Source organism: Pseudomonas sp. 300, from assembly GCF_055803035.1.
Map to the genome: position 1 here is coordinate 303,196 of NZ_JAVLRV010000001.1, position 50,806 is coordinate 354,001.

Here is a 50,806-nt window from a genome sequence, read left to right on the forward strand (position 1 = left end):
CCACATTTGTTTTGTATTCCGTCCGATTGGCTTGTATGGACATGTCTATCTCCGACACCCCTGAATTCCCTCCGTCAGCGATATCACCTCCCGTGTTTCTGTTTCCCGCCCGCGCCCCTATAATGGCTGCCTTTTTCGCCCAATGATTTTGCGGAGCTGGTGATGGCCGAACGTAAGGCGTCAGTCGAGCGCGATACTCTGGAAACCCAGATCAAAGCCTCGATCAACCTGGATGGCACCGGAAAGGCCCGATTTGATATCGGTGTTCCTTTTCTTGAGCACATGCTGGACCAGATCGCCCGTCACGGGCTGATCGACCTGGATATTGTCAGTAAGGGCGACCTGCATATCGACGACCACCACACCGTGGAAGACGTCGGTATCACCCTGGGTCAGGCCTTCGCCAAAGCCATCGGCGACAAGAAAGGCATCCGTCGCTACGGCCACGCCTACGTGCCGCTCGATGAAGCGCTGTCGCGCGTGGTGATCGACTTCTCCGGCCGTCCAGGCCTGCAGATGCATGTTCCCTACACTCGCGCCACCGTTGGCGGTTTCGATGTTGACCTGTTCCAGGAATTCTTCCAGGGCTTCGTCAACCACGCGCTCGTCAGTCTGCACATCGACAACTTGCGTGGCACCAACACCCACCACCAGATCGAAACCGTGTTCAAGGCATTCGGCCGCGCATTGCGCATGGCCGTAGAGCTCGATGACCGCATGGCCGGTCAGATGCCGTCGACCAAAGGCGTTCTGTAATGCAGACGGTCGCGGTTATCGATTACGGCATGGGCAACCTGCACTCGGTGGCCAAGGCCCTCGAGCACGTCGGTGCCGGCAAGGTCCTGATCACCAGCGATGCCGATGTGATCCGCGAAGCTGACCGGGTGGTATTCCCCGGTGTCGGCGCGATTCGCGATTGCATGGCGGAGATTCGTCGCCTGGGCTTCGATTCGCTGGTGCGTGAAGTCAGCCAGGACCGTCCGTTCCTCGGCATTTGCGTCGGTATGCAAGCTTTGCTCGACAGCAGTGAAGAAAACGACGGCGTCGACTGCATCGGCCTGTTCCCGGGCGCGGTGAAGTTTTTCGGCAAAGGCCTTGTTGAAGACGGCGAACACCTGAAAGTCCCGCACATGGGCTGGAACGAAGTGAAGCAGACGATCTCGCATCCGCTGTGGCACAACATTCCGGACCTGGCGCGTTTCTACTTTGTGCACAGCTACTACATCGCTGCCGGCAATGCGCGGCAGGTGGTGGGTGGCGGTCACTACGGTGTCGATTTCGCCGCAGCGCTGGCCGATGGCTCGCGTTTCGCGGTGCAGTTCCACCCGGAGAAGAGCCATACCCATGGCCTGCAATTGCTGCAGAACTTCGCTGCGTGGGATGGTCGCTGGTAAATGGCCGTCAAGAAGAAGCCGCCGATCCTGACCCTCACTCCCGAACAGGAGACCGAGGCCAATCACAAGATCAAGCGCTTCATGGAGGATCGCTTCGAACTGGACCTGGGTTCGTTCGAAGCGGCCGAAATCCTTGAGCTGTTTACCCGCGAAATTGCTCCGCACTATTACAACAGGGCGATTTTCGATGTGCAGACGCACCTCAAAGAGAGGTTCGAAAGCATCGAAAGCGACCTGTGGGCGCTCGAGAAAAACTGATTTTCGAGCGAAGCTGAACAATCGAATTTGAAGGTTTGCCAGATGCTGATTATTCCCGCTATCGATCTCAAGGACGGTGCCTGTGTTCGTCTGCGCCAGGGCCGCATGGAAGATTCCACGGTGTTCTCCGATGACCCGGTGAGCATGGCCGCCAAGTGGGTGGAGGGCGGTTGCCGTCGTCTGCATCTGGTCGACCTGAACGGCGCCTTCGAAGGCCAGCCGGTCAACGGTGAAGTGGTCACTGCCATCGCCAAGCGCTACCCGAACCTGCCGATTCAGATCGGCGGCGGTATCCGCTCCCTGGAAACCATCGAGCACTACGTGAAAGCGGGCGTGAGCTACGTGATCATCGGCACCAAGGCCGTGAAAGATCCGGCTTTCGTTGCTGAAGCCTGCCGCGCGTTCCCGGGCAAGGTGATCGTCGGCCTGGATGCCAAAGATGGCTTCGTGGCTACCGATGGCTGGGCTGAAATCAGCACCGTGAACGTTATCGACCTGGCCAAGCAGTTTGAATCTGACGGTGTGTCCGCGATCGTTTATACCGACATCGCCAAAGACGGCATGATGCAGGGCTGCAACGTGTCGTACACCGCTGCGCTGGCGGCTGCCACGCGCATTCCGGTGATCGCTTCCGGCGGTATCCACAACCTCGGTGACATCAAGTCGCTGCTCGACGCCAAGGCGCCAGGCATCATCGGCGCGATCACTGGCCGGGCGATCTACGAAGGCACCCTCGACGTCGCTGAAGCGCAAGCTTTCTGCGATTCGTACAAAGGCTGAGGACTGACCATGGCGCTGGCCAAACGCATCATCCCTTGCCTGGACGTGGACAACGGCCGGGTCGTCAAAGGTGTGAAGTTCGAGAACATTCGTGATGCCGGCGACCCGGTGGAAATCGCCCGTCGTTACGACGAGCAGGGTGCGGACGAGATTACTTTTCTCGACATCACTGCCAGCGTCGACGGTCGCGACACCACGCTGCATACCGTTGAACGCATGGCCAGCCAGGTGTTTATTCCGCTGACCGTTGGCGGCGGCGTGCGCACCGTGCAGGACATTCGCAACTTGCTGAATGCCGGCGCGGACAAGGTGTCGATCAATACCGCCGCCGTCTTCAACCCGGAATTCGTTGGCGAGGCTGCGCAACATTTCGGTTCTCAATGCATCGTCGTCGCCATCGACGCGAAGAAGGTCTCCGGCCCGGGCGAAACCCCGCGCTGGGAAATCTTCACCCACGGCGGGCGCAAGCCAACCGGTCTCGACGCCGTCGAGTGGGCGAAGAAGATGGAAGGCCTGGGTGCCGGTGAAATCCTGCTGACCAGCATGGATCAGGACGGCATGAAAAACGGCTTCGACCTGGGCGTGACTCGCGCCATCAGCGATGCGCTGGGTATTCCGGTGATCGCCTCCGGCGGCGTCGGCAACCTGCAGCATTTGGCCGACGGCATTATCGAAGGTCACGCCAGCGCAGTTCTGGCGGCGAGTATTTTCCACTTCGGCGAATACACCGTGCAGGAAGCCAAGGCCTACATGGCCCATCGCGGGATCGTGATGCGATAACGCGTCCGGAAAAACTTCCGGACCGATGTCAGTTGGCAACTTCAGCCTTGAGGGGCGCCGCCTCTTGAGTGCCTGCCGCAGGCAGCAAGTCGACCCTCGGCTCTGACGCCTGCCCCGATTTATCGTAGGCGATGGAGCAGAGCTTCCCCGGAAGGTCGTGGCCTGGAATGAAGAAATCCATGTCCACGTCGTTCCTGTAGTTTTCAGGTTGAACGCAGTCTGTCGTTGCGACGGGACCATATTTTATCGAATAGGTCCTGTGCGGCTCCTCCGCTTTCGCCAGGGCCACATAGACTTCGGTCACGATCGACAGATCTGGCGGGGTGGTTGGCTTGTTATCCAGTATCTCGACTGGCAGGGACAGTACATTTTTCAGAAGTCCCGATTCGGGTTTTTGCGTCGCAGAATCAACGCCGACAATGCACAGAACATAGAGACCGGGTTCACGCCCTATTTCGGAATTGATGAAAGCATTTGTTGAGCCCTCGGCATCGCTGTAGTGATGAGGGCTCTCGCACTCCATTGCCTTGCGCACGGTTTTATGACGATAGAAGCCGGTGCTGATGGAGAATCGGTAGTTCCAGGTCGGAATGGCAATTGAGCCGTCATCCTGATGTTTGACCCGTTGGTAACTTTCCAGCGTGGTAGCGTCGGTGTCGATGGTGAACGCCGGGAAGAGTTGGCAGGACGACGGCGGTTTTTTTGCGATCCGACCTTCCACGAAGCACCCATTGAGAAATGCCGTCGGATTACCGTATACATTTCCCGGTATTGCCTGATAAGCCTCTCCAACGGGGGTGCACGGGGCATCCACGCGGCATGGAACAAGGCTTTCATCAAAATTTCCTGTCCCGATCACTCCAACGATCTCATTGGAGGCGCGATCCAGTAGCGGGCTTCCTGAACCGCCTCCCCGGACATCCTGACAACGAGTCATGAACGTGTTGCGCCATACCCAGGCGCCTTCAACGATTTCCTGCGCCGGTTGCAGAGCACAGGCCGACATCCGCAGCGTGTTTTGATCAAAGCCATATGGTGCCCCGACGATCAATACGTCGGTCCCGTCTACGGGTTTTTCGCGCGCCAGTTTCAATGGCTGTATGCCATTCTCGATGAGCTTCTGCAGGCTGACATCCAGCTCGACGATGGCCATATCAACGCCTTGTATGCTCCGCCATGTCGTCGTCTTAAGCGGATAGGTCTTGAATGCGGTGCTGTCAGTGAAATAGTTGAATGTGAGGGTGCCGTTAACCGGTCTGTCTGTGACGATGTTGCCATTGGTCAATTCGATGCAGTGGCCTGCAGTAAGCACGTAAGCGGGAGTTCCTGGCCGCTCGGGTTCATCGCGTGTATCCAGAAGGGTCGCGGTACAGTTGCCTAAGCCGGTCGCCAGGCGCCCGATCGCTTGCCAGTGGTCGCGGGAGCCGTTGGTGTTTTCAAGCACTACCGAAGGCGCCAGGTTCTGCAGGCCTTCGCCATAATCACTGCCGTTTGCAAAGCACGGAGCGCTCAGTGAGCACATAGCGCTGGTAAGCAGTAAGGGGATCGGATTCATTGAAAGTGGTCTCTGATTAATATGAAAAAAACCGGCCCGTCGCCGGGTATTGGCAATTAATCAGATGCGGCGCGGTGGAGTGCGGTAACTATCTATCGCAGTGACGTGACACCCATTATTTTAACGATCTACATAAGGCTGTTATCAAAAGGCCAGTAGACAGTATGGCGGGCTCAAGGCACTCTTGGGCACGCCATGGATTTCGGTAGCCCGACATGATCAAACGCCTTCTTCTTGTCCTTGCCAGCGCTTATCTGTTGCTCATCAATGGAGTGCACGCTGAAGAAAGTCCCGACACCGATCTGGTGTTGCTCACGGAAAATTTCCCGCCGTACAACATGGCGAAGAACGGCAAGAACTTCGCTCAGGACGAGAACATCAACGGCATTGCCGTGGACATCGTCCGCGAGATGTTCAAACGCGCCAACATTACCTACAGCCTGACCCTGCGTTTCCCTTGGGAGCGAATCTATAAGCTCGCCCTGGAGAAACCCGGTTACGGCGTATTTGTGATGGCGCGGTTGCCGGACCGCGAGAAGCTGTTCAAGTGGGTTGGCCCGATTGGTCCGGACGACTGGATCATGCTGGCCAAGGCTGACAGCAAGATCACGCTCGAGACGCTGGATCAGGCGCGCAATTACAAGATCGGCGCCTACAAGGGCGATGCGATTGCCGAGACGCTAGCCAAGCAGGGACTGAAGCCGGTCGTTGTGCTGCGCGATCAGGACAACGCAAAAAAACTCGTCAACGGTCAGATCGACCTGTGGGCCACTGGTGACCCGGCAGGCCGCTATCTGGCGCGTCAGGATGGGGTGACAGGACTCAAAACCGTGCTGCGCTTCAATAGTGCCGAGTTGTACCTGGCGTTGAATAAAGACGTTCCGGATGAAACCGTCGCCAAGCTGCAAGCCGCGCTGGATCAGCTACGCAAGGAAGGTGTGGTGGACGACATCATGGCGAAGTATCTGTAGCCATCACTTCGATACAACCTGAGACGGAGCGGCCGGCGTCGCGCTCAAGTACACGGCACTTGTAAACACGTTATTCAGCGTCGCGCTTGTCAGCTGCTGTTCCCCTGAGGCGACGCCGATAATACAGAGCGCATGTGCGCCGCTTTGTGGCCCGATTTCACTATTGATGTAAGCCTCTTCAGCGCTGATGGCGGCGCTGTAATTGTCGGAAGCTTTGCAGTCCCTGGCGTTATGGACCGTTTTGTGGCGATAGAAGGGCGCCTCGAGGGAGAACCTGAAATCCCACGTAGGCAATACGATCTGCCCATCTGCATTTTGCGTTCTATGAACGTATGGCTTGAACTTCCAGGGCTCCGTGACAGTCAGCTCGACCGGCTCCAATGAACAGTTCGCCCCATCTCTGGTGAAGACACCGTCAGTAAAGCAGTTGTGAAGAAAGTTGGCGGAGTAGCTGTAGTTGAAACGGGCGGCCTTGCAAGACGTCGAGTGCTCACAACCGGGCGGCGCTGGGGTATTGCGCGACATCGCGATTTTACTGACGATGCCGGTGACTTCATTGGTGCGGCGGTTCAGCATCGGGCTACCGGAGCTGCCAGCGTAAAGGTCGCAGCTGTTTTTCATGGCTAAAGGGAACACCCCGGGATGATCGATGAATGTTCCGGCGGTTTGTTCAGCGCAGGCGCTCAATCGAAGCCCCTGTTCGGTAAAGCCACCCGGCGCGCCAACGTTAAGCACATCCTGACGCTCGTAGGTTTGATGGGGCGCCAGCTTGAGCGGGTTGACCCCGGCCTGTATCAGCGACGCCAATGTCGCGTCGACCTCCAGTACTGCAAGATCGGTCCCGACCAGACTGCTCCATCGGGCAGTTCGGATGGCGTATCGGCGCTTACGCTGTGGCATGTCATGAAAGTAGTGGAAGGTGACGCTGGCTTCCAAAGGCTGATTGGTCCGCGCCGAACCGTATTGAAAGAGCACGCAATGACCGCTGGTGAGCAGATAAGCAGGGCCAGTGGCTTGGCGGTGTCTGTTTCGCGTGTCCAGCAGAACGGCGCTGCAGCTCTCGCCGGATTGGAGGCTGAGTCGTCCCACGCCGCTCCAGGTTTCATAAAAATGTTCGCTGTTTTGCAGTGCCCTTGACGGTGAGTCGTTGATAGCGCCTTCGCCAAGATCGCGGGCCTGCACTGCGGAATTAGCCAACAGGCCAATCAGGCCGGCGAAGCAAAAGAAGCTGAGATATTTCATGTCCATTCCTTGGTGATGAAATTCAGGGTGAGCGCTATCGTGGCACGCGGCGGTGTACCGGCAGGTATAAATAGTTATCGCGAAATGGAGTGGGCTGCGAGGAACTACCGTGCGGTCGGGAGACGGTACTGGCCATCCTTGCCGTGCGCTGCCGTTGCACGATTGCCGCGCACACTGATCATCTGTTTGATATCGATCCAGTCAATGCCCTGAGCCTTGAGCTTGGGCAGCTCACGTTCCAGTACCGCCAGAGTCTGCGGATACGGATGCCCGATCATCACTGCAGAACCCTGCTTGCGCGCCAGGCTGATAGCCGTCTGTAGCTGAGTAAAAATTGCGGTTTCAGTGCGTTCATCATCCAGAAACACATCCCGCGATACACTCGCCAAACCGATCTTCTGTGCCTCGGCTGCTGCCACGGTTTGCGCGCTGGTTCGGCTGTCGACGAATAACTTGTGTCGGCGCTGCAAATCCGCCATCAACCAGGCCATGGCGGGTTGCTGTGCGGTCATGCGACTGCCCATGTGGTTGTTGATGCCAGCGGTATATGGCACCACCTTGAACGCCGTGTTCAGGCGCTTTTCGAGTTCTTCGATGGGTAACTCGGGGTGCCAGGCGAACGGCCCCGTGGCCGGGTCCATCGGCATGTGCAGGATAACGATCTTGCCGGCGCGATGGGCTTCGCGAGCGAATTCGGTGGCGTGGGGTGTGTCAGGCATGATCGCCGTGGTCACCGGGCCGGGCAGGGCCAGCACGCGGCGATCCCGGGGCAGGTTCTGCCCCAGGTCATCGATGATCAGGCTGATGTAGGCTTTTTGCGGGGCGGGCGCCGCGTGAGCAACACCCGCCAGACAGCACAGCAGACCGAGAACTAACCGCAGGCGCATCTCAGCGGCCGGAGGTGATGCTCAACCCTTTGAGCAGGCTCAAGGCCTGGGCCAACTGGTAATCATCATCCTGTGGCATTGCCTTGGCCTTGCCGGCGGAACCGGTCGGTTTGTCGGCGCCGCCGTTGCCATTGCCCAGGTGGCCTTGCAGATCGGCTTCCTTGAAGTACTCGCCGTCCTGCTCGCTGGTGATCTTGGCCTTGCGTACTTCGATGTCCGGGACGATGCCCTGAGCCTGGATCGAGCGGCCGTTCGGCGTGTAATACAGCGCCGTGGTGATCTTCAGCGCGCGGTCGTTGTTCAGCGGCAGCACGGTTTGTACCGAACCTTTACCGAAACTGGTGGTGCCCATGACCACCGCGCGTTTCTGATCCTGCAAGGCGCCGGCAACAATTTCCGAGGCCGAGGCACTGCCGCCATTGATCAGCGCAACCATTGGCACGGCTTCGCTTTCGTCTTTGCCGGTGGCGGAGAAGCGCAACTCGGAATTGGCGATGCGGCCCTTGGTGTAGACAATCAGGCCTTTGGTGATGAAGTGGTCGACCACTTCCACTGCCGCCTGCAGCACGCCGCCCGGGTTGTTACGCAGGTCGAGGATGATGCCTTTGAGCTTCTTGCCGTTGTCCTTGCGCAACTTGGCCAGGGCCTTGGAGACTTCGTCGCCGGTCTTGACCTGGAACTGGGTGATACGGATGTAGCCGTAGCCGGACTCCAGCAGTTGGCTCTTCACGCTCTTCACCTGAATGATGGCGCGGGCCAGGGTCACGTCGAACGGCGTGCCACCATCGCGAACCAGGGTCAGGGTGATTTTCTGGCCGATCTTGCCGCGCATCTTGTCCACGGCTTCGGTCATGGTCTGGCCGCGGGTCGGCGCACCGTTGATCTTGACGATGAAGTCGCCGGCCTGAATGCCAGCCTTGGACGCCGGGGTGTCATCGATAGGCGAAACCACCTTGATGAACCCGTCTTCGGCGCCGACTTCGATGCCCAGGCCGCCGAATTCGCCGCTGGTGCTTTCCTGCAATTCAGCGAAGTCTTCCGGGCCCAGGTAGGCGGAGTGCGGGTCGAGGTTGCTGAGCATGCCTTTGATGGCGTTTTCCAGCAGGGTCTTGTCGTCCACCGGTTCGACATAGGCTGCCTTGATCCGGTCCATGACCTCGGCAAAGGTGCGCAACTCTTCCAGCGGCAACGGCGCCTTGGTGGTTGCCGCAGTGCCCGCAGGCGCGACCGCCGGAGCCGGTTGAGCAGCGAACGCCAGAGGCGCGCCGATCACCAGGGCGATCGTCAGGGCCAGCGAGGTAAGACGGGACAAATGCAGCATGTCGAACGAACTCCTAATGTAGGTGACTCAACGCCTATCCTTGCGCGCGGCACCATTGCGCCGGATCACTCGGGTGACCCTGCTGACGAATTGCGAAATACAGTGCTGGTGTGTCCTGCCCGCCACTGTTGCCGACAGTGGAGATGGACTCACCGGCTTTCACCACGTCACCCGCAGACTTGAGCAACGTCTGGTTGTGACCATAAAGACTCAAAAAACCGTTGCCATGGTCGAGGATCACCAGCAGACCGGCACCGCGCAACCAATCGGCAAACACCACGCGCCCGCCGTGCACGGCATGCACCTGGCTGCCGGCGGAGGCGCTGATCATCACGCCGTCCCACTTGGTGCGGGCGTCGTCGCCACGGGTTTCACCAAAGCGTGCCAGCAGTCGACCATCAACCGGCCATGGAAGTTTGCCGCGAGTTGAAGCAAAAGGGCCGCCGAAGGTCTCGCCTGAACTGGATACCAGTGCGCCGGGTGTCGATTTGACGGGTTTGCGTGGGGCGTCGGTGGCATCTGCTTGAGCCTCGGCCTCACGTAAACGCTTTTTTTCGGCTTCCTGCTGGGCAATCAGCGCTTTTTGCCGCGCTTCTTCTGCCTCTCGAGCCTGGCGAGCCAGGGTTTCTTCGATGGTTTTAAGGACTTTAGACAGGTCGGCCTGATCCTGCTCGCGGGCGGCCAGCTTCTGGTCGCGCGCCTTTACGTCGTCGCTGAGTTTGGCGAGGACTTGCTGGCGCTCCTGACGGACTTTGTCGAGTTCGTCGCGCTGGCTGTCGAGACTGCTCTTTTGCACCAGCAATTGCGCTTGCTGCAGGGCGATGTCTTTTTCGACATTGGCCAGTTGGCGCAGGGTTTCGTTGAAACTCTTCAACTGCTCAAGGCGGGCCTGGCTCAGGTAATCGTAATAGGTGAGGGTGCGGGCGAATTTTTCCGGGTTTTGCTGGTTGAGCAGCAGCTTCAAATACTCCTGGCGGCCGTTCTGATAGGCCGCGCGGGCCTGAATGGCGATCAGTCGTTGCTGTTCAGTGCGCGCGCTCTGGAGTTTTTTTTTCTCACCATCGAGACGCTGCAGCTCGGATTCGCTTTTCTTCAGCTCTTTTTGCAGGGCTTCGACCTGCTTCTCGAGCTTGCCCATCTCGGTCTCGGTGCCCTTGAGGTCTTTCTGCACGCCGGATTTTTCTTCCTGGAGCTTGCCCAGCAGTTTTTTCAGCTCGGCGATGTCCTGACGCGTGGCGTCCAACTGTTGTTGGGTTTGCGCGCGCTCGTCAGCAAAGGCCGGTTGGAGCAGGCAAGTCAGGGCAAGGGCTATCAGGACGCGAAGCATAGAGGCGGGTGATACCAGGGAAAGGGACGGCCTAGTATGCCCGCCCCACGCTGCAAAAAAAACGCCCAATTGGGGCTGTGTGATAACCGGCCTGCAAAACACTGAAAACTAGTGTGGGAGCTAGCCTGCTAGCGAATGCGGTGGGTCAGGCAACGTTGATCTTGGCTGACACTCCGCATTCGCTAGCAGGCTAGCTCCCACAGGGTTTGGTGGTGTTTTAAAGACCGATTACACCAGTATCGAAGTCCCGGTCATTTCCGCCGGTTTTTCCAGGCCCAGCAGCTTCAACATGGTCGGCGCCACATCCGCCAGCACCCCACCATCGCGAACCTTGAAATCACGCTTGCCGACATAAATGAACGGCACCGGTTCGGTGGTGTGAGCGGTATGCGCCTGGCCGGTGGAGGCGTCGGCCATTTGCTCGACGTTGCCGTGGTCGGCGGTGATCAGCGCTTCGCCACCGACTTTTTCCAGCGCATCGACGATGCGGCCGACGCACAGGTCCAGGCATTCCACGGCTTTCACCGCTGCATCAAACACGCCGCTATGGCCGACCATGTCGCCGTTGGCGTAGTTGACCACGATCACGTCGTAACGCTGGTTTTCGATGGCATCGACGATGCGGTCGGTGACTTCCGGCGCGCTCATTTCCGGCTGCAAGTCATAAGTGGCGACTTTCGGCGACGGGATCAGGATGCGCTCTTCGCCCGGGAACGGTTCTTCGCGACCGCCGGAGAAGAAGAAGGTCACGTGCGCATATTTCTCGGTTTCGGCGATGCGCAGTTGGGTCTTGCCGTTTTTCGCCAGGTAGTCGCCGAGCACGTTGTCCAGGCTGCCGGCGGCGAAGGCCGAGGGGGCTGGGATGCTGGCGGCGTATTGGGTCAGCATGACGAAGCCGGCCAGTTTTGGCTGACGAGCACGCTCGAAATCCTTGAAATCGTCTTCGACGAAGACCCGGGTCAGTTCGCGGGCGCGGTCGGCGCGGAAGTTCATGAACACCACGGCGTCGCCGTCTTCGACTTTCACCGGCTCACCGATGGAGGTGGCTTTGACGAATTCGTCGCTCTCGCCACGTTCGTACGCGGCCTGCAGGCCTTCCTGAGCGGTGGCGGCATTGAATTCGCCGTTGCCATCGACAATCAGGTTGTAAGCCTGGGCTACGCGGTCCCAGCGGTTGTCGCGGTCCATGGCGAAGTAACGGCCAATAATGCTGGCGATCCGGCCTTTGCCGAGGGCCTGGAAGGTCGCGTCGAGCAGTTCGATGGACGACTGGGCGCTTTTCGGCGGCGTATCACGGCCGTCGAGGAAGGCGTGCAGGTAGATTTTTTCGGCGCCGCGCTTGTAGGCCAGTTCAGCCATGGCGACCAGGTGATCCTGGTGGCTGTGAACCCCGCCATCGGACAGCAGGCCCATGAAATGCACGGCTTTACCGGCGGCAACGGCTTTATCCACCGCAGCGCAAATGGTCGGGTTCTCGAAAAACTCGCCGTCGCGGATCGATTTGGTCACGCGCGTAAAGTCCTGATACACAACACGGCCGGCGCCCAGGTTCATGTGGCCGACTTCGGAGTTGCCCATCTGGCCATCCGGCAGACCGACGTCCATGCCGCTGCCCGAGATCAGACCGTTCGGCACCGTGGCCCACAGGCGGTCCAGTACGGGCTTCTTCGCCGCATAGATGGCGTTGGATTCAGGGCTCTCACTGTGACCGAAGCCGTCGAGGATGATCAGGACCAAAGGTTTAGGCGTGGTAGTCATGGATTCCACTCGTGGCTGAGTTAAAAGAGGGCAATGGAAAAGGGAGTGGCAGTTTAAAGCGAAGTTCCGACGGCGTCACCGCCGGACGGGGTTTGGCCCACCATAGTGGCTGTGTATACTGGCCGACATTTTAACGCCCTGGAACCTCCTTCGATGGTTGCTCACCTGATTGAATTTGCCACTAACCACTATCTGCTCGTCGGTATCTTCGTCGTACTGCTGGCGTTGCTGATCGCCTATCAGATGCAAGGCGGCGGCCGCAGCCTGAGCACCGGTGAACTGACCGGGCTGGTCAACAAGGATGCGGGCGTTGTGATCGACATTCGTCCGGTCAAGGATTTCACCGCCGGTCACATTGTTGGCGCGTTGAACATTCCTCACGACAAACTGGCGGCTCGCGTCGCCGAACTGGAAAAGCACAAGGCCAAGACCATCATCCTGGTCGACGCCATGGGCCAGACCGCTGGCACTCACGCTCGCGAACTGATGAAATCCGGCTTCACCGCCGCCAAGCTGTCCGGCGGTATTTCCAGCTGGAAAGGCGACAACCTGCCGCTGGTGAAGTGATATGAGCAACGTCGTCGTCTATTCCAGCGATTACTGCCCTTATTGCTCGCAAGCCAAGTACCTGCTCGAGAACAAAGGCGTGGCCTTCGAAGAGATCAAGGTCGATGGCAAGCCGCAGGTGCGCGCCGCCATGGCCCAGAAGGCCGGACGTACGTCCGTGCCGCAGATCTGGATCGGCGAGCGCCATATTGGTGGCTGTGATGATTTGTTTGCCCTTGAGCGCGCCGGCAAGCTCGACGCCATGCTCAAGGCCTGAATGCCTTCCCTATAAGACCCCAAGATCAGAAAGGATCTGAGATGACTGACCAACAGAACACTGCAGCCAGCGAAGAAGAAACCGCACCGCAATTCTCCTTGCAGCGCATCTACGTACGTGACTTGTCTTTCGAAGCTCCGAAAAGCCCGGCGATCTTCCGCCAGCAGTGGGAGCCGAGCGTCGGTCTGGATCTGAACACCCGTCAAAAGGCGCTGGAAGGCGACTTCCACGAAGTCGTGCTGACCCTGTCCGTGACCGTGAAAAACGGTGAGAACGGCGAAGTGGCGTTCATCGCTGAAGTGCAACAGGCCGGGATCTTCCTGATCAAGAACCTGGACGACGCTTCGATGAGCCACACCCTCGGCGCGTTCTGCCCGAACATCCTGTTCCCGTACGCTCGTGAAACCCTGGACAGCCTGGTGACTCGCGGTTCGTTCCCGGCCCTGATGCTGGCCCCGGTGAACTTCGACGCACTGTACGCACAAGAACTGCAACGCATGCAGGCGGCGGGCGAGACTCCGACCGTTCAATAAGCGATTTAAACACCAAAGCAATTTCAATGTGGGAGCGAGCTTGCTCGCGAATAGGGAGTGTCAGAGACATCAATGTCGCCTGACAAACCGCTTTCGCGAGCAGGCTCGCTCCCACATTGGTTTGTGGCGTTATTTGAAACCGAGCTGGCGCCAGCCTTCGTACACGGCAACCGCCACGGTGTTCGACAGGTTCAGGCTGCGACAGCCTTCGCGCATCGGCAAACGCAGACGTTGTTCGCCGGGCAGGGCATCCAGCACTTCGGCGGGCAAGCCCCGGCTTTCAGGGCCGAACAGGAAGGCATCACCCTCGGCGAAGCTCGCGTCGTGGAACGGCCGCGAACCCTTGGTGGTGAACGCGAACATTCGTGGATGGCCAAGGCTCTCCAGACAGCTGGCGAGGTCTGCATGGCGTTGCAGGGTGGCATACTCGTGATAGTCGAGGCCGGCCCGGCGCAGGCGCTTGTCGTCCATCTCGAAGCCCAGCGGTTCGATCAAATGCAGGTGGCAGCCACTGTTGGCGCACAGCCTGATAACGTTGCCGGTATTCGGCGGAATTTCTGGTTGAAAAAGGATGACGTGAAACATGCACGGCTCCGAAGGTAAAGATGACGGGCATTCTACGCCGCAAGCGGATGTCCGATCGAAACTATTCCCCCGCGTGATGGCTTCGCTGGCGATTGTCGGGGTGATGGTGGGGCTGATGATCGGTCGCCTGACCACGCCCGACCCCAGCGAACTGCAGCAAGTCGACGTGACGAACGACGGGCTGGTGGTGTGGTTCAACAACGAGCCCAAGTCCCACGGCGAGTTCGTCGACGGTAGCCTGGCATTGCTGTTCGAGGCTGAAGGCAAAGCACAGAAAGGCCAGCTCAAGCTCAACGACAAGAGCGTGAACTGGCGCGTGCGTTTGAGTGATGGGGGATTGTTGCTGTCGGTGGTGGCGGCCCGGCCACTGCAAGGCGAGTGGGCCGGTAGCGAGGTCGATGACCGCTGGCGGCTGGAGATCCATCTCCGAGAGCAATAAAAGAGGGAATCCCCGGCCTGCCTGTACCAAGGTTCCCAAAACGGCAGGGCTCGCGCGTTGCGTCGTGAGCCCGGTGTAAAGAAGGAACCCCTGACCTGCCTGTATCAAGGGCCCCAAAACTGTTTGGGCTCGTCGCAAGTGCGGTGTGAGCCCGATGTAAAGAGGGGAATCCCCGGCCTGCCTGTACCAAGGTCCCCGAAACCGGGTAGTGAACTGAATCACTGAATGGACTATTGCAGGGGGCGTGCCAGGTTTTAACAAGTTGAAACAGAAAGCCGCTTCGAAACGCTGAAAGCCCCGGATTACGGGGCTTTCGTGTTTTTTCGATAAGGCTTGGATTGCGAACGCAGGCAGGATTTCGGATCAGTTGCCGTGCGCGATTGCGGTTCACGGTGCATTCAGGCGGTGCACGGCCGTCCCCAAAAGCATCGCGGGCAAGCCCGCTCCCACAGGGTTCAATGGTGTTCACGCAATCGTGAACACACTGAAGATCACTGTGGGAGCGAGGCTTGCCCGCGAATGGATTTAAGCAACGATGGAAATTGAAGGCTGATTAACCCTCTTCCCCTTCATCATCATCCCCACCATCTACCTTCATCCCCAATTCCTTGATCTTGCGCGTCAGGGTATTACGCCCCCAGCCCAGCAAAACCGCGGCATCGCGGCGGCGGCCAGCCGTATGTTTGAGCGCAGTCTCGATCATGATCCGCTCAAACGCCGGTACCGCGGTGTCGAGCAGGCTCGACTGACCGCGCGCCAGCGCCTGATCGGCCCACTGGCGCAGCGCTTGCTCCCAATTGGTCACCGGCGCCGAATCCTGCGGCAGGCTCAGCAGCTCCGGCGGCAGGTCGCTGATGTGCACTTCGCGACCCGAAGCCATCACCGTGATCCAGCGGCAGGTGTTTTCCAGCTGACGGACGTTACCGCCCCACGGCAGGTTCTTCAGGTATTCCTCGGTTTCGCTTTTCAACAGCTTCGGCTCGACCGCCAGTTCTTGCGCGGCACGGCTGAGAAAGTGCTTGGCGAGGGTCGGGATGTCTTCGCGACGGTCCGACAACCGTGGAATATGAATGCGGATCACGTTGAGACGGTGGAACAAGTCCTCACGGAATTTCCCGGCGTGCACCAGGGTTTCCAGGTTCTGGTGAGTCGCCGCGATGATCCGCACGTCGACTTTGACCGGCACGTGGCCGCCGACGCGGTAGAACTCGCCGTCGGCCAGTACGCGCAGCAAACGGGTCTGCGTGTCCGCCGGCATGTCGCCGATCTCATCAAGGAACAGCGTGCCGCCATCCGCCTGTTCGAAACGTCCGCGACGCAGGTTGGCCGCGCCGGTGAACGCGCCTTTTTCATGGCCGAACAGCTCGGATTCCATCAGGTCTTTCGGGATGGCCGCCATGTTCAGCGCAATGAACGGCGAAGCAGCCCGTGGGCTGTGGCGGTGCAGGGCGTGGGCCACCAGTTCTTTACCCGTACCCGATTCACCGTTGATCAACACGGTAATGTTGGAGTGGCTCAAGCGCCCGATGGCGCGAAACACTTCCTGCATCGCCGGCGCTTCCCCGATGATTTCGGGTGTGCGGGTCAGGGCGACCGGGACTTCCAGGCCTTGCTGTTCCTGGGCGTGCTGGTTGGCGCGCTTGACCAGGGACACCGCTTCGTCGACATCGAACGGCTTGGGCAGGTATTCGAACGCGCCGCCCTGGTAAGACGCGACAGCGCTGTCCAGATCGGAGTGCGCGGTCATGATGATCACTGGCAGCCGTGGGTGTTGCTCGCGAATCCGCGCCAGAAGGTCCAGACCGCTGGCACCCGGCATGCGAATGTCGGAGATGATCACGTCCGGCTGCTGGCGCGCCAGGCGGCTCATCACGCCATCGGCGCTGTCGAAGCTCTGCGTGGTCATGCCTTCCTGCTGCAAGGCTTTTTCCAGGACCCAACGGATAGAACGGTCGTCATCGACGATCCACACGGTTTCACTACGGCTCATGTCGATGTGGCTCCTTGTTCCAGTGGCAGAAAGATCGAGAAGGTGGTGTGGCCTGGATGGCTTTCACATTCGATCAGGCCCTGGTGCTGGCTGATGATGTTCTGGGTAATGGCCAGGCCGAGTCCGGTACCGTCCGGGCGCCCGCTGACCATCGGAAAGAAGATGGTTTCCTGAAGTTCCGCAGGAATGCCGGGACCGTTGTCGATGATTTCGATCTTGGTCACCAGGCGATGGCGTACGTGGCCGATGGTGAACTGGCGCATGGCACGGGTGCGCATAGTGATGCGGCCCAGGCGCAGTTCGTTCTGGCTGCTGATGGCCTGCATCGCGTTACGCACGATGTTCAGGACCGCCTGAATCATCTGTTCACGGTCGATCAATACGTCGGGAATGCTTGGATCGTAATCGCGCACCAATGTGATGCAGCCCTGGCTTTCGGCCTCGACCAAGTGGCAGACGCGTTCCAGCACTTCGTGGACGTTGCACATGGCCAGCGACGGCAACTTGTTGGAGCCGAGCATGCGATCGACGAGATTTCGCAGGCGGTCGGCTTCTTCGATGATGACGTTGGTGTAATCGCGCAGGCTTTCTTCCGGCAGTTCGCGGGCAAGCAACTGGGCCGCGCCGCGAATCCCGCCCAGCGGGTTCTTGATCTCGTGGGCGAGGCCGCGCACCAGCATCTTGCTGGTTTCCTGCTTCGACAGTTGCGCCTCTTCCTTTGTTATTCGCAGTAATCGGTCGCGCGGATGGACTTCCAGCAGCAGCATGGTGGCGCCGTTGGCCAGGATCGGGGTTACCGCGTAGTCGACGGTCAGCGTCTGGCCGGCGAGGGCCGTCAGCATCGCTTCGCGTTTGGTGAACGGATGCGCCTGTTCGACCGCCTGGCGCAGGGAGTTCAGTGCTTCGGTGGACTCGGTGAACAACTCACTGATGAACTGGCCATGGCTGCGCTGGCCGCTGATGGCCAGAAGCATCTCTGCCGCCGGGTTCATGTACTCGAGGCGCAGTTCGGCGTCGAGCAGAATGGTGGCGGTGGTCAGGTTGTCGAGCAGCAATCGATGCAGTGCGTCGCTAATGGTCATCAGGACCTCTTTTGGAGCAGGGCGTGCGCGTGAATAACGCGCCGATACCAGGAAAATGCAAAAACCAAACCAAGGCTCCGAAAAGAAGCGTTAAAGGCCTGAAACGGGCGTTTGACGCGCGCTTGCGTGGCGTTCTGCCAGCTTTCGCGGGTACTTTCGAACCAAAATGGGTTGGTATGTGAGTACGGTGCAACCTATTGCACCAATGTAGTGCGAAAAGCTGAGCGACGTTAGAAGAAGCGCAGGAAGGGATTTTTTTCTTCTTCGGGTTTGTCTTTGAGCGGGCATTCCGGCCGCTGGCCGTAGTCGGCGAGGGTGCAGGGTTTGACCTGGCGTTTTTGCGCGAGGGAGATGCGCAACATGTGGAACGGTTGATTGGCGGTGCGCTCGACGGTGCGGCCGAGTTCGTCGAGGATTTCCACCGACAGGTTGTGGCTGCCGCGGTCGATGTTGCTCAGGGCAAATACCGGGCTGGGGCCGGGCTCGGCGGTGGGCTGGCCGTCGAGCAGCAAGCGGTAGCGATGACCGCGTTGCAGGCCGGGTTCGCTGGTGATGCTGACGATCAACTCTCCGGCACTGCTGCGGATTGTGGCGTCGGGCTCGGGCACCAGTACTCGCAGCATGTCGTAGCGGAACAGGGGTTTGGCTTCTGCTTTTTTTCCGGCAACGACCGGAGGTGCGCCGGTCGGGTTGGCGGACATACGATTGCCTGCGGCGATCGGCACGCGCTTGGCATTGCCGGAGCCTGGCTGATCGGTGAAGACCCGATTGCCCTGGGCGTCGACGTAGGTGAAGACCTCGGCTGACGCGGGCAGCGCGATCAAGCAGGCGGCCAGCAGCCAAAACCTCACGGCTTATGCACCCGCTGTACCGTGAAGGTCACGGTCGGGCTCTGCTGCACGATGTTTTCCCCATCGATCACCTGCACCGCGAGGCTGTGCAACCCTCGATCAATATTCACCAGTTGCAGGGTCGGTACGTTGCTCGGCTGGCCGTAAGGTTGGTCGTCCAGCAACAGCCTGAACAGATGCGGGCCCTGCAAGCGCGGTTTGATCAGCACGTTGACGGTGAAGCTGCCGTTGTTGGCTCGCAGCGCTTCGGTGGTGGGCAAGTTGGTCAGCTCCAGCACCTCGTACGCGCTGCGCGGTTGTTCGCGGCGGGTGGCTTCGGCGGGCGCTGCTGCGGGAGTCTGGCGTTCAACGCTATTGAGCGGCGGCAGTTCGACCGGCTGGGCCTTCACGCCATCGGGAGGTTGATTGCTATACGCGGTGTTGCCGGCGGCGTCGGTGTACTTATAGATCTGCGCGGCGACGGGCAGGGCGATCAGCAGCAAGATGAACAGAAAACCACGACCCATAAAATCGACCAGAAACGAAAGCGTTGAGTTGCAGCATAGGTCAGGGCTGACGATTGACCCAAGTTGTAAACATTTGGGTATGGTTTGCCGGGGTCTTTCAGATACCGCGAAGCTCTGTGGGAGCGGGCTTGCCCGCTCCCACAGGGATCTTTGTCGAACACTGAATCGCGGGCACAAAAAAGGCCTCCCGAAGGAGGCCTCTTTTTGTCACGCCGCGTGTCGCAGCGCTACCGGATCAGCAGCTGTAGTACAGCTCGTATTCCAGTGGGTGTACGAAGGTACGTACCTTGATTTCTTCTTCGCTTTTCAGAGCGATGTAAGCGTCGATGAAGTCATCGGAGAACACGCCGCCTTTGGTCAGGAACGCACGACCTTTGTCCAGCTCTTCCAGGGCTTCTTTCAGGCTGCCGCAAACTTGTGGGATCTCTTTCGCCTCTTCAGGCGGCAGGTCGTACAGGTTTTTGTCGGCAGCATCGCCTGGGTGGATCTTGTTCTGGATGCCGTCCAGGCCAGCCATCAACAGTGCAGCGAAGCCCAGGTACGGGTTGGCTGCTGGATCCGGGAAGCGGGCTTCGATACGGCGAGCGCGTGGGCTCGACACGTAAGGAATGCGGATCGAAGCGGAACGGTTGCGAGCCGAGTAGGCCAGCATTACCGGCGCTTCGAAACCTGGGACCAGACGCTTGTAGGAGTTGGTCGACGGGTTGGTGAAGCCGTTCAGGGCCTTACCGTGCTTGATGATGCCGCCGATGAAGTACAGAGCGGTGTCGGACAGGCCGGCATAGCCTTCGCCAGCGAAGGTGTTCTTGCCATCTTTGGCGATGGACAGGTGAACGTGCATGCCCGAACCGTTGTCGCCGTACAGAGGCTTAGGCATGAAGGTCGCGGTGCGGCCGTATGCGTCAGCAACGTTGTGTACGCAGTACTTCAGGGTTTGAACTTCGTCAGCCTTGGCAACCAGGGTGTTGAACTTCACGCCGATTTCGTTCTGGCCGGCAGTTGCCACTTCGTGGTGGTGAACTTCGATGACCAGGCCCATTTCTTCCATGGCGTTGCACATGGAGGTACGGATTTCGTGGTCATGGTCGAACGGTGGAACAGGGAAGTAGCCGCCTTTGACGCCTGGACGGTGGCCACGGTTGCCGCCTTCCACGTCCTGGTCGGACATCCACGAACCTTGTTCGGAGAAGATTTTGAACATCGAGCCGGAGATGTCGGACTTGAACTTCACTTCGTCGAAGATGAAGAATTCTGGCTCCGGGCCAACGAATACGGTGTCGCCGATACCGGTCGACTTCAGGTATTCCTCTGCACGCTTGGCGATCGCACGTGGGTCACGGTCGTAGCCTTGCATGGTCGAAGGCTCGATCACGTCGCAAACCAGGATCAGGGTCGGCTCTTCGGTGAACGGGTCGAGAACGGCAGTGCTGTCGTCCGGCATCAGGATCATGTCGGAGGCTTCGATGCCTTTCCAGCCAGCGATGGAGGAACCGTCGAACATTTTGCCTTCTTCGAAGAAAGCGTCATCCAGCGCGTCGCGAGCCGGCATGGTCACGTGGTGCTGAGTGCCTTTGGTGTCCGTGAAGCGCAGATCAATCCACTTGACGTCATGATCTTTGATGAGTTGAACCGACTTCGACATAGTGTCCTCCGGGTGGCTTCGGGCTTAGTAGTGGATGCCCTTAGAATGTGGGTGATGCCGGCGCGAATACTCTGCCAAGGCAACCTGCCTCACAAGGGAGCAAATTGCATGCCAGTGCCCCACCATGGGTTTTTTGCCCCAATATCACGCTTATAAAGGCGCAAGGGGCACTTAAGGCAAAAATATCGCCCTACAATGTGGCGCTAAATTCGACAAATGACCCGTTTTGGTGCGCGCAAAACCTTCTGCACATTAACTGGTTAAACCTTGAGCAATTTCCGCTATAATCCGCGCCCCCCTTTTTCGGCTGGCCCAGCGCGCGCTGTTTTCATGAAACTAATCGTAAAAGTCTTCCCCGAGATCACCATCAAGAGCCGCCCGGTACGGATGCGTTTCATCCGCCAGTTGGCCAAAAACATCCGCACCGTGCTCCGCGATCTGGACCCGGCCGTGGTGGTGAACGGTGTGTGGGACAATCTCGAGCTTGAAACCCGCGTCAGCGAGCCCAAAGTACTGAAGGAGATCACCGATCGCCTGAGCTGCATGCCGGGCATCGCGCATTTCCTGCAGGTCGACGAATACCCGCTGGGTGATTTCGACGACATCGTTGCCAAGTGCAAGCTGCACTTCGGCGATTCGCTGGCCGGGAAAATTTTTTCGGTGCGCTGCAAACGCGCCGGCAAGCATGAATTCAGTTCGATGGATGTCGAGAAATACGTCGGCAGCCAACTGCGTCGTCAGTGCGGTGCTGCCGGAATCTCGCTGAAAGAGCCAGAAATCGAAGTTCGCATCGAAATTCGCGACAAACGGTTGTTCGTGATCCACAGCCAGCACAACAGCATCGGCGGATATCCGCTGGGAGCCCTGGAACAGACGCTTGTACTGATGTCCGGCGGCTTCGATTCCACGGTGGCTGCCTACCAGATCATGCGCCGCGGCCTGATGAGCCATTTCTGCTTCTTCAATCTGGGCGGACGGGCCCATGAACTGGGCGTCATGGAAGTCGCGCACTTCATCTGGAAGAAGTACGGCAGCTCCCAGCGCGTGTTATTTGTCAGTGTGCCGTTCGAGGAAGTTCTGGGAGAAATTCTCGGGAAAGTCGATAACAGTCATATGGGTGTAGTTTTGAAGCGTATGATGTTGCGCGCTGCTTCCCGTATTGCCGATCGGCTGGACATCGAAGCGCTGGTTACCGGTGAAGCGATTTCCCAGGTATCGAGCCAGACGTTGCCGAACCTGTCCGTGATCGACTGCGTGACCGACAAGCTGGTCTTGCGTCCGCTGATCGCCAGTCACAAGCAGGACATCATCGACCTGGCCAACGAAATCGGCACTGCCGACTTCGCCAAGCACATGCCGGAGTATTGCGGGGTCATTTCGGTGAACCCCAAGACCCACGCCAAGCGTCCGCGCGTGGAGCATGAAGAGAAAGAATTCGACATGGCGGTCCTTGAGCGTGCGCTCGAGAACGCCAAACTGGTGCCGATCGATCGCGTGATCGACGAATTGGGCCAGGACTTGCAGATCGAAGAAGTCAGCGAAGCACTGGCGGGCCAGATCATCATCGACATCCGTCACCCGGATGCCGCTGAAGACGAGCCGCTGGAACTCGGTGGCATTGAGGTACAGACGATGCCGTTTTATGCATTGAACGCTCGTTTCAAGGAACTGGACCCTACTCGCCAGTACCTGCTGTATTGCGACAAAGGCGTGATGAGTCGCCTGCATGCCCACCATTTGCTCAGTGAGGGGCATGCCAATGTGCGCGTTTATCGACCGAGCTAAGAGCCCGGGGCTGTTTGCCTGTGGCCTGCGTCACCGGCCCCCCGACTCTGCCGTCAAGCTGTAACGGCAAGGCCTGACTCTACTGTTAATCGCTGCCACGACCTGTCAGCACACCGAATCCTCTGATCGAGATACACAAGTGATCGAAAATCTACGCAACATCGCCATCATTGCTCACGTTGACCATGGTAAAACCACCTTGGTAGACAAACTCTTGCGTCAATCCGGCACCCTGGAGCGCAACGAGCTCAACGACGAGCGCGTGATGGACTCCAACGACCAGGAGAAAGAGCGCGGTATTACCATTCTGGCGAAAAACACCGCCATCAACTGGAACGGCTACCACATCAACATCGTGGACACCCCGGGCCACGCCGACTTCGGCGGCGAAGTTGAACGCGTAATGTCGATGGTTGACTCCGTTCTGCTGCTGGTTGACGCTCAAGACGGCCCTATGCCGCAAACCCGTTTCGTGACCAAGAAGGCTTTCGAAGCCGGCCTGCGTCCGATCGTGGTCATCAACAAGGTTGACCGTCCAGGCGCGCGTCCGGACTGGGTTCTGGACCAGATCTTCGACCTGTTCGACAACCTGGGTGCCACCGAAGAACAACTGGACTTCAAAGTCGTCTACGCCTCGGCCCTGAACGGTATTGCCGGTCTGGAACACACCGCCATGGCGGAAGACATGACCCCGCTGTACCAGTCGATTGTCGACAACGTACCTGCGCCGAAAGTCGACCGTGACGGTCCGTTCCAGATGCAAATCTCCGCTCTGGACTACAACAGCTTCCTGGGTGTTATCGGCGTTGGCCGTATCGCTCGTGGCCGCATCAAGCCGAACACTCCGGTTGTCGCTATCGACGCCGACGGCAAGAAGCGTAACGGTCGTATTCTGAAGCTGATGGGTCACCACGGTCTGCACCGTATCGACGTTGAAGAAGCAGCTGCCGGCGACATCGTCTGCATCAGCGGCTTCGACCAGCTGTTCATCTCCGACACTCTGTGTGACCCACTGAACGTCGAAGCGATGAAGCCGCTGACCGTTGATGAGCCAACCGTTTCCATGACCTTCCAGGTAAACGACTCGCCTTTCTGCGGTAAAGAAGGCAAGTTCGTGACTTCCCGTAACATCAAGGAACGTCTGGACAAAGAGCTGCTGTACAACGTTGCTCTGCGCGTTGAAGAAGGCGACTCGGCCGACAAGTTCAAAGTCTCCGGCCGTGGTGAGCTGCACCTCTCGGTACTGATCGAAACCATGCGTCGCGAAGGCTTCGAAATGGGTGTTGGTCGTCCGGAAGTGATCATCCGCATGGTTGACGGCGTGAAGCACGAACCGTACGAAAACGTGACCATCGACCTGCCGGAAGAATCGCAAGGTTCGATCATGGAACAGATCGGTATCCGTAAAGGCGACCTGACCAACATGGTTCCGGATGGCAAGGGCCGTGTGCGCCTTGAGTACAACATCCCGGCACGTGGCCTGATCGGTTTCCGTAACGAGTTCCTGACCCTGACCTCCGGTGCAGGCATCCTGACCTCGATCTTCGACCGTTACGACGTGATGAAGTCCGGCGACATGTCCGGCCGTCAGAACGGCGTGCTGGTTTCGGTTGCTACCGGTAAGGCTCTGACTTACTCGCTGGAAACCCTGCAAGCTCGCGGCAAACTGTTCCTGGGTCACGGTGAAGACGTGTACGAAGGTCAAATCGTCGGCATCAACAGCCGCGACAACGACCTGGGCGTCAACCCAACCAAAGGGAAGAAGCTCGACAACATGCGTGCTTCGGGTAAAGACGAAACCATCGCTCTGGTTCCGCCTATCCGTTTCACCCTGGAACAAGCTCTTGAGTTCGTGCAAGAAGACGAACTGTGCGAAGTCACTCCTAAGTCCATCCGTCTTCGCAAGAAGATCCTGGGCGAAAGCGAGCGTACCCGCGCTGCCAAGAAAAGCGGCAACTGAGTTTCGACTTAGTTAAGGCTTAAAAAAACGCCCCCGACCGCAAGGTCGGGGGCGTTTTTGTTTGTCTGGGATTTGTGCGGTGTTTGTGCCGGCCTCATCGCGGGCAAGCCCGCTCCCACAGTGATTTGTGGTGTTCACAAAATCCGAGTTCAGTGCCGAACCCTGTGGGAGCGGGCTTGCCCGCGATGAGGGCCTGTCAGGCCGCGAGATTCCGGATCAGAACTTGTCGAGGGGACGACGGCTGCTGCTGGTCTCACGCGCCACTTCTTTGGGCTTGTAAGCGCAATACCCCGGTCGCGGTCCGATCTTCGGGTGGTTGCGGCAAGTATCCGGGCGCTTTTCATAAATAGTGCACAGACGGCTCTTACGATCCAGGTACAGGCAATCGTTGTTGCTCATGCGCTGGAGGGTGAAGATCTCGGTCTTCTGGCTGTAACGCTCGACGATCCCTTCCTTTTGCAAACGCTTGGCGATGTTCTTCGCCGGTTCGCCGCGCTCGAACTCGTCGACGATGCCGATGCGAATCAGGTCCTTGATCTTGACCTCGACCGGCAAGGTGCAGCAGCTGGATATGCAAGAACCGCACATCGGCGCAGAGTACTTGGCCCAGGTATCGAGGCGATCGATCTCGGCGGCGGCGATCAGGTTGGGTTTCATCATCGGTTGTTACCAGCGTGTGCATCAGGGCGCGCGATCATACCGGGACTGGTGGATTTTTGAACAACCTTTCGCCAGATTTTTTTATTTGCGGCCAACCACACTTGAATTCCGGCACGGCCCCTGCATTGATTCAGGCACACGCCAAGCTAATGCCGACCTATCTCGCACTAACAGGAAATACTGCCGAACCAGAGCCTCTACCGCCTGTCAGACCGTCTAGGCTCAGACAACCCAAAGCTCGCTCGAGGTCCTATCGATGACTCAAGAACCACTTGTTCGCGAAGCAGAGGTGGCCGCATTCCGCGACGCCGTCTTGACCAAACTCACCTATGCGGTGGGCAAAGACCCGGATCACGCCTTCGACCACGACTGGTTCGAAGCCATTGCGCTGGCAGCGCGCGATCACATGGTCGAGCACTGGATGGACCACACCCGGCAGATCTACCGCAAAGGTCAGAAGCGGGTTTACTACCTCTCCCTGGAATTTCTCATCGGCCGGCTGCTCTACGACAGCCTGAGCAACCTCGGCCTGCTGGACGTCGCCCGCGAGGCCATGACCGAACTGGGCGTCGACATTGAGCGCATCCGCCTGCTGGAGCCCGACGCGGCCCTGGGCAATGGTGGCCTGGGTCGTCTGGCGGCGTGCTTCATGGAAAGCATGTCGACCCTCGGCATCGCCGGCCACGGCTACGGCATTCGCTATGAGCACGGCTTGTTCCGTCAGGCGATTGTCGATGGCTGGCAGCAGGAACAGACCGAGCACTGGCTGGATTTCGGCAACCCGTGGGAATTCGAGCGTCCCGAAGTCGTTTACCCGATCGGCTTCGGTGGCAGCGTCGAAACCGTCACCGACGACAGCGGCAAGTCCAGGCAAGTCTGGTCCCCGGCGGAAACCGTGCGAGCGATTGCCTACGACACCCCGGTGGTCGGCTGGCGCGGGGCGAGCGTCAATACATTGCGCCTGTGGCGTGCCCGAGCCGTGGAAGATTTACACCTGGAGCGCTTCAACGCCGGCGACCACTTGGGCGCGGTCGCGGAAGTGGCCCGCGCCGAAAGTATCTCTCGCGTGCTTTACCCGGCGGACAGCACCGAAGCCGGCCAGGAATTGCGCCTGCGTCAGGAGTACTTCTTCGTCGCGGCATCCCTCCAGGATTTGCTGCGCCGCCATCGCAACATGCACACCTCGGTGCTGACCCTGGGCGACCACGCGGCGATCCAGCTCAACGATACTCACCCCTCGATTGCCGTGGCCGAGCTGATGCGTCAGTTGGTCGATGTCTACGATGTCGCGTGGGACGCCGCGTGGCAGGTCACCGTCGACACGCTCTCGTACACCAACCACACGCTGTTGCCGGAGGCGCTGGAAACCTGGCCGGTCGGTTTGATGGAGCGGATGCTGCCACGGCACATGCAGATCATTTACCTGATCAACGCCCAGCACATCGACTCGCTGCGCGCCAAAGGCATCCACGATTTTGACGTGCTGCGCGCGGTGTCGCTGATCGAAGAGGACAACGGTCGCCGGGTGCGCATGGGCAACCTTGCGTTCCTCGGCTCCCACAGCGTCAACGGCGTGTCCGGGCTGCACACGCAGTTGATGCGCAAAACCGTGTTCTCCGAACTGCACAAGCTTTACCCGGAGCGGATCAACAACAAGACCAACGGCATCACCTTCCGCCGCTGGTTGTATCAGGCCAACTCGGAGTTGACCTCGATGCTGGTCGATGCCCTCGGCCCTGACCTGTTGGATAACCCGGAGGAGCGTTTGCTCGATCTGGAACCGTTCGCGGAAAAAGCCGCATTCCGCAAGGCCTTCGCCGAACAGCGCCTGCACAGCAAAAAGGCCCTCGCGTACATCATTCACGAGCGCCTTGGGGTCGCGGTCAACCCGGCGGCGTTGTTTGACGTGCAGGTCAAACGGATCCACGAATACAAACGTCAGTTGCTCAACTTGCTGCACACCGTCGCGCTGTATCAGGCGATTCGCGCCGAGCCGGAAATCGACTGGGTGCCACGGGTGAAGATCTTCGCCGGCAAGGCCGCCGCCAGTTATCACCAGGCCAAGCTGATCATCAAACTGACCAACGATATCGCCCGGGTGGTGAACAACGACCCGACCGTGCGCGGTTTGCTCAAAGTGGTGTTCCTGCCCAACTACAACGTCAGCCTGGCGGAGAGCATCATTCCGGCGGCGGACTTGTCGGAGCAGATTTCCACCGCCGGTTTTGAAGCGTCGGGCACCAGTAACATGAAGTTCGGTCTCAACGGCGCATTGACCATCGGCACGCTGGACGGCGCCAACGTGGAAATGTGCGAGCGCATCGGTGTCGAGCACATGTTCATCTTCGGCCTCAGCGCGCAGCAGGTCGAAGCGCGCAAGCAGAACCACGAGTTCAGCGCGGTGCCGGACATTGCTGCGTCCCATCGGTTGAATGACGTGCTGCAAGCGATTCGCGGCGGGGTGTTTTCGCCAGATGATCCGTCCCGCTACACCGGGTTGATCGATTCGCTGATCGACTACGACCGCTTCCTGGTTTGCGCCGATTTCGATTCTTACTGGGATGCGCAGATGCGCGTCGAAGCCCATTGGCACGATTCGAACGAGTGGTGGCGTTCAGCGGTGTTGAACACGTCCCGGATGGGTTGGTTCTCTTCCGACCGGACTATTCGCGAGTACGCCACGGATATCTGGAAAGCATTGGAGTAACTTTTAGCAATAAATGCGAGCAAGGTCCGACGGTTGTTGGACCTGATCGATATACTGAGCACCAGTTTCAGTGAGCGCTGCGCGCTCAATCGCGGGCAAGCCACGCTCCCACAGAATCTGCGTAAGTCTGTGGGAGCGGCGTTGCGACGATTCGACTTGCCCGCGATGACGTCAGCGCAGACGCCACAAGGCAATGGGCCGCTTAGGGATATCGACCATGCAATGGATGTTCATGCTGATTGGGCTGGTGCTGGGCTGGGTACTCGACGAGTCGTTCAGCGACGCGCTGCTGGGCGCGCTGCTCGGGTTGGGTATCGGCCAGGCCATACGCATCGGCCGTTTGGGTTCGCAATCGGCCGAACAGCGCGCTCTGCTGGATCAGGCGCAAGTGGCGTTGAATGCGGTCCAGCAACGCCTGGCCTTGCTGGAGATGTCTGGCCTCAAGGCGCCTGAAGCCAGCGAACCGCTTGCCGACGAGCCGGTCGCCAGTGAACCCGCCACCTCTCCTGTATTCATTCTCGAAGAAATCCCTGTCTCGACCCCGGAGATGGTCTGGGAACTCCCTCCCGAACTCGAGCCGGTCGGCGCGTCGGCGGCGCAAACCAGCCGTCCGCTGCCCGACGATGCCTGGAAACCTGAAGCGGTTGCCCGCGAGCCCGTCATCCCGCGTGGCCCGAACTTTATCGAGCGCGCCATCAGCGGCGCACGCAACTGGCTGTTCGGAGGCAACACCGTGCTGCGGGTCGGCGTGGTGCTGTTGTTCCTCGGTCTGGCGTTTCTGCTGCGTTATGCCACCGAAGGCATGGTGGTGCCGATTGAACTGCGTTACGCCGGTGTGGCGGCGGCGGCTTTGGGCCTGCTCGGTCTGGGCTGGTGGCTGCGTCATCGCAACAATCACTATGCGTTGATGCTGCAAGGCACCGGGATTGCCGTGTTGTACCTGACAGTGTTCGCAGCGATGCGTTTGCACCCATTGCTCGATCCGACGGCGGCGCTCGGGCTGCTGGTGGCGGTGACGGTGTTCTCGGCCATTCTGGCCATCACTCAGGACTCGCTGGCACTGGCCTGCGCCGCAGCGTTGGGTGGTTTCGCCGCGCCGATCCTGACGTCCACCGGCGCCGGCAACCATGTCGCGCTGTTCAGCTATTTCGCCTTGCTCAATGCGGGCATCCTCGCCATCGCCTGGTTCAAGGCCTGGCGGCTGCTCAACCTGATCGGCTTCGTCGGCACCTTTGGCATCGGGTTCGCCTGGGGCCTGCGCTCCTACACGCCGGACTTGCTGTGGAGCACCGAGCCGTTTCTGATTCTGTTCTTCCTGATGTACCTGGCCATCGGTCTACTGTTTGCGCGGCGCAAGTTACTGGAAATGAGCGACGCGCCCGAAGACGACAGTCGCGAGGCGTTGCTGCGCTGGTCGGCACGCAAGGGTGATTACGTCGACGGCACGATGCTGTTCGGCCCGCCGCTGGTGGGTTTCGGTTTGCAGTTCGCGCTGGTCCAGCATCTGGAGTTTGCTGCGGCTTTCAGCGCATTGGCGCTGGGCATGATCTACATGGGCCTGGCCCGCCTGCTGATGGGCGGCCGAGCGTTGTTGCTGGCGGAAACCTGTCTGGCGTTGGGCGTGATTTTCGCCAGTCTGGCGATCCCGTTGGGGCTTGATGCGCGTTGGACAGCGGCCGCCTGGGCTGTGGAGGGCGCCGGGATTTTCTGGCTCGGCCTGCGTCAGCAACGACCGCTGGCGCGCGCGTTTGCCTTGCTGCTGCAACTGGGGTCGGCGTTGGCGTTTCTCGGCGAGTTGCGCATCGGCGAAAGCAGCCTGCTCGATGGCGCGCCGCTGGGCGCATTGATGCTCGGCGTGGCCCTGCTGTTCAGCTTCTACCAATTGCGTAACGCCGCACCCGAGCAAACGTCGGAGTGGGAGCGCAAAGGCCTGCCGGTGTTGGCGTGCCTCGGCCTGACCTTTCTCTATCTGCTGGCGCCGCTGTTCTTCTTCACCCACGGTACGGCGATCAGTTGGGCGCTGGCGGGTCTGGCGACGTTGTTTGTTGGCCTGCGCCTGCAATCGCGGACCTTCCTGTTCACCGCATTTGCCGTCCAGTTGCTGGGTGGCGCGCTGTTCCTGCTGCGACTGCAAGGTGCGAGTGGTGAGTCGGGCGCGGTGTTCAGCGCGGGTTGGAGCGGTTTGCTCAGCGCGTCGCTGATCGGTCTGGCGTTGATCGCCGGTATGTTGCTGGCCGCGCGCGACGACATGGTGCGCAGCGACGTTCGGTTGTTGCGCGGTTTGTCGGTGGTGTTGCTGGCCGGGCTGGTGCTGATCAACCTCGCCGTGCTGTTCGTACTGCCATGGCAAACCGCGAGCGCGGTGTGGGCGGCCAGTGGTCTGTTGATTATCTGGTTGAGCCTTTATCTGAAGCAGCGTGTGAGTTTCGTCTTCGGTCTGCTGTTGCAGGTGATTGGCGGTGCGGCGTTCCTGTTCGCCGGGCCGGATCTGCTGGGGCCGCTGGCCAGCGAAGGCTTGAAGCCGCTGGCGCACAGCGGCTTCTGGACCCCGTTGGTACTGGGCCTGGCGGCGATGGTTGGCGCCTGGCGTCTGCAGCTCGGCAACCATGCTTCGGCTTTCGATGTATTGAGTTTGCAGCGTTTGTCCGAAGTGCTGCTGGTGTGGGGCGCGGGTTGGTGGGCGTTGGCGTGGATCAGTGAAGTGCTGCGGTTTGCGCCGGTGAATATTCAAGCGACGTTGCTGCTGACGGTCGCGGCGCTGAGCGTTACGCTATGGGCAGTGTTGGCGTTGCGCCTGAAATGGCCGTCGCTGGGTTTGCTCTGCACCTTGCTGATGCCTGCGAGCGGTGTGGCATTGCTCGGGGCGTGGCACTCGCGTTACCACCCTGCGGCCGATGTCGGCTGGCTCGCCTGGGCGGCGGTGTTCGTCGTGCATTTCATCTCGCTGCGGCGTCTGGCGCCGCTGTTGCCGGCTCGCGCCTTGAGTACGGCTCATGTGCTCGGCTGCTGGCTGTTGATCGGTGTACTGGCGCTGGAGTTGCGTTACGGCTTGCTGCTGTTGTCCGAGCAGTACAACGCCTGGCGTTGGTTGGGTTGGGCGATTCTGCCGAGTGTTTATCTGGTGTTGATGGCCGCACCGCGTGCCTGGCCGTGGCCTGTGTCGGCCTGGCCGCGCGAATATCGACTGTACGCGGCGGCACCGCTGGCATTGCTCATGCTCGGTTGGTTCTGGCTGGCGAACACTGTCAGCGACGGCACCGCCGAACCGTTGCCTTATGTGCCGCTGATCAATCCGCTGGAGTTGGGGCTGTTGTTCGCGCTGTTCGGCGTGTACGTCTGGTCCCGCAACGCCCTGTCGCAACTGGCCATCCGGCAGGACACCTTTGATCACGCCACGCAACTGATCGCCGGCGTCTCGCTGTTCGCGTTCTTCACTGCGCTGGTGATGCGCACGGCGCACCATTGGGGCGATGTGCCGTATGAGCTGGATGCGCTGCTCGAATCGATGTTGGTGCAAGCGGGCCTGTCCATCGTCTGGACCTTGATGGCCCTGAGCCTGATGATCGGCGGCCATCTACGGCATCGTCGCGAAGTCTGGCTGATCGGGGCGGCGTTGATCGGCGTGGTGGTCGCGAAACTGTTCTTTGTCGAATTGAGTAACCGTGGCGGACTCGCCCGGATCGTCTCGTTTATCGGTGTTGGCGTGTTGCTGTTGGTGGTGGGCTATTTCGCCCCGTTGCCGCCCAAGCGCGCCGACGCTGCGCGCCAAGGCGGAGCCGAACCTGAAAAACCGGCCCCGCAAACCGAAGGAGTGTCGTCTTGAGTCAGAAGCTGAACCTGGTCTGGTTGGGCGCTGTTGCGTTGGGCGTGGCGTTGTCGGCCACTGCGCAGGAAAAGCCGTCGGACTTCGCCACGCAAGTGCCGTTGACCGTGAGCGGCGAAGGGCCGTGGTATCGCCTCGAATTGCCCTTGGCCGTGCAATTGAATGCGCGGCAAACCGACCTCAGCGATGTGCGCGTATTCAACGCGAACGGTGAAGCTCAGGCCTACGCCTTGGCGCGTGAGACCGCGAAAACCGGCGAAAACCCTCTGACCGATGTGAAGTGGTTCCCGCTGTACAACTCGGCGGACGCCACCGAGCGCGCGCCGAGTGTGCGGGTGCAATCGAACGCTAACGGCACGCTGGTCGAGGTGCAGCCGTCGAGTCAACTGGAGGTGGGCGAAGAAGTGCTGCGCGGTTGGTTGCTCGACGCCAGCGGCATCAAGGCGCCGTTGCAGCAACTGATCCTCGACTGGACCAGCGAGCGCGATGGCTTCCAGCGTTTCAGCATCGAAGCCAGCGACGATTTGCAGCATTGGCAGTCGTGGGGTGACGGGCAGGTGGCGCGGCTGACGTTTGCCGACGAGCGGGTTGAGCAGCATGAAGTCAGCTTGCCGGGGCAACCGGCGCGTTATCTGCGCTTGTTGTGGAACGCGCCGCAATCGGCGCCGACGCTGACGTCAGTGCAACTGGAAAGTGCCAGCACACGCAGCCTTTCGCTGCCGCTGGTCTGGTCGCAACCGTTGGCCGGCAGCAGCGCGAAGGCCGGGGAATACACTTGGCAATTGCCGATGGGGCTGAACGTCGAGCGCTTGCAGGTCGAGCTGAATCAGCCGAACAGCCTTGCGCCGGTGACCTTGTCCGGTCGTCGCGAAAGCAGCCTGCCGTGGCAGCCGTTGAGCAGTGGTTTGCTCTATCGCTTGACCCAGAGTGGCCAGGATGTGGTGCAGAACGAATTGCAGCTGCCAGGGCAAACCGTGCAGCAGTTGAAGTTGACGGTGGACGAGCGCGGCGGTGGCTTGGGTGCCGAGGCGCCGACGGTGCGATTCGCTGTGCGTTCGACGCAATTGGTGTTCCTGGCGCGCGGCGCCGGGCCTTATACGCTGGCGTTGGGCAATGCGACGGTGAAAGCGGCGAACCTGCCGCTGGCAACGCTGATTCCGGATTACAGTGCGGCGAAGTGGGCGGCGTTGGGTAAGGCGACGGTGGACAGCGGGGTGGTCGCGACACCGACGTCGGCAGTCACCTCGACTGCACAGGTTGAAACCAACTGGAAGAAGTTCGGGTTGTGGGCGGTGTTGTTGCTGAGCGTTTTGTTTTTGGCGGCGATGGCGTTCAGCTTGTTGCGCAAACCCCCGGTAAAACCTTGAAGGCGGGTGCTGCGCACCCGATCGCCAGCAGGCTGGCTCCCACAGTTAGTCGCATTCCCCTGTGGGAGCCAGCCTGCTGGCGATAGCGGTTTATCGGACGGTAAAAATGCCCGTTTCGAACTACGCTAAACCCGGCACATGAACTCTATTGGGCATCTCACGTCTGATAGGAGGAAATGCGCCCCGACTCGCGTTAAACTGCGCGGGTTTTTAGCCCCCCCATTCCACCGGAGCCTTCCATGTCCCGCGTTACCCTGAGTCGCTATTTGATTGAGCAGACCCGTAGCAACAACACCCCTGCCGATCTGCGTTTCCTGATCGAAGTGGTGGCGCGCGCCTGTAAAGAAATCAGCCACGCCGTCTCCAAAGGCGCCCTGGGTGGTGTTCTGGGCAGCATGGGCACCGAAAACGTCCAAGGTGAAGTGCAGAAGAAACTCGACGTGATCTCCAACGAGATCCTGCTCGAAGCCAACGAATGGGGCGGCCACCTGGCCGGCATGGCGTCCGAAGAAATGGACAATGCCTACCAGATCCCGGGTAAATACCCGAAAGGCGCGTACCTGCTGGTGTTTGACCCGTTGGACGGTTCGTCGAACATCGACATCAACGCTCCGGTCGGTACTATTTTCTCGGTGCTGCGTTGCCCGAGCGAATACCTGAGCCAGAACGAAGCCTTGAACGAAAAGGCTTTCCTGCAGCCAGGCACCGAGCAGGTTGCCGCCGGTTATGCCATCTACGGCCCACAGACCATGCTGGTGCTGACCCTGGGTGATGGCGTGAAAGGCTTTACCCTGGACCGTGAGATGGGCAGCTTCGTACTGACCCATGAAGACATCACGATCCCGGAGTCCACGCAGGAATTCGCGATCAACGCGTCCAACCAGCGTCACTGGGAAGCACCGGTACAACGTTACGTCGACGAATTGCTGGCGGGTGACGAAGGTCCGCTGAAAAAGAACTACAACATGCGCTGGGTCGCCGCGATGGTGGCCGACGTGCACCGTATCCTGACCCGTGGCGGCCTGTTCATGTACCCACGTGACAGCCGCGAGCCTTCGAAGCCGGGCAAACTGCGCCTGATGTACGAAGCCAACCCGATGTCGTTCCTGGTTGAACAGGCCGGCGGCGCCTCTACCGATGGTCACCAGCGCATCCTCGACATTCAGCCGGACGGCTTGCACCAGCGCGTAGCGGTGTTCCTCGGTTCGAAAGAAGAAGTCGCACGCGTTACGGCTTACCACAAGGAATAAACATGACCGCGCCCTGGCAGCCGTTGCTCGAATGGTGGTTCGGAAACTCCGAATCACCCAACGAAACAGCGGCGGAGAAGGGCAAGTTATGGTTCGGCAAGCGCGACAGCCAGGACCTCGAAGCGCAGACGCGTTTCGGGGACTGGGTCGAGCAGGCACTGGCCGGCGGATTGACTGACTGGGCGCAACGCCCTGACGGTTGGCTGGCCCTGGTGCTGCTGCTCGATCAACTCCCGCGAATGATCTATCGCGACACTCCCAAATCCTTTGCAGGCGATCTCAGGGCGCAGGCTCTCGTAGCGCAAGGCATTGCTGCGGATTTTGATCGGCAGTTGCGACCGATTCAGCGGGTGTTTATCTACCTGGTGTTCGAGCATTGCGAGCATCTGGCGGTGCAGGATGAGGCGGTTTCGCGCTTTATCGCGCTGGTTGCCGAGCAGCCAGAAGCTGATCGCGCGGTGTTTGCCGATAATTTGGATTATGCCGAGCGGCATCGGGAAGTGATTGCGCGGTTTGGACGGTTTCCGCATCGCAATGCGGTGTTGGGGCGGGAGTCTACCGCGCAGGAGTTGGCGTTTCTTTCGCAGCCTGGGTCTCGGTTCTGACTCTTCATTGCGGCTGATGCCGTCATCGCCAGCAGGCTGGCTCCCACAGGGGGTTGTGATCGACACAAACCTATTGTGGGAGCCAGCCTGCTGGCGATGAGGCCAGTGAAAGCGCCTTAGATCCGGAAACTACCCACCAACTGCTTCAACCGCGCCGCCTGCTGCTCAAGGTCAGAGCAAGCACGCAACGTCGCCTGCAGGTTCTCCACCCCTTCCTGGTTCAGCGTGTTGATCTCAGTGATGTCGACATTGATCGATTCCACCACAGCGGTCTGCTCTTCAGTCGCCGTCGCCACGGACTGGTTCATCCCGTCGATCTCACCGATGCGCTGCGTCACGCTGCCCAGACGCTCGCCCGCCTGATTGGCAATGCCCACGCTGCTTTCACTCTGGCGCTGGCTGTCGGTCATGGTGCTCACCGCTTCGCGGGCGCCGACTTGCAGTTCCTCGATCATCTTCTGCACTTGCTGCGCCGAATCCTGCGTGCGGTGGGCGAGGTTGCGCACTTCGTCGGCGACCACGGCAAAACCGCGTCCGGCTTCACCGGCACGGGCGGCTTCGATGGCGGCGTTCAAGGCCAGCAAGTTGGTCTGCTGCGAGATGCTGGTGATCACTTCCAGAATCTGCCCGATGTTCACCGTGTTGCTGTTGAGCGTCTCGATGTTGCCGCACGAATCGCTGATCTTCGCCGAGAGCTGTTGCATCGCCGCGATGGTTTTATCCACCACCTGCTGACCGTCCTCGGCCAAGGCGCGTGCATCGCTCGAATGCTGCGAGGCGAGGGCGGCGTTCTGGGCGATTTCCTGGGCGGCGGCGCCCAGTTCGTTGATGGCGGCGGCCACGCTGCTGGTGCGCGAGGCTTGCTGATCGGAGTTGAACATTGACGAGTTGGACGCGGCGACGACGCGCAGGGCGACTTCGTTGACCTGGCCGGTGGCCGAGGAGACTTCGCGGATCGAGGTGTGAATACGCTCGACAAAGCGGTTGAACGAAGTGCCCAGTGCACCGAATTCATCATGGCCGTGGATGGTCAGGCGTTTGGTCAGGTCGCCTTCACCTTCGGCGATGTCATGCATGGCGCGGCCCATGGCGAGCAGCGGCTGCATCAGGAAGCTGATCAGCATGCCCAGCAGGGCGATGATGAACACCACCGCGATGACCATGGCGATGATCGCTGAGGTGCGGAATTCGCTGATCATCGAGAACGCGGTGTCCTGATCCAGCACCAGCGCCACATACCAATCCGCCGACGGCACGCCGTTGACATGGGTGAAGGAGATGAACTGGCGCTTGCCGTCGATCTCGACTTCCTTCATGCCCGGGCTGACTTGCGGGGTGCCGTTCGGGTAGGCCTCGGCGAGGTTTTTGAGCACCAGTTTGCTGTCCGGGTGAATCAGGATCTTGCCGTCGGCGCTGACGATAAACGCATGACCGTGACCGCCGAAGTTCAGCGAGTTGATGATCGCGCTGACGCTGGACAGATCAATGTCGGCGCCGGCGACGCCGATCATCTGGTTCTGATGCTTCACCGGTGTGGCCACGGTGATCACCAGTTTGCCGGAGGATGCAGCGATGTACGGTTCGGTGACGATGGTCTGTTGCGCGCCGTTGGCCGCCTTGTACCAGCCACGTGCGCGAGGGTCATAATCGGCGGCGCGATTGCCGGGCGGAACCGAGAACATCACGCCGTCGGTGCCGCCAAAGTAGCTCAGCTGGAAATTGCTGGTGTAGGCCGGCAGGTCGATGGCGCGCTTGAGGTTGGTCTGGGCGCTGCCGTCCAAGGCGATCTGTTGGGACAACGATTGCAACAGCTGGATGCGGCTTTCCAGCCAGGTTTGAATGTTGCTGGTGGTCAGGCTGCCCAGTTCCTGCATCGACGATTCGGTACTGCTGCGCAAGGTCTGGCGCTGACGGTAGTCGTTGAACAGGATGAAACAGGCGAATGCAACGGCCACCACGAGGGCAGCAGCCAGCAGGATCTTGTGGCTGAACTTCATGTTTCTGGTCATTAAATGAACTACCGCGGAGGGGCTGGTCGACAAGGGGCGCCAATTTGCCACAGGAGCGGGCTTTGCGCTGCTTTTATGTCGACTGGCCGACGCCAAAGATTAGGCGTCTTTTGCCAAAACTGACGAAATGCTCAACAGCGCAAGAAAGTGGCTGATTTTTCGGCAAAAGGCAGACAAGCGGCCCAATAAATAGGCGTTCAGTCAGGGAACCAGACAGGGCTTTTCTCTTCTAAGCTTCAGCTTGGCAGCCATGCCATTCCCCTACGACCCAGGAGCTACACCATGTCGCTGCGTTCCATCGCTTTGCTTTCGTTCTGCGTGTTGTTGGCCGCATGCGGCAAGATCAATCAGGAAAATTATTCGAAGCTGTCGACCGGCATGCCCAAGGCCGAGGTGGAAACCTTGCTGGGCAAACCCACCGACTGCTCGGGAGCGCTCGGCATGTCCAGTTGCACCTGGGGCGACAAGAACAGCTTTATCAGCGTGCAGTACGCCGGTGACAAAGTGTTGATGTTTTCTGGCCAAGGCCTGAAGTAAACCGGGGCGATGCGCCCGCGGGAGAAAAACAATGAAACGGTTATTGATCCTCCTTTTTGCCGGCCTGGTATTGGCCGGCTGCGCCACTTCTGGCGAAGATCCATTGGCGCCGAAAACCGTCGCCAGCGTCAATTTGAAGAAGTACCAAGGGACCTGGTACGAGTTGGCGCGTCTGCCGATGTATTTCCAGCGCAACTGCGCGCAATCCGAAGCCCATTACACGCTCAAGCCGGACGGCAACGTGCTGGTGCTGAACCGCTGTCTGACGACGGACTGGCAATGGGAAGAGGCCAAAGGCACGGCTTATCCACAGGTGCCGGGCAAGACCGACAAGTTGTGGGTCGAGTTCGATAACTGGTTCTCGCGATTGCTGCCGGGTGTGGCGAAGGGGCAATACTGGGTGTTGTACGTCAGCGACGACTACAAGACCGCCATTGTCGGCGACCCGAGCCGCCGGTATCTGTGGCTGTTGTCACGGACCCCGACGGTCAACGGCGTAGTGCGCGAAGAGCTGCTGAGCAAGGCGCGTCAGCAGGGGTATGACACCACTCGGTTGATCTGGCGTGCGACGGATACGCAGATGGCCAAGACCTCGAACTAACAGCTAACGCATAACCTATGTGGGAGCGAGCCTGCTCGCGATGGCGGTCTATCAGTCAACGTCAATGTTGAGGCTGATGGCCCCATCGCGAGCAGGCTCGCTCCCACAGTTGTTTCCGGGGTCAGCCCAAGAGATCGCGCAGGACCTGGGTGAACGCCCGGCTGCTTTCCTCTTCGTCGGCGTGACGTCCATCGCGCACGACCCATTGGCCATTGACCAGTACATCACGCACCTGGCGGTCGCCACCGGCAAACAACCAACGATTGAGAATCCCGTCGCCACTGGCGGTCGCCAGGTACGGGTCGTTACCGTCCAGCACCAGCCAATCCGCGCGCTTACCCACCTCCAGCGCACCGATCGGCTGTCCCAGCGCCTCGGCGCCGCCGTCCAGTGCGGCGTCATACAGCGTCCGGCCGACCATCGGCTGTTCCGCGCCATACAACCGATTACGCCGCTGATCGCGCAGACGCTGGCCGTATTCCAGCCAACGCAATTCTTCCACCACGCTCAACGACACATGGCTGTCGGAACCGATGCCCATGCGCCCACCTTGAGCGAGGAAGTCCACCGCCGGGAAAATCCCGTCGCCGAGGTTGGCTTCGGTGGTCAGGCACAAACCCGCGATGGCGCGACTCTTGGCCATCAGCGTGACTTCTTCCGGGTTGGCGTGGGTCGCGTGGACCAGGCACCAGCGTTGATCGACTTCAGTGTTTTCATACAGCCATTGCAGAGGGCGACGACCACTCCAGCTGAGGCAGTCATCGACTTCTTTCTGCTGTTCGGCGATGTGAATGTGCACAGGGCACTGCTTGTCGCTGGCCGCCAGCACGTCGCTGATTTGCTGCGGTGTTACCGCGCGCAACGAGTGGAAACACAAACCCAGCGATTGCGCCGGTTGCTGCGCCAGGATCGGCTGCAAGCGGGCTTGAAGCTTCAGGTAATTTTCAGTGCTGTTGATAAAGCGACGTTGGCCGTCATTCGGTGTCTGGCCGCCGAAACCGGAGTGGCTGTAAAGCACTGGCAGCAGGGTCAAGCCTATACCGGCGGAGCTGGCCGCCTGGCTGATGCGCAGCGCCAGCTCGGCAGGGTCTGCGTACGGTTGGCCGCTCGTGTCGTGGTGCACGTAATGAAATTCCGCGACCGAGGTGTAACCGGCCTTGAGCATTTCGATGTACAGCTGACGGGCGATCACGCCGAGTTGATCGGGGCTGATTTTTCCGACGAGCCGGTACATCAAATCACGCCAGGTCCAGAAACTGTCGTTCGGATTACCGGCCACTTCGGCCAATCCAGCCATTGCTCGCTGAAAGGCGTGGGAGTGCAGATTCGGCATCCCCGGCAGCAGCGGACCGCTTAGCCGTTCGGCGCCATCTGCGTTGGAATCGGCCTGGACATGGGTCAAAACGCCGTCGGCGCTGACCTCAAGACGTACATTGTTGGCCCATCCACTAGGCAGCAGCGCGCGTTCGGCAAAGAAGGCGGACATGGTTCAGCACCCCATCGTGTGTTATTTGTATATACATATACAGACGTTTGCCTGCTCGGTAAACTCCGGCAAGCTAGCAACTTCTACCAAATGACCAAGGATTAACCGTGCCGACTCCGCCTACAGTGTCACCGTTGGCCGCGAACATGGGCGACAGTCCGGCGCCTTTGTACGCCCGCGTCAAACAGATGATCACCCAGCAAATCGACAGTGGGAACTGGCCGCCGCATTACCGCGTTCCGTCGGAAAGCGAGCTGGTCAGCCAACTCGGTTTCAGCCGCATGACCATCAACCGCGCACTGCGCGAGATGACCGCCGACGGTCTGTTGGTGCGCATGCAGGGCGTCGGCACGTTCGTCGCCGAGCCGAAAAGCCAGTCGGCGCTGTTTGAAGTGCACAACATCGCCGACGAAATTGCCTCCCGTGGCCATCGCCACACCTGCAAGGTCATTACCCTTGAAGAAGAGGCCGCCGGTTCCGAACGCGCCCTGGCGCTGGACATGCGTGAAGGTCAAAAAGTCTTCCACTCGCTGATCGTGCATTTCGAAAACGACATTCCGGTGCAAATCGAAGACCGTTTCGTCAACGCGCTGGTGGCGCCCGATTACCTCAAGCAGGATTTCACCCTGCAAACGCCTTACGCCTACCTGAACCAGGTCGCGCCGCTGACCGAAGGCGAGCACGTGGTCGAGGCGATTCTGGCTGAGGCTAGCGAGTGCAAATTGCTGCAGATTGAGAAAGGCGAGCCGTGCCTGCTGATTCGTCGCCGCACCTGGTCCGGCCGTCAGCCGGTGACCGCCGCCCGTTTGATCCACCCCGGTTCCCGTCATCGTCTGGAAGGACGCTTTCATAAATGAGTCAGGTTAAGGTTTTACGCGCCAAAGATTACCCGCGCATGCCGTGGAAAAACGGTGGCGGCAGCACTGAAGAAATCACCCGCGATGCGGGCACGGGTCTTGACGGTTTCGGCTGGCGCCTGTCGATTGCCGATATCGGCGAGTCGGGTGGCTTCTCGACGTTCGCTGGCTATGAGCGGGTGATCACCGTGCTGCAAGGCGACGGCATGACCTTGTCGGTTGATGGCCAGGCCACGCGACCATTGTTACCGATTGATCCTTTCGCCTTCAGTGGTGAAAGTCAGGTTTCCTGCACCTTGCTCGGTGGGCCGATTCGCGATTTCAACCTGATTTATGCGCCGCAGCGTTACCTCGCGCGGTTGCAGTGGCTAGACGGTGAACAGCGGTTTTTCAGTTCGGCGGGCGCAGTGTTGGTGTTCAGTGTCAGCGAGGCGCTGGAAGTGCAGGTCGGTAACAGTGCCCAGCAATTGGGTCGTCATGACTGCCTGCAACTCGACGGTAACACCGGCCTGCTGGAATTCTCCAGCAACGGCCCGTGTTGTGTGATCGAACTGACTGCGCGCTGATCCAATACCGGGTCGTCTCTATCGCGGGCAAGCCCACTCCTGCAGGATGTCCACCGGACCTGTGGGAGCGGGCTTGCCCGCGATGCTTTTCAGGGCTCAAACGCGTTCCCCATCGCGCACCAACTTGTTACCGAACGCCCCAGCGTGGCGCAAAACCACGCTCAAGTAACAAGCCGTCACCCCTTCGAAAAATCCCCCCGAAAAATTTCATCTTCTTCAGAACCCTTGATCTACAGGCTTTCCAGCCCTCTCAGAATTTTTCTTGAATGCCCATCCAACAAGTTGGCCGCTTGATTGCATATGCTTGTATGTACAAGTAAAGACGTATGCGTATGAGTCGACCGAGGCTCTCCGCAGCGTCCACTGATTCGCTTGTGGTGCAACGATGCGCACAGGCTCGCTTACCCACCGCCAGGGTTGGTTTGGATTGATCGCTGAGGAGTCTTTTTCGTGACTGACAACAAAACCACTAAGTTTCGTGACGTAGAAATTCGTGCCGCTCGCGGTAACAAGCTGACCGCCAAGAGCTGGTTGACTGAAGCGCCGCTGCGCATGCTGATGAACAACCTCGACCCGGAAGTCGCCGAGAACCCTAAAGAACTGGTGGTTTACGGTGGTATCGGTCGTGCGGCGCGTAACTGGGAATGCTACGACAAGATCGTCGAAAGCCTGACCAATCTGAATGACGACGAGACCCTGCTGGTGCAATCCGGCAAGCCGGTCGGCGTGTTCAAGACTCACACTAACGCCCCGCGCGTATTGATCGCCAACTCCAACCTCGTACCGCACTGGGCGAGCTGGGAACACTTCAACGAACTCGACGCCAAAGGCTTGGCCATGTACGGCCAGATGACCGCCGGCAGCTGGATCTACATCGGCAGCCAGGGCATCGTTCAAGGCACTTACGAAACCTTCGTCGAAGCCGGTCGCCAGCACTATAACGATGACCTGAAAGGTCGTTGGGTCCTGACCGCAGGCCTGGGCGGCATGGGCGGCGCTCAACCTCTGGCTGCAACCCTGGCCGGCGCGTGCTCGCTGAACATCGAATGCCAGCAGGTCAGCATCGATTTCCGTCTGAACAGCCGTTATGTCGACGAGCAAGCCACCGACCTCGACGACGCGCTGGCCCGCATCGCCAAATACACCAAGGAAGGCAAGGCGATATCCATCGCTCTGCTCGGTAACGCGGCTGAAATTCTGCCGGAACTGGTCAAGCGCGGCGTGCGCCCGGACATGGTCACCGACCAGACCAGCGCCCACGACCCGCTCAACGGTTACCTGCCGGCCGGCTGGACCTGGGAAGAGTACCGCGCTCGCGCCAAGACCGAGCCTGCTGCCGTGGTCAAAGCCGCCAAGCAATCGATGGCCGTGCACGTTAAAGCGATGCTCGAATTCCAGAAAATGGGCATCCCGACCTTCGACTACGGCAACAACATCCGTCAGATGGCGCAAGAAGAAGGCGTGGAAAACGCATTCGACTTCCCAGGTTTCGTACCTGCCTACATCCGTCCACTGTTCTGCCGCGGCATCGGTCCGTTCCGTTGGGCTGCGCTGTCGGGTAACGCCGAAGACATCTACAAGACTGACGCCAAAGTAAAAGAACTGATCCCGGACGACGCCCACCTGCACAACTGGCTGGACATGGCGCGCGAGCGCATCAGCTTCCAGGGTCTGCCGGCTCGTATCTGCTGGGTTGGCCTGGGTCTGCGCGCCAAGCTCGGTCTGGCATTCAACGAAATGGTGCGCAGCGGTGAATTGTCCGCGCCAATCGTGATCGGTCGCGACCACCTGGACTCCGGTTCGGTTGCCAGCCCGAACCGCGAAACCGAATCGATGCAGGACGGTTCCGACGCCGTGTCCGACTGGCCACTGCTCAACGCTCTGCTCAACACCGCGAGCGGCGCGACCTGGGTTTCCCTGCACCACGGCGGCGGCGTCGGCATGGGCTTCTCCCAGCACTCGGGCATGGTGATCGTCTGCGACGGTACTGACGAAGCGGCTGAGCGTATCGCTCGCGTTCTGCACAACGACCCGGCGACTGGTGTTATGCGTCACGCCGATGCGGGTTACCAGATCGCGATCGACTGCGCCAAGGAGCAGGGCCTGAACCTGCCGATGATTACCGGTAAATAACGCAACCCCTTGTGGGGGCTGGCTTGCCAGCGATAGCGGCGGCACCGCTGGAATCGATGTTGGAAGTGCTGACGTCATCGCGTGCAAGTCGAATCGTCGCACCGCCGCTCCCACAGGGTTCAAGTAAACCGGACAGAACAATTAAAACAATCCACAGAGGTTGAATCATGGCTGTTAACAACGATCGTGCAGGCAGTAAACCGTTGATCGAGAAACGCTCGATCGACTACATCCCGGAAGCGGAAAGACACGGTCGTCTGTTTAGCCAGTTCACCCTGTGGATGGGGGCCAACCTGCAAATCACCGCGATTGTCACCGGGGCCCTGGCCGTGGTGCTGGGCGGTGATGTGTTCTGGTCGTTGATCGGCTTGCTGATCGGACAATTGCTCGGCGGTGGCGTGATGGCGCTGCATGCCGCGCAAGGACCCAAGCTTGGCTTGCCGCAGATGATCTCCAGCCGTGTGCAGTTCGGTGTTTATGGCGCGGCCATCCCGATCGTGCTGGTCTGTTTGATGTACCTCGGCTTCACGGCGACCGGAACCGTACTTTCCGGCCAGGCGCTGGGCCAGTTGTTTGGCGTCAGTGACACCGTCGGTATCCTCATCTTCGCCAGTGTCATCGTGCTGGTCACGGTACTCGGTTATCGGGTGATCCATTGGATTGGCCGTGTTGCCAGTGTCATCGGTGTGATTGCCTTTGTTTACCTGTTCAGCCGTCTGGTGAGCCAGGTTGACGTTGGCGCACTGTTGCAAATCCGCCACTTCAGCTGGAGCAGTTTCTTGCTCGCGGTGTCGCTCGCGGCGTCCTGGCAGATCGCCTTCGGCCCTTACGTGGCGGACTATTCTCGCTACTTGCCGAGCAAGACGTCCTCGGTGAAAACCTTTTTCGCCGCGGGTGCGGGTTCGGTCATTGGTGCACAGGTGGCGATGGTCCTCGGCGTGTTCGCTGCCGCTTCGGCCAACGGGCAATTCGCCGGTCACGAAGTCGCCTACATCGTTGGCTTGGGTGGTACCGGCGCCACTGCTGCACTGCTGTATTTCAGCATCGCGTTCGGCAAGGTCACTATCTCCACGCTGAACTCCTACGGCAGCTTCATGTGCATTGCGACCATCATCAGCGGCTTCCGTGGTGAGCTGAAAGTAACGCGCTTGCAGCGCCTGGTGTTCGTGCTGGTCATCGTCGGTGCTGCGACCCTGATGGCGTTGCTCGGTCAGCACTCGTTCCTCGGTGCGTTCAAGTCCTTCATCCTGTTCCTGCTGGCGTTCTTTACGCCATGGAGCGCGATCAACCTGGTGGACTACTACTGCATCACCCGCGAGCGCTATGACGTGCCGGCGCTGTCCGATCCGAACGGTCGCTACGGCCGCTGGAACATGCTCGGTATCAGCATCTATGTGTTCGGTGTGCTGGTGCAGCTGCCGTTCATTTCCACCAAGTTCTATACCGGTTCGCTGGTGACCGCTCTGGGTGATGTGGATATTTCCTGGATCATCGGTCTGGTGCTTCCCGCAGTCCTGTATTACGTGTGTGCAAAAAAATGGCACGGCACAGTGCCCGATCAACTGATCCTGCCGGTCGAGCAGGACGTGGTCACCGAACAAAAGCTGAATGCCGGTCGCGCTGCGGCGCAGGCCTGATTGGACGTGGACAGGGCTGGATGCCTCTTGACTGCCGTAAGCCAATTCATGATTAGGAGCGTCACAACAATGAAATCGAACAAGACCCTGCTGACCACATTGCTTTCCATGGGCCTGCTCGCCAGCGCCGGCGCCACTCAGGCTGCCGGTTGGTGCGAATCGGGTAAACCGGTGAAATTCGCCGGCCTGAACTGGGAAAGCGCCATGTTGCTGACCGACGTGCTGCAAGTCGTGTTGGAGAAAGGTTACGACTGCAAGACCGACAGTCTGCCGGGCAACTCCATCACCATGGAAAACGCCCTGAGCAGCAACGACATCCAAGTGTTTGCTGAAGAATGGGTCGGCCGCAGCGAAGTCTGGAACAAGGCCGAGAAGGCCGGCAAAGTCGTCGGTGTCGGCGCGCCAGTTGTGGGCGCAGTCGAAGGCTGGTACGTGCCGCGCTACGTGATCGAAGGCGACGCCAAGCGCAAGCTGGAAGCCAAGGCACCGGACCTGAAAAACATTGCTGACCTGGCCAAGTACGCCTCGGTGTTCAAGGACGCCGAAGAACCTTCCAAGGGCCGTTTCTACAACTGCCCGGCCGGCTGGACCTGTGAGCTGGACAACAGCGAAATGCTGAAGAGCTACGGCCTGGAAAGCAGCTACACCAACTTCCGCCCTGGCACCGGCCCGGCGCTGGATGCCGCGGTGCTGTCGAGCTACAAGCGTGGCGAGCCGATCCTGTTCTACTACTGGTCGCCAACGCCGCTGATGGGTCAGGTTGACCTGGTGAAACTCGAAGAGAAGCCGGGCGTGGATAAACGCGTGACCATCAAGGTCGGCCTGTCCAAGACTTTCCACGAGCAAGCCCCGGAACTGGTGGCCGTGCTGGAAAAGGTCAACCTGCCGATCGACCTGCTGAACCAGAACCTCGGGCGCATGGCCAAAGAGCGGATCGAGTCACCAAAACTGGCGAAAATCTTCCTCAAGGAACATCCTGAAGTCTGGCATGCATGGGTGAGCGAAGACGCAGCCAAAAAGATCGACGCGGCCTTGTAGGTTGAGCTTCTCCGACTGCTGGCAACGGCAGTCGGACGCTGAATCGCAACCCCTTGATTGAGAGTCTCTTTATGTTTCCCGAAAGCTTTACCTTTTCCATCGCCGACTGGGTCAACGGTTGGGTCGATTCGCTGGTCACCAACTACGGCGACGTGTTCCGGCACATCTCCGACACCCTGTTGTGGGCCATCGTCAATCTTGAAGGGCTGCTGCGTGCGGCGCCCTGGTGGCTGATGCTGGCGATCGTGGGGGGCGTTGCCTGGCACGCGACCCGCAAGGTCGTCACCACCGCCGTCATCGTCGGTTTGCTGTTCCTGGTGGGCGCGGTCGGCCTCTGGGACAAGCTGATGCAGACCCTCGCGCTGATGATGGTGGCGACGGTCATTTCGGTGCTGATCGGCATTCCGCTGGGCATTCTCTCGGCACGCAGCAATCGCCTGCGTTCGGTGCTGATGCCGCTGCTGGACATCATGCAGACCATGCCGAGTTTCGTGTACCTGATTCCGGTGCTGATGCTGTTCGGCCTGGGCAAGGTCCCGGCAATTTTCGCGACCGTGATCTACGCCGCGCCACCGCTGATCCGCCTGACCGATCTGGGCATTCGCCAGGTTGATGGCGAAGTGATGGAAGCGATCAACGCTTTCGGTGCCAACCGTTGGCAACAACTGTTCGGCGTGCAACTGCCGCTGGCCCTGCCGAGCATCATGGCCGGGATCAACCAGACCACCATGATGGCGCTGTCGATGGTGGTGATTGCCTCGATGATCGGTGCCCGTGGCCTGGGTGAAGATGTGTTGGTGGGGATTCAGACCCTCAACGTCGGACGTGGCCTTGAAGCCGGTCTGGCGATCGTGATTCTGGCAGTGGTGATCGACCGCATTACACAGGCGTACGGTCGTGCACGGCATGAGGTGAGCAAATGAGCAACGCAGCCATCAGCAAGATCGAAGTCAAAAACGTCTTCAAGATTTTCGGTAACCGTTCCAAGGAAGCGCTGGGCATGATCGGCCAGGGCAAAACCAAGGATCAGGTGCTGGCCGAAACCGGCTGCGTGGTCGGCGTGAACGACCTGTCGTTGAGCATCGGCAGCGGCGAGATTTTCGTGATCATGGGCCTGTCCGGTTCCGGCAAATCGACCCTGGTGCGCCACTTCAATCGCCTGATCGACCCGACCAGCGGCGCGATTCTGGTGGATGGCGTGGACATCCTGCAATACGACATGGAAGCCCTGCGTGAATTCCGTCGACGCAAGATCAGCATGGTGTTCCAGAGCTTCGGCCTGCTGCCGCACAAGACTGTGGTGGACAACGTCGCCTACGGCCTGAAAGTGCGTGGCGAGAGCAAGCAGATGTGCAGCGAGCGTGCGCTGCACTGGATCAACACCGTGGGCCTGAAGGGCTACGAAAACAAATACCCGCATCAGCTTTCGGGCGGCATGCGTCAGCGTGTGGGTCTGGCCCGCGCACTGGCGGCGGACACCGACATCATCCTGATGGACGAAGCCTTCAGTGCGCTCGACCCGCTGATCCGCGCCGAGATGCAGGATCAGTTGCTGGAGCTGCAAAAGACCCTGCACAAGACCATCGTCTTCATCACCCATGACCTCGACGAGGCCGTGCGCATCGGCAACCGCATCGCGATCCTCAAGGATGGCCGCCTGATTCAGGTCGGCACGCCGCGGGAGATCCTGCATTCGCCGGCGGATGAGTATGTCGACCGGTTCGTGCAGCGGCGGGCGGCGGTGGTTTAAGAGATTTGCAGTGACTTTGCTGGCCTCATCGCGAGCAAGCTCGCTCCCACAGGGATTTTATGAACGCTGGAGATCCACTGTAGGAGCGAGCTTGCTCGCGATGAGGGCGGTGAAGCTGCATCAATATTCAAGTTGTACGCACGAGGTTGAAGATGTCCCAGGCTGAAAAAATCGTAATCGCCGACGGCCCGTTGCGTTGGCAGGATGTGGTCGCAGTCGCCCGTCACGGCGCACAACTCGAGCTGTCGGCCCAGGCCTGGGCACGCATCGACAATGCCCAGGCGATCGTCCAGCGCATCGTCGCCAGTGGCGAACGCGCCTATGGCGTCAACACCGGTCTGGGCGCGTTGTGCAACGTCTCGCTCAAAGACGAACAACTGAGCCAACTGTCGCGCAACACCTTGCTCAGCCACGCCTGTGGCGTCGGCGCACCACTGGCCGACGAGCAGACCCGCGCGATCATGTGTGCGGCAATCCTCAACTTCAGCCAAGGAAAATCCGGCCTTCATCGCCAAGTGGTAGAAGCGCTTCTGGCGCTGCTCAACCGCGGCATCACCCCGCAAGTGCCGTCCCAGGGTTCGGTCGGTTACCTGACCCACATGGCGCACATCAGCATCGCGCTGTTGGGTGTCGGCAATGTCAGCTATCGCGGGCAGATTGTTTCTGCGCAACAAGCCCTGGCTGAAGAAGGCCTGCAACCTGTTCAACTCGGTGCCAAGGACGGTTTGTGCCTGGTCAACGGCACGCCGTGCATGAGCGGCCTCAGTTGCCTGGCGATTGCCGATGCGACACGTCTGTTGCAATGGGCCGACGTGATCGGCGCCATGAGCTTCGAAGCCCAGCGCGGTCAGATTGCGGCGTTCGATGCCGAGATCATTGCACTCAAACCACATCCGGGCATGCAGCAGGTCGGTATCAACCTGCGGGCGTTGCTCGATGGCAGTGAAGTGATCGCCAGCAGCAAAGGGATTCGTACTCAGGACGCGCTGAGCATCCGTTCCATCCCGCAAGTCCATGGCGCTGCGCGGGATCAATTGGCCCACGCAATCCAACAGATCGAAACCGAACTCAACGGCTGCACCGACAATCCGTTGCTGCTGGGCACCCCGGACGACTTCCGCGTCATGTCCCAGGCCAACCCGCACGGCCAATCGGTGGCGCTGGCGGCAGATTTGCTGGCGATTGCCATGGCCGAAATCGGCTCGATTGCCGAGCGTCGTCTCGACCGTTTGATCAACCCGCATGTCAGCGGTCTGCCGGCGTTCCTGGTGGCCAATCCGGGCGTCAATTCGGGGATGATGATTGTCCAGTACGTCGCTGCGTCGCTGTGTGCGGAAAACCGTCAGTTGGCTCAACCAGCCGTGCTCGATAACTACGTCACCTCGGGCTTGCAGGAAGACCACCTGAGCATGGGCACCAATGCTGCGTTGAAGCTGCATCGCGCACTGGAAAACTGCACGCAGATCCTCGCGATCGAGTACCTGCTGGCATCCCAGGCGTTTGAATTCCTGAAAGAACAGCGCTTCGGCGCCGGCACCGATACCGCATGGCGTCTGCTGCGTGAACGGGTTCCGGCCTACGATCAGGACCGCTGGCTGGCGCCCGATATCGCCGCTGCTGCCAGCGTGTTGAAGGACCCGATTTTGCTGCACAAGGCTTTGCCGAACCTCAACTGATTCCTACATCAAACCAGCGTGCCAAGGCGCCAGCCCCCCACAAGGCGGGAAGCGACGGACAACGGACATCTCCGGAGCGTCTGGTTAGTTAATAACAAACTCTCAAAAGGAGCACAAAATGACTGCGCTAAACCTGATTCCCGGCCAACTGAGCCTTGCCCAACTGCGTGATATCTATCAGCAACCGGTCCGGATCACTCTTGATGACAGCGCCTCGGCCCAGATCGAAGCCAGCGTTGCCTGCGTGGAACAGATCCTCGCCGAGAACCGCACGGCTTACGGCATCAATACCGGTTTCGGTCTGCTGGCCTCGACTCGCATTGCCAGCGAAGACCTGGAAAACCTGCAGCGCTCGCTGGTGCTGTCTCACGCCGCCGGTGTCGGCGAGCCGATCAGCGACGCGTTGGTGCGTCTGGTCATGGTGCTCAAGGTCAACAGCCTGAGCCGTGGTTTCTCCGGTATTCGTCGCGTGGTCATCGACGCGCTGATCGCCCTGATCAACGCCGAGGTTTACCCGCACATCCCGTTGAAAGGTTCGGTCGGTGCCTCCGGTGACCTGGCGCCATTGGCGCACATGTCGCTGGTGCTGCTGGGTGAAGGCAAGGCGCGCTACAAGGGCGAATGGCTGGAAGCGACCGACGCGCTGAAAGTCGCCGGTCTGACCCCGCTGACCCTCGCTGCGAAAGAAGGCCTGGCGCTGCTCAACGGCACTCAAGTGTCGACCGCTTACGCGTTGCGCGGTCTGTTTGAAGGTGAAGACCTGTTCGCCGGCGCCTTGTCTCTGGGTGCGCTGACCGTCGAAGCCGTCCTGGGCTCACGCTCGCCATTCGACGCCCGCATCCACGCCGCACGTGGCCAGAAAGGCCAGATCGACGCCGCTGCCGCCTACCGCGATCTGCTGGGCGAGCGCAGTGAAGTCTCCGATTCGCACCAGAACTGCGAAAAGGTCCAGGACCCGTACTCCCTGCGCTGCCAACCGCAAGTCATGGGCGCCTGCCTGACGCAGTTCCGTCAGGCCGCCGAAGTGCTCGCCGTCGAAGCCAACGCCGTCTCGGACAACCCATTGGTCTTCGCCGCGGAAGGCGACGTGATCTCTGGCGGTAACTTCCACGCCGAACCGGTGGCCATGGCCGCCGATAACATGGCCTTGGCCATTGCCGAAATCGGCTCGCTGAGCGAACGCCGCATCTCGCTGATGATGGACAAGCACATGTCGCAACTGCCGCCGTTCCTGGTGGCCAATGGCGGCGTGAACTCCGGTTTCATGATCGCCCAGGTCACCGCTGCGGCCCTCGCCAGCGAAAACAAGGCGTTGTCCCATCCGCATTCGGTGGACAGCCTGCCAACGTCGGCGAACCAGGAAGACCACGTGTCCATGGCCCCGGCCGCCGGCAAGCGTTTGTGGGAAATGGCCGAGAACACCCGTGGCGTTCTGGCGGTGGAATGGTTGGCGGCGGTTCAAGGCCTTGACTTGCGCGACGGTCTGAAGACCTCGCCAAAACTGGAAAAGGCTCGGGCGATTCTACGTAAAGAAGTGCCGTTCTATGAGAAGGACCGCTTCTTTGCGCCGGATATCAATGCGGCGACTGAACTGTTGGCGACGCGTTGCCTGAATGAACTGGTCCCGGCCAAGCT

General features: G+C 59.8%; 43 protein-coding genes and 1 pseudogene. 28 read left to right on the forward strand and 16 right to left on the reverse strand.

The genetic code is table 11. From position 1 onward, the window contains the following. The first annotated feature begins 162 nt into the window (after positions 1 to 162). Genes hisB through hisF form a run of 5 tightly spaced genes read left to right on the forward strand, consistent with a single transcriptional unit; the run spans position 163 to position 3,212 of the window. Positions 163 to 756: an imidazoleglycerol-phosphate dehydratase HisB gene (gene hisB, locus Q7W83_RS01440; protein ID WP_003218037.1), complete on the forward strand. Its 594-nt coding sequence runs from the start codon at positions 163 to 165 to the stop codon at positions 754 to 756. Continuing rightward, positions 756 to 1,394, forward strand: a complete 639-nt coding sequence (hisH, locus tag Q7W83_RS01445; RefSeq protein WP_150631814.1) for an imidazole glycerol phosphate synthase subunit HisH — start codon at positions 756 to 758, stop codon at positions 1,392 to 1,394. The genes hisB and hisH overlap by 1 nt, the downstream gene beginning before the upstream one ends. Continuing rightward, a complete protein-coding gene (locus Q7W83_RS01450) occupies positions 1,395 to 1,652 on the forward strand; it encodes a DUF2164 domain-containing protein (protein ID WP_150631813.1) in 258 nt (85 codons plus the stop codon). 42 nt (positions 1,653 to 1,694) lie between these two features. Beyond that, the gene (gene hisA, locus Q7W83_RS01455) at positions 1,695 to 2,432 is read left to right on the forward strand and encodes a 1-(5-phosphoribosyl)-5-[(5-phosphoribosylamino)methylideneamino]imidazole-4-carboxamide isomerase (protein WP_150631812.1); all 738 of its coding nucleotides are present in this window, start codon (positions 1,695 to 1,697) and stop codon (positions 2,430 to 2,432) included. Between the two features lie 9 nt (positions 2,433 to 2,441). Then, a complete protein-coding gene (hisF, locus tag Q7W83_RS01460; protein ID WP_007972752.1) occupies positions 2,442 to 3,212 on the forward strand; it encodes an imidazole glycerol phosphate synthase subunit HisF in 771 nt (256 codons plus the stop codon). 28 nt (positions 3,213 to 3,240) lie between these two features. Here the strand turns inward: hisF and Q7W83_RS01465 are convergent, their stop codons facing one another. Beyond that, complete coding sequence (locus Q7W83_RS01465; protein WP_473655587.1) at positions 3,241 to 4,767, reverse strand: trypsin-like serine peptidase; 1,527 nt, start codon at positions 4,765 to 4,767, stop codon at positions 3,241 to 3,243. A gap of 215 nt (positions 4,768 to 4,982) precedes the next feature. On the opposite strand from Q7W83_RS01465, the gene Q7W83_RS01470 reads away from it, so the two are divergent. Continuing rightward, complete coding sequence (locus Q7W83_RS01470) at positions 4,983 to 5,738, forward strand: substrate-binding periplasmic protein (RefSeq protein ID WP_150631810.1); 756 nt, start codon at positions 4,983 to 4,985, stop codon at positions 5,736 to 5,738. A gap of 3 nt (positions 5,739 to 5,741) precedes the next feature. Here Q7W83_RS01470 and Q7W83_RS01475 read toward each other — a convergent pair whose 3' ends face one another. From Q7W83_RS01475 to gpmI, 5 genes are all read right to left on the reverse strand, one after another. Beyond that, positions 5,742 to 6,980 carry a trypsin-like serine peptidase gene (locus tag Q7W83_RS01475; RefSeq protein ID WP_150631809.1) on the reverse strand — a complete coding sequence of 413 codons (1,239 nt, stop codon included), beginning with the start codon at positions 6,978 to 6,980 and terminating at the stop codon, positions 5,742 to 5,744. 104 nt (positions 6,981 to 7,084) lie between these two features. Beyond that, complete coding sequence (locus Q7W83_RS01480; RefSeq protein WP_150631808.1) at positions 7,085 to 7,867, reverse strand: divergent polysaccharide deacetylase family protein; 783 nt, start codon at positions 7,865 to 7,867, stop codon at positions 7,085 to 7,087. 1 nt (position 7,868) lies between these two features. Then, on the reverse strand, positions 7,869 to 9,188 hold the full coding sequence (locus Q7W83_RS01485; RefSeq protein ID WP_150631807.1) for a S41 family peptidase: 1,320 nt from the start codon (positions 9,186 to 9,188) through the stop codon (positions 7,869 to 7,871). Between the two features lie 34 nt (positions 9,189 to 9,222). Next, positions 9,223 to 10,515, reverse strand: coding sequence for a murein hydrolase activator EnvC family protein (locus Q7W83_RS01490; RefSeq protein ID WP_150631806.1), 1,293 nt, complete (start codon positions 10,513 to 10,515; stop codon positions 9,223 to 9,225). 228 nt (positions 10,516 to 10,743) lie between these two features. Beyond that, positions 10,744 to 12,273 carry a 2,3-bisphosphoglycerate-independent phosphoglycerate mutase gene (gene gpmI / locus Q7W83_RS01495; protein WP_458378006.1) on the reverse strand — a complete coding sequence of 510 codons (1,530 nt, stop codon included), beginning with the start codon at positions 12,271 to 12,273 and terminating at the stop codon, positions 10,744 to 10,746. A 153-nt stretch (positions 12,274 to 12,426) separates the two neighbouring features. On the opposite strand from gpmI, the gene Q7W83_RS01500 reads away from it, so the two are divergent. Genes Q7W83_RS01500 through secB form a run of 3 tightly spaced genes read left to right on the forward strand, consistent with a single transcriptional unit; the run spans position 12,427 to position 13,629 of the window. Next, entirely contained in the window at positions 12,427 to 12,840 is a 414-nt protein-coding gene (locus Q7W83_RS01500) for a rhodanese-like domain-containing protein (protein WP_150631804.1), read from the forward strand. 1 nt (position 12,841) lies between these two features. Then, complete coding sequence (gene grxC / locus Q7W83_RS01505) at positions 12,842 to 13,096, forward strand: glutaredoxin 3 (protein WP_473655588.1); 255 nt, start codon at positions 12,842 to 12,844, stop codon at positions 13,094 to 13,096. Between the two features lie 41 nt (positions 13,097 to 13,137). Continuing rightward, complete coding sequence (secB, locus tag Q7W83_RS01510) at positions 13,138 to 13,629, forward strand: protein-export chaperone SecB (protein ID WP_027922165.1); 492 nt, start codon at positions 13,138 to 13,140, stop codon at positions 13,627 to 13,629. 129 nt (positions 13,630 to 13,758) lie between these two features. On the opposite strand, the gene Q7W83_RS01515 is transcribed toward secB, so the two are convergent. Then, positions 13,759 to 14,214 carry a tRNA (cytidine(34)-2'-O)-methyltransferase gene (locus tag Q7W83_RS01515; RefSeq protein ID WP_473655589.1) on the reverse strand — a complete coding sequence of 152 codons (456 nt, stop codon included), beginning with the start codon at positions 14,212 to 14,214 and terminating at the stop codon, positions 13,759 to 13,761. Between Q7W83_RS01515 and Q7W83_RS01520 the strand changes: the two genes are divergently transcribed. Further along, a complete protein-coding gene (locus Q7W83_RS01520) occupies positions 14,213 to 14,653 on the forward strand; it encodes a hypothetical protein (RefSeq protein WP_150631803.1) in 441 nt (146 codons plus the stop codon). The genes Q7W83_RS01515 and Q7W83_RS01520 overlap by 2 nt on opposite strands. Before the next feature lie 553 nt (positions 14,654 to 15,206). Here the strand turns inward: Q7W83_RS01520 and ntrC are convergent. From ntrC to glnA, 5 genes are all read right to left on the reverse strand, one after another. Further along, on the reverse strand, positions 15,207 to 16,643 hold the full coding sequence (gene ntrC, locus Q7W83_RS01525) for a nitrogen regulation protein NR(I) (RefSeq protein WP_017336064.1): 1,437 nt from the start codon (positions 16,641 to 16,643) through the stop codon (positions 15,207 to 15,209). Beyond that, a complete protein-coding gene (glnL, locus tag Q7W83_RS01530) occupies positions 16,640 to 17,725 on the reverse strand; it encodes a nitrogen regulation protein NR(II) (protein ID WP_473655590.1) in 1,086 nt (361 codons plus the stop codon). The genes ntrC and glnL overlap by 4 nt, the downstream gene beginning before the upstream one ends. A 230-nt stretch (positions 17,726 to 17,955) precedes the next feature. Continuing rightward, positions 17,956 to 18,576, reverse strand: coding sequence for a DUF4124 domain-containing protein (locus Q7W83_RS01535; protein ID WP_150631800.1), 621 nt, complete (start codon positions 18,574 to 18,576; stop codon positions 17,956 to 17,958). Then, the gene (locus Q7W83_RS01540) at positions 18,573 to 19,082 is read right to left on the reverse strand and encodes a DUF4124 domain-containing protein (RefSeq protein ID WP_150654294.1); all 510 of its coding nucleotides are present in this window, start codon (positions 19,080 to 19,082) and stop codon (positions 18,573 to 18,575) included. Before Q7W83_RS01540 ends, Q7W83_RS01535 begins: the two co-directional genes overlap by 4 nt. 235 nt (positions 19,083 to 19,317) lie before the next feature. Continuing rightward, positions 19,318 to 20,724 (reverse strand): glutamate--ammonia ligase, encoded by a 1,407-nt coding sequence (gene glnA, locus Q7W83_RS01545; RefSeq protein ID WP_027922158.1) that lies wholly within the window; start codon positions 20,722 to 20,724, stop codon positions 19,318 to 19,320. A gap of 330 nt (positions 20,725 to 21,054) precedes the next feature. Here glnA and thiI point away from each other — a divergent pair, with 330 nt between their 5' ends. Together thiI and typA are read left to right on the forward strand one after the other, a co-directional pair. Then, positions 21,055 to 22,509 carry a tRNA uracil 4-sulfurtransferase ThiI gene (gene thiI, locus Q7W83_RS01550; protein ID WP_150631797.1) on the forward strand — a complete coding sequence of 485 codons (1,455 nt, stop codon included), beginning with the start codon at positions 21,055 to 21,057 and terminating at the stop codon, positions 22,507 to 22,509. Positions 22,510 to 22,648: 139 nt separating this feature from the next. After that, positions 22,649 to 24,469: a translational GTPase TypA gene (gene typA, locus Q7W83_RS01555; RefSeq protein WP_084322509.1), complete on the forward strand. Its 1,821-nt coding sequence runs from the start codon at positions 22,649 to 22,651 to the stop codon at positions 24,467 to 24,469. Between the two features lie 216 nt (positions 24,470 to 24,685). Here typA and Q7W83_RS01560 read toward each other — a convergent pair whose 3' ends face one another. Continuing rightward, entirely contained in the window at positions 24,686 to 25,126 is a 441-nt protein-coding gene (locus Q7W83_RS01560; RefSeq protein WP_150631865.1) for a YkgJ family cysteine cluster protein, read from the reverse strand. A 259-nt stretch (positions 25,127 to 25,385) separates the two neighbouring features. On the opposite strand from Q7W83_RS01560, the gene Q7W83_RS01565 reads away from it, so the two are divergent. The 5 genes from Q7W83_RS01565 (at position 25,386) to Q7W83_RS01585 (ending at position 34,881) form a co-directional block, all read left to right on the forward strand. After that, entirely contained in the window at positions 25,386 to 27,836 is a 2,451-nt protein-coding gene (locus Q7W83_RS01565) for a glycogen/starch/alpha-glucan phosphorylase (protein WP_150631796.1), read from the forward strand. A 217-nt stretch (positions 27,837 to 28,053) separates the two neighbouring features. Continuing rightward, the gene (locus tag Q7W83_RS01570) at positions 28,054 to 31,659 is read left to right on the forward strand and encodes a DUF2339 domain-containing protein (protein WP_473655591.1); all 3,606 of its coding nucleotides are present in this window, start codon (positions 28,054 to 28,056) and stop codon (positions 31,657 to 31,659) included. Next, complete coding sequence (locus tag Q7W83_RS01575; RefSeq protein WP_473655592.1) at positions 31,656 to 33,026, forward strand: DUF3999 domain-containing protein; 1,371 nt, start codon at positions 31,656 to 31,658, stop codon at positions 33,024 to 33,026. The genes Q7W83_RS01570 and Q7W83_RS01575 overlap by 4 nt, the downstream gene beginning before the upstream one ends. A 239-nt stretch (positions 33,027 to 33,265) precedes the next feature. Then, positions 33,266 to 34,276 (forward strand): class 1 fructose-bisphosphatase, encoded by a 1,011-nt coding sequence (locus tag Q7W83_RS01580; protein ID WP_150639934.1) that lies wholly within the window; start codon positions 33,266 to 33,268, stop codon positions 34,274 to 34,276. Between the two features lie 2 nt (positions 34,277 to 34,278). Next, on the forward strand, positions 34,279 to 34,881 hold the full coding sequence (locus Q7W83_RS01585; RefSeq protein ID WP_150631792.1) for a DUF924 family protein: 603 nt from the start codon (positions 34,279 to 34,281) through the stop codon (positions 34,879 to 34,881). Between the two features lie 116 nt (positions 34,882 to 34,997). Here the strand turns inward: Q7W83_RS01585 and Q7W83_RS01590 are convergent, their stop codons facing one another. Continuing rightward, complete coding sequence (locus tag Q7W83_RS01590; protein WP_371927683.1) at positions 34,998 to 35,762, reverse strand: methyl-accepting chemotaxis protein; 765 nt, start codon at positions 35,760 to 35,762, stop codon at positions 34,998 to 35,000. Between the two features lie 93 nt (positions 35,763 to 35,855). After that, positions 35,856 to 36,890 (reverse strand): annotated as a pseudogene (locus Q7W83_RS01595) (HAMP domain-containing protein); the annotation flags it as partial. 282 nt (positions 36,891 to 37,172) lie between these two features. Between Q7W83_RS01595 and Q7W83_RS01600 the strand changes: the two are divergent. After that, positions 37,173 to 37,427 (forward strand): hypothetical protein, encoded by a 255-nt coding sequence (locus Q7W83_RS01600; RefSeq protein ID WP_007907841.1) that lies wholly within the window; start codon positions 37,173 to 37,175, stop codon positions 37,425 to 37,427. A 31-nt stretch (positions 37,428 to 37,458) separates the two neighbouring features. Next, positions 37,459 to 38,028 carry a lipocalin family protein gene (locus Q7W83_RS01605; RefSeq protein ID WP_150631790.1) on the forward strand — a complete coding sequence of 190 codons (570 nt, stop codon included), beginning with the start codon at positions 37,459 to 37,461 and terminating at the stop codon, positions 38,026 to 38,028. A 121-nt stretch (positions 38,029 to 38,149) separates the two neighbouring features. Here Q7W83_RS01605 and Q7W83_RS01610 read toward each other — a convergent pair whose 3' ends face one another. Then, complete coding sequence (locus Q7W83_RS01610) at positions 38,150 to 39,514, reverse strand: formimidoylglutamate deiminase (RefSeq protein ID WP_150631789.1); 1,365 nt, start codon at positions 39,512 to 39,514, stop codon at positions 38,150 to 38,152. Positions 39,515 to 39,660: 146 nt separating this feature from the next. Here Q7W83_RS01610 and hutC point away from each other — a divergent pair, with 146 nt between their 5' ends. The 9 genes from hutC to hutH (Q7W83_RS01655) form a co-directional block, all read left to right on the forward strand. Further along, a complete protein-coding gene (gene hutC / locus Q7W83_RS01615; protein ID WP_172435301.1) occupies positions 39,661 to 40,371 on the forward strand; it encodes a histidine utilization repressor in 711 nt (236 codons plus the stop codon). Continuing rightward, positions 40,368 to 40,937, forward strand: coding sequence for a HutD/Ves family protein (locus Q7W83_RS01620; RefSeq protein WP_150631787.1), 570 nt, complete (start codon positions 40,368 to 40,370; stop codon positions 40,935 to 40,937). The genes hutC and Q7W83_RS01620 overlap by 4 nt, the downstream gene beginning before the upstream one ends. Before the next feature lie 450 nt (positions 40,938 to 41,387). Then, positions 41,388 to 43,070, forward strand: a complete 1,683-nt coding sequence (hutU, locus tag Q7W83_RS01625) for a urocanate hydratase (protein ID WP_150631786.1) — start codon at positions 41,388 to 41,390, stop codon at positions 43,068 to 43,070. Positions 43,071 to 43,237: 167 nt separating this feature from the next. Beyond that, positions 43,238 to 44,707, forward strand: coding sequence for a purine-cytosine permease family protein (locus Q7W83_RS01630; protein WP_473655593.1), 1,470 nt, complete (start codon positions 43,238 to 43,240; stop codon positions 44,705 to 44,707). Between the two features lie 69 nt (positions 44,708 to 44,776). After that, positions 44,777 to 45,745: an ABC transporter substrate-binding protein gene (locus Q7W83_RS01635; RefSeq protein ID WP_150631784.1), complete on the forward strand. Its 969-nt coding sequence runs from the start codon at positions 44,777 to 44,779 to the stop codon at positions 45,743 to 45,745. A 71-nt stretch (positions 45,746 to 45,816) separates the two neighbouring features. Continuing rightward, positions 45,817 to 46,668 carry an ABC transporter permease gene (locus Q7W83_RS01640; RefSeq protein ID WP_150631783.1) on the forward strand — a complete coding sequence of 284 codons (852 nt, stop codon included), beginning with the start codon at positions 45,817 to 45,819 and terminating at the stop codon, positions 46,666 to 46,668. Next, positions 46,665 to 47,495, forward strand: a complete 831-nt coding sequence (locus Q7W83_RS01645; protein WP_150631782.1) for a quaternary amine ABC transporter ATP-binding protein — start codon at positions 46,665 to 46,667, stop codon at positions 47,493 to 47,495. Before Q7W83_RS01640 ends, Q7W83_RS01645 begins: the two co-directional genes overlap by 4 nt. 152 nt (positions 47,496 to 47,647) lie before the next feature. After that, positions 47,648 to 49,171 carry a histidine ammonia-lyase gene (hutH, locus tag Q7W83_RS01650; protein WP_150639722.1) on the forward strand — a complete coding sequence of 508 codons (1,524 nt, stop codon included), beginning with the start codon at positions 47,648 to 47,650 and terminating at the stop codon, positions 49,169 to 49,171. Between the two features lie 118 nt (positions 49,172 to 49,289). Then, positions 49,290 to 50,806 (forward strand): histidine ammonia-lyase (hutH, locus tag Q7W83_RS01655; RefSeq protein ID WP_473655594.1); only part of this gene is annotated, 1,517 nt, incomplete at its 3' end.

Excerpts from the sequence above, each read along its gene's own strand:
- hisB (WP_003218037.1), top strand. The coding sequence starts at position 163 with ATGGCCGAACGTAAGGCGTCAGTCGAGCGCGATACTCTGGAAACCCAG.
- hisH (WP_150631814.1), top strand. The coding sequence starts at position 756 with ATGCAGACGGTCGCGGTTATCGATTACGGCATGGGCAACCTGCACTCG.
- Q7W83_RS01450 (WP_150631813.1), top strand. The coding sequence starts at position 1,395 with ATGGCCGTCAAGAAGAAGCCGCCGATCCTGACCCTCACTCCCGAACAG.
- hisA (WP_150631812.1), top strand. The coding sequence starts at position 1,695 with ATGCTGATTATTCCCGCTATCGATCTCAAGGACGGTGCCTGTGTTCGT.
- hisF (WP_007972752.1), top strand. The coding sequence starts at position 2,442 with ATGGCGCTGGCCAAACGCATCATCCCTTGCCTGGACGTGGACAACGGC.
- Q7W83_RS01465 (WP_473655587.1), bottom strand. The coding sequence starts at position 4,767 with ATGAATCCGATCCCCTTACTGCTTACCAGCGCTATGTGCTCACTGAGC.
- Q7W83_RS01470 (WP_150631810.1), top strand. The coding sequence starts at position 4,983 with ATGATCAAACGCCTTCTTCTTGTCCTTGCCAGCGCTTATCTGTTGCTC.
- Q7W83_RS01475 (WP_150631809.1), bottom strand. The coding sequence starts at position 6,980 with ATGAAATATCTCAGCTTCTTTTGCTTCGCCGGCCTGATTGGCCTGTTG.
- Q7W83_RS01480 (WP_150631808.1), bottom strand. The coding sequence starts at position 7,867 with ATGCGCCTGCGGTTAGTTCTCGGTCTGCTGTGCTGTCTGGCGGGTGTT.
- Q7W83_RS01485 (WP_150631807.1), bottom strand. The coding sequence starts at position 9,188 with ATGCTGCATTTGTCCCGTCTTACCTCGCTGGCCCTGACGATCGCCCTG.
- Q7W83_RS01490 (WP_150631806.1), bottom strand. The coding sequence starts at position 10,515 with ATGCTTCGCGTCCTGATAGCCCTTGCCCTGACTTGCCTGCTCCAACCG.
- gpmI (WP_458378006.1), bottom strand. The coding sequence starts at position 12,273 with ATGACTACCACGCCTAAACCTTTGGTCCTGATCATCCTCGACGGCTTC.
- Q7W83_RS01500 (WP_150631804.1), top strand. The coding sequence starts at position 12,427 with ATGGTTGCTCACCTGATTGAATTTGCCACTAACCACTATCTGCTCGTC.
- grxC (WP_473655588.1), top strand. The coding sequence starts at position 12,842 with ATGAGCAACGTCGTCGTCTATTCCAGCGATTACTGCCCTTATTGCTCG.
- secB (WP_027922165.1), top strand. The coding sequence starts at position 13,138 with ATGACTGACCAACAGAACACTGCAGCCAGCGAAGAAGAAACCGCACCG.
- Q7W83_RS01520 (WP_150631803.1), top strand. The coding sequence starts at position 14,213 with ATGCACGGCTCCGAAGGTAAAGATGACGGGCATTCTACGCCGCAAGCG.
- Q7W83_RS01515 (WP_473655589.1), bottom strand. The coding sequence starts at position 14,214 with ATGTTTCACGTCATCCTTTTTCAACCAGAAATTCCGCCGAATACCGGC.
- ntrC (WP_017336064.1), bottom strand. The coding sequence starts at position 16,643 with ATGAGCCGTAGTGAAACCGTGTGGATCGTCGATGACGACCGTTCTATC.
- glnL (WP_473655590.1), bottom strand. The coding sequence starts at position 17,725 with ATGACCATTAGCGACGCACTGCATCGATTGCTGCTCGACAACCTGACC.
- Q7W83_RS01540 (WP_150654294.1), bottom strand. The coding sequence starts at position 19,082 with ATGGGTCGTGGTTTTCTGTTCATCTTGCTGCTGATCGCCCTGCCCGTC.
- glnA (WP_027922158.1), bottom strand. The coding sequence starts at position 20,724 with ATGTCGAAGTCGGTTCAACTCATCAAAGATCATGACGTCAAGTGGATT.
- thiI (WP_150631797.1), top strand. The coding sequence starts at position 21,055 with ATGAAACTAATCGTAAAAGTCTTCCCCGAGATCACCATCAAGAGCCGC.
- Q7W83_RS01560 (WP_150631865.1), bottom strand. The coding sequence starts at position 25,126 with ATGAAACCCAACCTGATCGCCGCCGCCGAGATCGATCGCCTCGATACC.
- Q7W83_RS01565 (WP_150631796.1), top strand. The coding sequence starts at position 25,386 with ATGACTCAAGAACCACTTGTTCGCGAAGCAGAGGTGGCCGCATTCCGC.
- Q7W83_RS01570 (WP_473655591.1), top strand. The coding sequence starts at position 28,054 with ATGCAATGGATGTTCATGCTGATTGGGCTGGTGCTGGGCTGGGTACTC.
- Q7W83_RS01580 (WP_150639934.1), top strand. The coding sequence starts at position 33,266 with ATGTCCCGCGTTACCCTGAGTCGCTATTTGATTGAGCAGACCCGTAGC.
- Q7W83_RS01585 (WP_150631792.1), top strand. The coding sequence starts at position 34,279 with ATGACCGCGCCCTGGCAGCCGTTGCTCGAATGGTGGTTCGGAAACTCC.
- Q7W83_RS01590 (WP_371927683.1), bottom strand. The coding sequence starts at position 35,762 with ATGTTCAACTCCGATCAGCAAGCCTCGCGCACCAGCAGCGTGGCCGCC.
- Q7W83_RS01600 (WP_007907841.1), top strand. The coding sequence starts at position 37,173 with ATGTCGCTGCGTTCCATCGCTTTGCTTTCGTTCTGCGTGTTGTTGGCC.
- Q7W83_RS01605 (WP_150631790.1), top strand. The coding sequence starts at position 37,459 with ATGAAACGGTTATTGATCCTCCTTTTTGCCGGCCTGGTATTGGCCGGC.
- Q7W83_RS01610 (WP_150631789.1), bottom strand. The coding sequence starts at position 39,514 with ATGTCCGCCTTCTTTGCCGAACGCGCGCTGCTGCCTAGTGGATGGGCC.
- hutC (WP_172435301.1), top strand. The coding sequence starts at position 39,661 with ATGGGCGACAGTCCGGCGCCTTTGTACGCCCGCGTCAAACAGATGATC.
- Q7W83_RS01620 (WP_150631787.1), top strand. The coding sequence starts at position 40,368 with ATGAGTCAGGTTAAGGTTTTACGCGCCAAAGATTACCCGCGCATGCCG.
- Q7W83_RS01630 (WP_473655593.1), top strand. The coding sequence starts at position 43,238 with ATGGCTGTTAACAACGATCGTGCAGGCAGTAAACCGTTGATCGAGAAA.
- Q7W83_RS01635 (WP_150631784.1), top strand. The coding sequence starts at position 44,777 with ATGAAATCGAACAAGACCCTGCTGACCACATTGCTTTCCATGGGCCTG.
- Q7W83_RS01640 (WP_150631783.1), top strand. The coding sequence starts at position 45,817 with ATGTTTCCCGAAAGCTTTACCTTTTCCATCGCCGACTGGGTCAACGGT.
- Q7W83_RS01645 (WP_150631782.1), top strand. The coding sequence starts at position 46,665 with ATGAGCAACGCAGCCATCAGCAAGATCGAAGTCAAAAACGTCTTCAAG.
- hutH (WP_150639722.1), top strand. The coding sequence starts at position 47,648 with ATGTCCCAGGCTGAAAAAATCGTAATCGCCGACGGCCCGTTGCGTTGG.